At 72.7% G+C, this 57671-nt stretch carries 42 protein-coding genes and 4 pseudogenes (2 of these 46 only partly in view); 19 read left to right on the top strand and 27 right to left on the bottom strand.

Going from position 1 to position 57671, the window contains the following annotated elements:
• On the bottom strand, nucleotides 1–2468 hold the 5' portion of the coding sequence (locus tag ACN28A_RS19555) for a UPF0182 family protein (protein WP_421396956.1). It extends 562 nt beyond the left edge of the window; 2468 of the gene's 3030 nt are visible here — the first part of the coding sequence; the start codon lies at nucleotides 2466–2468; its stop codon lies beyond the left edge, outside the window.
• Nucleotides 2469–2568: 100 nt separating this feature from the next.
• Nucleotides 2569–3585, bottom strand: a complete 1017-nt coding sequence (locus ACN28A_RS19550) for a PDZ domain-containing protein (protein WP_421396955.1) — start codon at nucleotides 3583–3585, stop codon at nucleotides 2569–2571.
• 183 nt (nucleotides 3586–3768) lie between these two features.
• Between ACN28A_RS19550 and ACN28A_RS19545 the strand changes: the two genes are divergently transcribed.
• On the top strand, nucleotides 3769–5076 hold the full coding sequence (locus ACN28A_RS19545) for a zinc-dependent metalloprotease (RefSeq protein ID WP_421404509.1): 1308 nt from the start codon (nucleotides 3769–3771) through the stop codon (nucleotides 5074–5076).
• 203 nt (nucleotides 5077–5279) lie between these two features.
• Here the strand turns inward: ACN28A_RS19545 and ACN28A_RS19540 are convergent, their stop codons facing one another.
• Nucleotides 5280–5876 (bottom strand): hypothetical protein, encoded by a 597-nt coding sequence (locus ACN28A_RS19540; protein ID WP_421396954.1) that lies wholly within the window; start codon nucleotides 5874–5876, stop codon nucleotides 5280–5282.
• 131 nt (nucleotides 5877–6007) lie between these two features.
• Nucleotides 6008–6538 (bottom strand): M48 family metallopeptidase, encoded by a 531-nt coding sequence (locus ACN28A_RS19535; protein WP_278058552.1) that lies wholly within the window; start codon nucleotides 6536–6538, stop codon nucleotides 6008–6010.
• A gap of 536 nt (nucleotides 6539–7074) precedes the next feature.
• Here ACN28A_RS19535 and ACN28A_RS19530 point away from each other — a divergent pair.
• From ACN28A_RS19530 to ACN28A_RS19520, 3 genes are all read left to right on the top strand, one after another.
• A complete protein-coding gene (locus tag ACN28A_RS19530; protein ID WP_165436864.1) occupies nucleotides 7075–7242 on the top strand; it encodes a DUF5679 domain-containing protein in 168 nt (55 codons plus the stop codon).
• Between the two features lie 223 nt (nucleotides 7243–7465).
• Nucleotides 7466–8635: a PqqD family protein gene (locus ACN28A_RS19525; protein ID WP_421396953.1), complete on the top strand. Its 1170-nt coding sequence runs from the start codon at nucleotides 7466–7468 to the stop codon at nucleotides 8633–8635.
• Between the two features lie 169 nt (nucleotides 8636–8804).
• On the top strand, nucleotides 8805–10193 hold the full coding sequence (locus ACN28A_RS19520; protein WP_421396952.1) for an ABC1 kinase family protein: 1389 nt from the start codon (nucleotides 8805–8807) through the stop codon (nucleotides 10191–10193).
• Nucleotides 10194–10700: 507 nt separating this feature from the next.
• On the opposite strand, the gene ACN28A_RS19515 is transcribed toward ACN28A_RS19520, so the two are convergent.
• Nucleotides 10701–11066 (bottom strand): WhiB family transcriptional regulator, encoded by a 366-nt coding sequence (locus ACN28A_RS19515; protein ID WP_130464862.1) that lies wholly within the window; start codon nucleotides 11064–11066, stop codon nucleotides 10701–10703.
• A gap of 682 nt (nucleotides 11067–11748) precedes the next feature.
• Nucleotides 11749–13917 (bottom strand): ATP-dependent DNA helicase UvrD2, encoded by a 2169-nt coding sequence (locus tag ACN28A_RS19510; protein WP_421396951.1) that lies wholly within the window; start codon nucleotides 13915–13917, stop codon nucleotides 11749–11751.
• Between the two features lie 136 nt (nucleotides 13918–14053).
• On the opposite strand from ACN28A_RS19510, the gene ACN28A_RS19505 reads away from it, so the two are divergent.
• Nucleotides 14054–14299 carry a mycoredoxin gene (locus ACN28A_RS19505; RefSeq protein ID WP_278058540.1) on the top strand — a complete coding sequence of 82 codons (246 nt, stop codon included), beginning with the start codon at nucleotides 14054–14056 and terminating at the stop codon, nucleotides 14297–14299.
• Here ACN28A_RS19505 and ACN28A_RS19500 read toward each other — a convergent pair.
• The gene (locus tag ACN28A_RS19500) at nucleotides 14265–15614 is read right to left on the bottom strand and encodes an MFS transporter (protein ID WP_421396950.1); all 1350 of its coding nucleotides are present in this window, start codon (nucleotides 15612–15614) and stop codon (nucleotides 14265–14267) included. The two genes, ACN28A_RS19505 and ACN28A_RS19500, sit on opposite strands and share 35 nt — an antisense overlap.
• Before the next feature lie 279 nt (nucleotides 15615–15893).
• Here ACN28A_RS19500 and ACN28A_RS19495 point away from each other — a divergent pair, with 279 nt between their 5' ends.
• Nucleotides 15894–16862 carry a helix-turn-helix domain-containing protein gene (locus tag ACN28A_RS19495; RefSeq protein WP_421396949.1) on the top strand — a complete coding sequence of 323 codons (969 nt, stop codon included), beginning with the start codon at nucleotides 15894–15896 and terminating at the stop codon, nucleotides 16860–16862.
• Between the two features lie 379 nt (nucleotides 16863–17241).
• Nucleotides 17242–17475: pseudogene (locus tag ACN28A_RS19490) on the top strand (hypothetical protein); the annotation flags it as partial.
• Nucleotides 17476–17750: 275 nt separating this feature from the next.
• Here the strand turns inward: ACN28A_RS19490 and nudC are convergent.
• The 9 genes and pseudogenes from nudC to ACN28A_RS19445 all read right to left on the bottom strand — a co-directional run bounded on the left by nudC (nucleotide 17751) and on the right by ACN28A_RS19445 (nucleotide 32141).
• The gene (gene nudC / locus ACN28A_RS19485; RefSeq protein ID WP_421396948.1) at nucleotides 17751–18722 is read right to left on the bottom strand and encodes an NAD(+) diphosphatase; all 972 of its coding nucleotides are present in this window, start codon (nucleotides 18720–18722) and stop codon (nucleotides 17751–17753) included.
• On the bottom strand, nucleotides 18719–20044 hold the full coding sequence (locus ACN28A_RS19480; RefSeq protein WP_421396947.1) for a M16 family metallopeptidase: 1326 nt from the start codon (nucleotides 20042–20044) through the stop codon (nucleotides 18719–18721). Before ACN28A_RS19480 ends, nudC begins: the two co-directional genes overlap by 4 nt.
• Nucleotides 20041–21354: a M16 family metallopeptidase gene (locus ACN28A_RS19475; RefSeq protein WP_421396946.1), complete on the bottom strand. Its 1314-nt coding sequence runs from the start codon at nucleotides 21352–21354 to the stop codon at nucleotides 20041–20043. The genes ACN28A_RS19480 and ACN28A_RS19475 overlap by 4 nt, the downstream gene beginning before the upstream one ends.
• A 154-nt stretch (nucleotides 21355–21508) precedes the next feature.
• The gene (locus ACN28A_RS19470) at nucleotides 21509–22468 is read right to left on the bottom strand and encodes a hypothetical protein (RefSeq protein ID WP_421396945.1); all 960 of its coding nucleotides are present in this window, start codon (nucleotides 22466–22468) and stop codon (nucleotides 21509–21511) included.
• Between the two features lie 178 nt (nucleotides 22469–22646).
• Nucleotides 22647–22853 (bottom strand): hypothetical protein, encoded by a 207-nt coding sequence (locus ACN28A_RS19465; RefSeq protein WP_421396944.1) that lies wholly within the window; start codon nucleotides 22851–22853, stop codon nucleotides 22647–22649.
• A 332-nt stretch (nucleotides 22854–23185) separates the two neighbouring features.
• Nucleotides 23186–24554, bottom strand: a pseudogene (locus tag ACN28A_RS19460) (DEAD/DEAH box helicase); the annotation flags it as partial.
• A 220-nt stretch (nucleotides 24555–24774) separates the two neighbouring features.
• Nucleotides 24775–24978 (bottom strand): transcription antiterminator/RNA stability regulator CspE, encoded by a 204-nt coding sequence (cspE, locus tag ACN28A_RS19455; protein ID WP_007464836.1) that lies wholly within the window; start codon nucleotides 24976–24978, stop codon nucleotides 24775–24777.
• Nucleotides 24979–25227: 249 nt separating this feature from the next.
• Nucleotides 25228–28695: an ATP-dependent helicase gene (locus ACN28A_RS19450; protein ID WP_421396943.1), complete on the bottom strand. Its 3468-nt coding sequence runs from the start codon at nucleotides 28693–28695 to the stop codon at nucleotides 25228–25230.
• Nucleotides 28692–32141 (bottom strand): ATP-dependent helicase, encoded by a 3450-nt coding sequence (locus ACN28A_RS19445; RefSeq protein WP_421404507.1) that lies wholly within the window; start codon nucleotides 32139–32141, stop codon nucleotides 28692–28694. Before ACN28A_RS19445 ends, ACN28A_RS19450 begins: the two co-directional genes overlap by 4 nt.
• Nucleotides 32142–32530: 389 nt before the next feature.
• Between ACN28A_RS19445 and ACN28A_RS19440 the strand changes: the two are divergent.
• A pseudogene (locus ACN28A_RS19440) lies at nucleotides 32531–32743 on the top strand (IS5/IS1182 family transposase); the annotation flags it as partial.
• An 82-nt stretch (nucleotides 32744–32825) separates the two neighbouring features.
• Here the strand turns inward: ACN28A_RS19440 and ACN28A_RS19435 are convergent.
• Both ACN28A_RS19435 and ACN28A_RS19430 read right to left on the bottom strand, forming a co-directional pair.
• A complete protein-coding gene (locus ACN28A_RS19435; protein WP_421396942.1) occupies nucleotides 32826–33143 on the bottom strand; it encodes a hypothetical protein in 318 nt (105 codons plus the stop codon).
• 154 nt (nucleotides 33144–33297) lie between these two features.
• On the bottom strand, nucleotides 33298–34125 hold the full coding sequence (locus ACN28A_RS19430) for an AbfB domain-containing protein (RefSeq protein ID WP_421396941.1): 828 nt from the start codon (nucleotides 34123–34125) through the stop codon (nucleotides 33298–33300).
• Between the two features lie 651 nt (nucleotides 34126–34776).
• Between ACN28A_RS19430 and ACN28A_RS19425 the strand changes: the two genes are divergently transcribed.
• The 3 genes from ACN28A_RS19425 (at nucleotide 34777) to ACN28A_RS19415 (ending at nucleotide 40461) form a co-directional block, all read left to right on the top strand.
• The gene (locus tag ACN28A_RS19425) at nucleotides 34777–34977 is read left to right on the top strand and encodes a DUF397 domain-containing protein (protein ID WP_421396940.1); all 201 of its coding nucleotides are present in this window, start codon (nucleotides 34777–34779) and stop codon (nucleotides 34975–34977) included.
• 314 nt (nucleotides 34978–35291) lie between these two features.
• Nucleotides 35292–35693, top strand: coding sequence for a CU044_2847 family protein (locus ACN28A_RS19420; protein WP_421396939.1), 402 nt, complete (start codon nucleotides 35292–35294; stop codon nucleotides 35691–35693).
• A 7-nt stretch (nucleotides 35694–35700) separates the two neighbouring features.
• The gene (locus tag ACN28A_RS19415; protein WP_421396938.1) at nucleotides 35701–40461 is read left to right on the top strand and encodes a tetratricopeptide repeat protein; all 4761 of its coding nucleotides are present in this window, start codon (nucleotides 35701–35703) and stop codon (nucleotides 40459–40461) included.
• An 11-nt stretch (nucleotides 40462–40472) separates the two neighbouring features.
• Here ACN28A_RS19415 and ACN28A_RS19410 read toward each other — a convergent pair whose 3' ends face one another.
• Entirely contained in the window at nucleotides 40473–40913 is a 441-nt protein-coding gene (locus ACN28A_RS19410; RefSeq protein WP_421396937.1) for a MarR family winged helix-turn-helix transcriptional regulator, read from the bottom strand.
• Nucleotides 40914–40995: 82 nt separating this feature from the next.
• Here ACN28A_RS19410 and ACN28A_RS19405 point away from each other — a divergent pair, with 82 nt between their 5' ends.
• The gene (locus tag ACN28A_RS19405; protein ID WP_421396936.1) at nucleotides 40996–41373 is read left to right on the top strand and encodes a nuclear transport factor 2 family protein; all 378 of its coding nucleotides are present in this window, start codon (nucleotides 40996–40998) and stop codon (nucleotides 41371–41373) included.
• Between the two features lie 277 nt (nucleotides 41374–41650).
• The gene (locus tag ACN28A_RS19400; protein ID WP_421396935.1) at nucleotides 41651–42022 is read left to right on the top strand and encodes a hypothetical protein; all 372 of its coding nucleotides are present in this window, start codon (nucleotides 41651–41653) and stop codon (nucleotides 42020–42022) included.
• Nucleotides 42023–42052: 30 nt separating this feature from the next.
• On the opposite strand, the gene ACN28A_RS19395 is transcribed toward ACN28A_RS19400, so the two are convergent.
• The gene (locus tag ACN28A_RS19395) at nucleotides 42053–42904 is read right to left on the bottom strand and encodes a TIGR00730 family Rossman fold protein (protein ID WP_421396934.1); all 852 of its coding nucleotides are present in this window, start codon (nucleotides 42902–42904) and stop codon (nucleotides 42053–42055) included.
• A 172-nt stretch (nucleotides 42905–43076) separates the two neighbouring features.
• Here ACN28A_RS19395 and ACN28A_RS19390 point away from each other — a divergent pair, with 172 nt between their 5' ends.
• A complete protein-coding gene (locus ACN28A_RS19390) occupies nucleotides 43077–43241 on the top strand; it encodes a hypothetical protein (protein WP_421396933.1) in 165 nt (54 codons plus the stop codon).
• A 119-nt stretch (nucleotides 43242–43360) separates the two neighbouring features.
• On the opposite strand, the gene dapE is transcribed toward ACN28A_RS19390, so the two are convergent.
• On the bottom strand, nucleotides 43361–44434 hold the full coding sequence (dapE, locus tag ACN28A_RS19385; protein ID WP_421396932.1) for a succinyl-diaminopimelate desuccinylase: 1074 nt from the start codon (nucleotides 44432–44434) through the stop codon (nucleotides 43361–43363).
• 117 nt (nucleotides 44435–44551) lie between these two features.
• On the opposite strand from dapE, the gene dapD reads away from it, so the two are divergent.
• Both dapD and ACN28A_RS19375 read left to right on the top strand, forming a co-directional pair.
• Nucleotides 44552–45505 (top strand): 2,3,4,5-tetrahydropyridine-2,6-dicarboxylate N-succinyltransferase, encoded by a 954-nt coding sequence (gene dapD / locus ACN28A_RS19380; protein WP_421396931.1) that lies wholly within the window; start codon nucleotides 44552–44554, stop codon nucleotides 45503–45505.
• A 17-nt stretch (nucleotides 45506–45522) separates the two neighbouring features.
• Nucleotides 45523–46110: a sugar O-acetyltransferase gene (locus ACN28A_RS19375; RefSeq protein WP_421396930.1), complete on the top strand. Its 588-nt coding sequence runs from the start codon at nucleotides 45523–45525 to the stop codon at nucleotides 46108–46110.
• Between the two features lie 37 nt (nucleotides 46111–46147).
• Here the strand turns inward: ACN28A_RS19375 and ACN28A_RS19370 are convergent, their stop codons facing one another.
• The 3 genes from ACN28A_RS19370 to ACN28A_RS19360 form a co-directional block, all read right to left on the bottom strand.
• Nucleotides 46148–49291, bottom strand: a complete 3144-nt coding sequence (locus tag ACN28A_RS19370; RefSeq protein ID WP_421396929.1) for a putative bifunctional diguanylate cyclase/phosphodiesterase — start codon at nucleotides 49289–49291, stop codon at nucleotides 46148–46150.
• A 209-nt stretch (nucleotides 49292–49500) separates the two neighbouring features.
• On the bottom strand, nucleotides 49501–50148 hold the full coding sequence (locus ACN28A_RS19365) for a nucleoside/nucleotide kinase family protein (RefSeq protein WP_421396928.1): 648 nt from the start codon (nucleotides 50146–50148) through the stop codon (nucleotides 49501–49503).
• A gap of 8 nt (nucleotides 50149–50156) precedes the next feature.
• Nucleotides 50157–50852, bottom strand: a complete 696-nt coding sequence (locus tag ACN28A_RS19360; protein ID WP_421396927.1) for an SIMPL domain-containing protein — start codon at nucleotides 50850–50852, stop codon at nucleotides 50157–50159.
• 249 nt (nucleotides 50853–51101) lie between these two features.
• Here ACN28A_RS19360 and ACN28A_RS19355 point away from each other — a divergent pair, with 249 nt between their 5' ends.
• Nucleotides 51102–51533 (top strand): hypothetical protein, encoded by a 432-nt coding sequence (locus tag ACN28A_RS19355; protein WP_421396926.1) that lies wholly within the window; start codon nucleotides 51102–51104, stop codon nucleotides 51531–51533.
• Entirely contained in the window at nucleotides 51530–52399 is an 870-nt protein-coding gene (locus ACN28A_RS19350) for a tetratricopeptide repeat protein (protein WP_421396925.1), read from the top strand. Before ACN28A_RS19355 ends, ACN28A_RS19350 begins: the two co-directional genes overlap by 4 nt.
• Nucleotides 52400–52477: 78 nt before the next feature.
• Here the strand turns inward: ACN28A_RS19350 and ACN28A_RS19345 are convergent, their stop codons facing one another.
• Together ACN28A_RS19345 and ACN28A_RS19340 are read right to left on the bottom strand one after the other, a co-directional pair.
• A complete protein-coding gene (locus ACN28A_RS19345) occupies nucleotides 52478–53719 on the bottom strand; it encodes an epoxide hydrolase family protein (RefSeq protein WP_421396924.1) in 1242 nt (413 codons plus the stop codon).
• A gap of 2 nt (nucleotides 53720–53721) precedes the next feature.
• Nucleotides 53722–54195 (bottom strand): MarR family winged helix-turn-helix transcriptional regulator, encoded by a 474-nt coding sequence (locus ACN28A_RS19340; protein ID WP_421396923.1) that lies wholly within the window; start codon nucleotides 54193–54195, stop codon nucleotides 53722–53724.
• A gap of 150 nt (nucleotides 54196–54345) precedes the next feature.
• Between ACN28A_RS19340 and ACN28A_RS19335 the strand changes: the two genes are divergently transcribed.
• Nucleotides 54346–55188, top strand: coding sequence for a class I SAM-dependent methyltransferase (locus ACN28A_RS19335; RefSeq protein ID WP_421396922.1), 843 nt, complete (start codon nucleotides 54346–54348; stop codon nucleotides 55186–55188).
• A 130-nt stretch (nucleotides 55189–55318) separates the two neighbouring features.
• On the opposite strand, the pseudogene ACN28A_RS19330 reads toward ACN28A_RS19335, so the two are convergent.
• Nucleotides 55319–57671 (bottom strand): annotated as a pseudogene (locus ACN28A_RS19330) (ThuA domain-containing protein) (it continues 1573 nt past the right edge of the window).

Below are 57671 nucleotides of genomic sequence, written 5' to 3'. Positions count from 1 at the left end.
TTGGAGGAGAGCAGGTTCAGCTCCTGCCGGATGTTCGCGTTGTTCGTCATCTTCTGGTGCACCTGGACGGGTCCGGAGACCGCCGTCTGGTCGGGCAGTTCCAGCACCTCCAACCGGGGCTGGCCGTTCAGGTACGACCCGCTGATCAGCGCGGCGAGGTTCTGCCGGCCGGCCGGGGTGACCGCCGAGGTGAGCTGGAAGCGTGGTCCCTCCTGCCCGGGGAACTCGGTGTAGAGGTAGTACGGCGGCTGCTTCTCACCCGAGTCCGGCGCGTCCGGGACGTTCGGCACCTCCCAGAAGTCCTGCCCGGAGAAGAACTCGGACGGGTCGGTGACGTGGAACTTCGCCAGCAGGTTGCGCTGCACCTTGAACAGGTCGGCCGGGTAGCGGAAGTGTGCCGCCAGGTCGGCCGGGATCTCCGACTTCGGCTTCACCAGGTCGCCGCCGAACGCCTTGTTCCAGGCTTTCAGCACCGGGTCGGTCTCGTCGAACTGGTAGAGCGTGACCGTGCCGTCGTACGCGTCGACTGTCGCCTTCACCGAGTTGCGGATGTAGTTGATGTTCTCCCGGGCCAGCTCGAACGTGCCCAGCCCGGTCAGCTCGTCGGCGGTCTCCTCCTGGAGGTTCACCTGTTCGGCGTACGGGTAGGTGGCCGCCGTGGTGTAGCCGTCGACGATCCACTGGATCCGCCCGCCGACCACCGCCGGGTACGGGTCGCCGTCCAGGGTCAGGAAGGGCGCGACCTTCTCCACCCGGTCCCGGGGGTTACGCACGTAGAGCAGCTTGGAGGCGTCGTTGATCGCGCCGGAGAGGACGAAGTTCGGCTCCTGCTCCTTGATCGAGTAGAGCAGCCGGCGGCCAAAGGAGCCGATCTCGACGCCACCGGAGCCGGTGTAGGTGTAGTACTGCTCACCACCGTCCCGGCTGGTCGGCCGGTCGAACTCGACCGGGTTCTTCCCCTCGGTCTGCCCGACGATCGCGTAGTCGCTGCCGTCCATCTGCTCCCCGAAGTAGATCCGCGGCTGGGTGGCCGGGATCGTCTCGGTCGACGACGAGCACGCCTCCTCGGTGCGCTCGCCGAGGAAGCCGGAGACGAAGTACGGCTGGCCCCCGCAGACCACCTGGTTGGCGGGGGCGCCGACCAGGCCGTAGCCGTGGGTGAAGACGGTGTGCCGGTTGATCCAGTTGCTCTGCTGGTCGGTCAGCTCCAGGTAGTTGATCTCCCGCATGCCGACGACGTAGTCCTGGGTCTCGCCGTTGACCTGGTAGCGGTCGATGTCGAGCTTCGGGCCGAAGTCGTAGAAGCCACGCACCTGCTGGAGCTGGGTGTACGTCTCCGAGACGAGCTGCGGGTCCAGCAGCCGGATGTTCGGCACCACCGAGGTGTCGGTGGCCAGCGACTCCGGCGGGCGCAGGTTCTCGGCGCCGTACGGTGCCGAGACCGTGCCGGCGAGCCCGAAGGCGTCCCGGGTGGCGATGATGCTGCGCTCGATGTATGCGGCTTCCTTGTCCTTGACGCTCGGCTTGACCTCGAAGGTCTGCACCGCCCACGGGTAGATGCCGCCGATCGCCACCGCCGAGATGCCGAGCAGGGCGAGCGAGATGCCCGGCCAGACCAGGTTCCGGATCACGGCGTTGGAGAAGACGATGATCGCGATCGCCACCACCACCGAGATGTACGCCAGGATCTCCTTGGCCGGCAGCAGCGCGTTGATGTCGGCGTAGCCGGCGCCGTACAGGTCGACGCCCTCGTTGAACTCCAGCAGCATCGCCCGCCGGTCGAGCACGTACGCCAGCGCCTTGAGCAGCACGAAAACCGCGACGAGCGTGGTCAGGTGGGCCCGGGCGGCGTTCGTCATCCGGTCGCCGATGCCCTGTAGCCGCACCCCGCCGAAGACGTAGTGCATCGCCAGCGAGCCGATCACGGCCAGCACCACGGCGGTGAAGCCGACCCCGAGCAGATAGCGCAGGAACGGGAACTGGAAAACGTAGAACCCGATATCGATCTTGAATTCCGGGTCCTCGATGCCGAAGGTCTGCGCGTTGCGGAAGAGCATCCACTGGCCCCAGCGGGTCTGCGCGGAGAGACCGGCGAAGAGCCCGACGACCACCCCGATCGCGACCAGCCAGGTGCCGATCCTCGGCGCCAGCACCGAACGGTACCGCTCCAGGGTCACCTGCTCCGGTGAGTTCGGCCGGAGCAGCGGCCGCAGCCGGTAGGCCAGCCACATGTTGCCGGCGACAAGAAGCGCCATGCCGAGGCCGACCGCCACGAAGAGCAGGATCCGGGTGACCAGCACCCCGCTGAAGACCCGGGTGTAGTCGACCTCGTCGAACCAGAGCCAGTCGGTCCACGCCTGGACCCCCCAGCCCAGCAGGGTGAGGAGCAGGAACACCCCTAGGAGTACGCCGACCGTGACGCGACCGCGTCGACTCATTCTTGGCAGGGGGCTGCTACGCATGACCACTGTTGGCTCCGCACCTTCGGCAATGACCGGCTCTGATCAGAGCACCTAGAGTACGGGGTGTTCCTGAGTGGGACCGGTCCCCCTGCGAGCCTTCATCGGTTCAGCACTTTGCCGGCGTGCCTCCGGCCCGGATCGCGTCCAGCGCGGTCAGCGCCTCGTCGAGGGTTCCGACCCGGGCCATCGGCAACCCCGGCTGGGCGTTGCGGACGGCCTCCTCGCAATTGTCGGCCGGTACGAGAAAGTACTTCGCGCCCGCATTCTTCGCGCCGACCAGTTTCTGCGGAATGCCGCCGATCGGCCCGACCTGTCCCAGATCGTCGATGGTGCCGGTGCCGGCGATGATCTTCCCGCCGGTCAGGTCCTCGCTGCGGACCTTGTCGACGATGCCCAGTGCGAACATCAGCCCGGCGCTCGGCCCGCCGATGTCGCCGAGGTCGATCTTCAGCTCGAACGGGTGCGGCTGCCGCTGCTCGATCTCGACCCCGATGCGTGGCGGGTCGTTGCCGGCGGCGGCGCTGACGATCGTCGCGTCGGCCGGCGTGCCGTCCCGGGTGTAACCGATCTTCAACTCCGAGCCGGCCGGACGCGCCCGGATCGCCCCGGTGAGGCTGGCCGCCACCTCCACCGGCTTGTCGTCGACCGAGGTGATCACGTCACCGACCTTCAGGACGCCCTCCGAGGGGCCGCCCGCGGCGACGGTCTTGACCACCACCTGCACCGGATAGCCGAGTTCGCGCAGCGCCGCGGTCTCGGCACTGGTCTGCGAGGCGGCGAAGTCCTCCGCGTTGCGCTCCTCGACCTGCTGCTGCGTCTGCCCCGGTGGATAGATCAGCTCGTACGGCACCACCGCCTCGTCCGAGGAGATCCAGCCGGCGATCGCGGAGAGCAGCTTGACGTCGGGCTGCACGCCGACCGTGGTCAGCCGGAGCTGCCCGGCCGACGTCGAGGTCTCCCGGCCGGAAACCTGGATCACCTCTTTGTCGTCCTGCCGGCCCAGCGTGTCCACCGTCGGCCCGGGACCGAGCACGACGTACGGGATGGGTGCGGCGAGCACGCCGATGCTGAGCAGGGCGGTGAGCAGCGCGCCGAGCAGGACCGTGACACCGCGACGTCTCATGGCCGCCAAGCCTACCCAGCCGGCACCCCCGGGCCGGCCCGTGAACCCCGGGTTCGCCCTCGGCGTGACACCTGGGCGGGCGGTACGCCCCCCGGCGCGCGTACCGTGGACGCCGTGCCTGATATCCCGTTCGGCTTCGCACTGCCGGGTGGCCAGCCGCCCGACCCCAACGACCCGCAGCAGATGCAGCAGTTCATGGCGCAGCTGCAGCAGCTGCTCGCCGCGCCGGGCAGCGGCCCGGTCAACTGGGACCTGGCCCGCCAGGTCGCGGCCAGCCAGCTCTCCTCGGCCGGCGACCCGGCCGTGACGCCTTACGAGCGCAACGCCGTGGAGGAGGCGCTCCGGCTGGCCGACCTCTGGCTCGACCCGACCTCGGCACACCCCTCCGGGATCCGCACCTCGGTCGCCTGGAACCGGAACGAGTGGATCTACCGGACGCTCGACGTCTGGAAGAAGCTGTGTGACCCGGTCGCCGGCCGGATGGTGGCGGCGATGGGCGACCTGGTGCCGCCGGAGGCCCGCGCGCAGCTCGGCCCGATGCAGTCGATGCTCACCACGCTGGGCGGCGCGCTCTTCGGCGGCCAGCTCGGGCAGGCCCTCGGCTCGCTCGCCGCCGAGGTGCTCTCGGCCGGCGACATCGGCCTGCCGCTCGGCCCGGCCGGCACCGCCGCGCTGCTGCCGGCGAACATCCGGGCGTACGGCGAGGGCCTCGAACTCCCCGAGGACGAGGTACGCCTCTACGTCGCGCTGCGCGAGGCCGCCCACCAGCGCCTCTTCCAGCACGTACCGTGGCTGCGCGGGCACGTACTGACCACCGTCGAGATGTACGCCACCGGCATCACGGTGAACCGGGAGGCGATCGAGGAGGCGATGGGCCAGCTCGACCCGATGAACCCGGAGTCGATGCAGGCCCTCTCGGTGGAGGGCATCTTCACCCCGGAGGACACCCCGGCGCAGAAGGCGTCGCTGGCCCGGCTGGAGACCACGCTGGCCCTGGTCGAGGGCTGGGTCTGCCACGTCGTCGACACCGCCGCCGCCGAGCGGCTGCCGAACGTGAACCGGCTCGCCGAGGCGTTCCGGCGGCGCCGGGCCGCCGGTGGTCCGGCCGAGCAGACCTTCGCCGCGCTGGTCGGGTTGGAGTTGCGCCCCCGCCGGTTGCGCGAGGCCGCCGCGCTCTGGGCGGCGCTCACCGAGCACCGCGGCATCGCCGGCCGGGACGCCCTGTGGGGACATCCCGACCTGCTCCCCGGGGAGGACGACTTCGCCGACCCGGACGCGTTCGCCCGGTCCCAGCTCGACCTCGGCGACCTGGACGACTTCGACTTCGGCCCCGCCGCGGCCGAGGAGGGTTCCGGTGCGCCCGGCCCCGCCGAGCCCCGGGCCGAAACCGACACCGACCGGTCCCGGGACGGCAACGACGGCGACGAGGCGGCCGACCACCCACGCGACGGCGACGACGGCGACGAGACCGGCACGGGCACCGAGCGCTGACCCGCGAGGGTAACGACGGCGGCGAGGCGGCCGGCGACGCACGGGACGGCGGCGAGGCGGCCGGCGACGCACGGGACGGCGGCGGCAAGGCGACCGGCCATGCACGGGACGGCTACGGCGGCGGCGAGACCCCGGCGGGAGCCGGGGACGCGCCGGGCAGGGGCGGCCGGTGTCGACTCCCCGGGCCGGCGGTCAGCCGGCGGTCAGCCGCCGAGCAGCATCCGGGTGGCGTCCCAGCCCTCCACGGCCGGGTCGAGCGTCGACAGGTCGGCCGGGGTGCGCAGCCGGCGCCAGCCCGGGGCGACCGCGACCTCGGCGGGGTGTGGCGCGGCGGCGCGGACCAGGCCGGGGTCGGCGGTGTCCAGGTCGAGTTCCGGCAGCCAGTCCGGCGCGGGTAGCCGGGTGGCCAGGCCGAGCAGCCCGGGACCGGGATTCGCCGGGGCGACCGCGACGGTCCGACTGGTCAGCGGGCGGAGCAGCTTGCCGAGGATCAGACCGGGTACGTCGGGCGCGTCGGCGACGAGCACGGCCGCCTGGTCGTACCCGTCCCGGGTCGCGGCGTCCAGCGCGGCGCCGACGCGGCGGGCCGGCAGGTCGTACACCGGCATGCCGGGCCAGGCGACCGCGTCGGCCAGCGGGCGGTCGGGCGCGGTCACGGCGATCGCGGGCTCCACCTCGGCCAGCGTGGCGACCAGGTCGACCACGTCCTCGGTGAGGGCGGACCGCCACCGGGCCGGGTCGGTTTCCGACGGCGCCCAGGCCACGGGTCCGGGCAGCACCACGATCACACGGCGGGTCACCGGGCGACCCTACCGCCCGGAGCGCGCCGCACCCGGTGCACCGGACCGCACCCTGCTCCGCTCGGGCCGGTCCGATGACCGTGGCCCTGATGACGGTGGCCCTGATGACGGTGGCCCTGATGACCGTGGCCTCAGTCGGCCAGGACGACTCCGGCGGTCGCCGCGACGCCCTCCAGGTAGCCCCGGGCCCGCTCCGTCTTCGGATAGCGCCCGACGAGTTCCCAGAACCGCGCATTGTGGCTCGGCACGACGAGGTGGGCCAGTTCGTGCAGTAGCACGTAGTCGATCACCCAGTCGGGCATCTCCTGGATGCGGTGCGAGATCCGGATGGTCCGGTCGGCCGGGGTGCAGGAGCCCCAGCGGCCGTTCTGGTTCGTCACCCACCGGACGCTGGCCGGCACCGCCGCCCGGCCGTGCTCGCTGAGATAGCGGTCGATCAGCCGCCTGGACCGGAGCAGCAGCTCCTCGTCGGAACGGCCGAGCCGCTCCTCCCGGGCCGCCAGCCGGGCGAGCATCCGGTCGACCCACTCGGTCTCCTCGGCGCGGGAGAACTGGTCCGGGATCAGGACCACGACCCGCTCGCCGTCCCGGTACGCGGACACCGTCCGGCGCCGACGCTGACTGCGCCGTACCTCGACGACCGGCTTCCGCAACCCCGCCATTAGCGGCTCGCGCAGCCCCGGGTTTCGTTCACGATGGAAAAGTAATGCGTACTGGCCAGGTCACCCAAGAGTCAACCTATGGAAGGCCGCCGGAAAAATACCGGTTAGCGCCGTACCGTCCGGAAAAAATTCATTGCGGTGATCGTCTGCGTACCCATGATCGCCCGGTCCCGGGCGCCGACGGCGTACGGTCGGCCCGCCGGAGGCAACGGTAAACGATCATCTGCCGAGCCCGCCAGCCGCCCCGCGCCGAGCCGGCAACAGGCCCCTGATCAGCGATCTGACGGGGTTCATCCGGCGTGTCCCTGCGAAACTGACTTATCCGACCTATTGCGGCATGCACACTCTGGGCGTCGACTTCCTCACAGTGTCGACAGATCGCTGACATGGAACTGCCCAGATCTGGGTAGGGTCCGCGAACCGGCGGTCACATCGGTGATCGCGGAGAAATCCCAGCGCTGGCGCCTACGTGGCCGCCCGCCGCCGGGCGCACGTCGGGCTCGCGAGAGTCCGGCGGATGAGACGAGGAGGGCACCGTGGCCGAGAAGGCCCAGACCTACAACGGGTACTGCGTGAAGTGCAAGGAAAAGCGTGACTTCGAGGGCAACGTCGAGGTTTCCAAGACGGGCATGAACATGGCCAAGGGCAAGTGCCCGGTCTGCGGCACGACCGTCAACCGGATCCTCGGCAAGGCGAAGGTCTGATCGCCGGGAAGCACGCGCGACTGCGGGAAGGGGTGGCCGAGCGCCACCCCTTCCGCTGTTCTGTCGCGCTACCGACACCCGCTGTGATGTCCGCGCGACGACAGAAGTTACCCATCAGTTGTGGATAACACCCGAGAACCTGTGGATAAGGCAGTGCACAGCGTCCAGCCGTTGTGGACAACCGTCATCGGTCCGCACCCCGGCGGTGACAGCGTGTGGCGCCATGACCAGAACCGTGCTGCCCCGCCCCACCCTGCTGCCCGGCCTCGCCCGACTCTGGCGTGACCGGCACACCCTGCAACTCGGCCTCGACCCCCGCCGCGCGGTCCTGCTGGAGGTCGCCAACCCGGCCGCCGCCCGGCTGCTCGACCTGCTCGACGGCAGCCGCAGCGAGCGGGCCGTCCTCGACCACGCCGGCACGATGGCCGTCTCCCGGGACGACGCCCGTACCCTGATCGACACCCTGCACGCCGCCGGCCTGGTCGTCGCCGGGCACACCCTGCTCCCCACCGACCTGCCCGAACCGGCCCGGCAGCGGCTCGGCGCCGAGGCGGCGGCACTCGCCCTGCACGGGCGGGACTCGCCCGGCACCCCCGCCCAACTCCTCCGGCGGCGAGCCGCCGCCCGGGTGGTGGTGACCGGCCAGGGCCGGCTCGCCGCCCCGGTGTCGGTGACCCTGGCCCAGGCCGGCGTCGGCCAGGTGCACCCGGACCTGCGTGGCCGGGTCGGGCCGGCGGACACCACCGGCAGCGGGTTGCCGGCCACCGACGTACGCCGGCCGAGCGCCGCCGCCGTCGCCGACGCGATCGCCCGGTCCGCACCCGGCACCGTCACCCGGCCCGTCCGACGGGGCCGCGCCGACCTGGTGGTCCAGGTCGGGGTCGACCGACCCGTCGAACTGCTCGCCGCCGGCTACGCCCAGCACCGGCAGGCGCACCTGCTGCTGACCATGCGCGACGGCGTACCGGTGGTCGGCCCGCTGGTCCGGGTCGCCGGATCGCCGTGTCTCAACTGCGTCGACCTGCACCGCCGGGACCGCGACCCGGGGTGGCCCGGCCTGGCCGCCCAGCTGGCCGCCGGCGACGGGCAGGAACCGTGCCTCACCTCGACCCTGCTGGCGGCGGTCGGTTACGCGGTCGGCGAGGTGCTCACCTTCCTCGACGGCGGTACGCCGGAGACAGTCGGCGGAGCGGTCGAGGTCACCGGCCACGGCCGGCTACGCAGGCGCAGCTGGCCACCCCACCCGGCCTGTGACTGCACCGCCCGACGGCGCCGTACCGCGGCCCGCCGTACGCCACCTCCGTCGCGGACCCCACCCGGAACCGCGGCGGAGGGCCCGGCCCCGGATGACCGTCCCGCCCAAACCGACCCGGAGCCACCGGACGGAACGTAGCCGCACGAACCGGACCACCGCGACGTGCCGCCCAGTAGGGTACGGCGGGAACGGCCGGGCGGATCGCTCCTGGCGATTTCGGCCGGGCCGGGCCGACGGCGGCGAGGACGTGGCCGGAGCCACCCGCCGACGGCGGACCGGATCCCGTCGAGTCGGTAACAATGATCTGGTGACCGACATCCCGCGCCGGGCCGTCTCCCGGACCGCCAAGCTCGCCGCCCTGCCGCTCGGCTTCGCTGGCCGGACCGTCCTCGGGGTGGGCAAGCGGGTCACCGGCCTCGCCTCCGAGGTGATCTCCAACGAGATCCAGCAGCGCACCGCCGAGCAGCTGTTCAGCGTGCTGGGCCAGCTCAAGGGCGGGGCGATGAAGTTCGGCCAGGCCCTGTCGGTGTTCGAGGCGGCCCTGCCCGAGGAGGTGGCCGCACCCTACCGGCAGGCGTTGACCAAGCTCCAGGAGGCGGCGCCGCCCCTGCCGGCGGCCAGCGTGCACAAGGTGCTCGCCGAGCAGCTCGGTCCGGACTGGCGGTCGTTGTTCGTGGAGTTCGACGACAAGCCGGCCGCCGCCGCCAGCATCGGGCAGGTGCACCGGGCGATCTGGAAGGTCGAGGGCGCCCCGCCGGTACGCCGTCGCGGCACGAAGGCGGTGGCCAAGACGGGTACGCCCGCGATCCCGGCCGGCCGACCGGTGGCGGTCAAGGTGCAGTACCCGGGTGCCGGGCCGGCGCTGCTCTCCGACCTGAAGCAACTGTCCCGACTCGGTGGCATGTTCCGGGCGATCCAGCCCGGCCTGGACATCAAACCGCTGCTCAGCGAATTGCGGGAGCGGATCAGCGAGGAACTGGACTACGAGCTGGAGGCGGAGTCGCAGCGGGCCTTCGCCGCCGCCTACGCCGACGACCCGGAGATCTTCGTGCCCGGCGTGGTCGCGGCGGCGCCCCGGGTGCTGGTCACCGACTGGGTCGAGGGCACCCCGCTCTCGGCAATCATCGAGTCCGGCTCCGAGGCCGAACGGGACCAGGCCGGCCGGCTGATGGCCACCCTGCACTTCTCCGCGCCGATGCGCGCCGGACTGCTGCACGCCGACCCGCACCCCGGCAACTTCCGGCTGCTGCCGGACGGGCGGCTCGGCGTGATCGACTTCGGCGCGGTGGCCCGGCTGCCCGGCGGGCACCCGGAGCCGATCGGCCGGCTGGTCCGGCTGGCCCTGGCCGGGGACGCCGACGCGGTCGTCGCCGGGCTCCGCGAGGAGGGCTTCATCCGGCTCGACTCGCCGATCGACGCCCAGGCCGTACTCGACTTCCTGATGCCGATCCTGCAACCGCTCTCGGTCGAGGAGTTCCGGTTCACCCGGGCCTGGCTGCGGGTCGAGGCGGCCCGGCTCGGCAACCCGCGCTCCCCGGCGTACCAGTTGTCGCGGCAGCTCAACCTGCCGCCGTCGTACCTGCTGATCCACCGGGTGACCCTGGGTTCGATCGGGGTGCTGTGCCAGTTGGAGGCGAAGGCGCCCTATCGGGGCATCGTGGAGCGCTGGCTGCCCGGATTCGCCCCGGTGACCTGAGACCTGACCGGGGCGGACGGGCGCTACCGCGCCGGGTCACTCAGGACGACAACACGACTGCCGGCGACAGCACGGGTCCGGACGACAGCACGACTGCGGCGACAGCACGACTGCGGCGACAGCACGGCTGCGGGCGACAGCACGACGCAACGGCGCCGGGCCGGCCGGCGGCGGGTTCACCCCACCACCGACCGGCCCGGCTGGTCGTTTTCAGATTCGGTTGGCTACCGGCGGCCCAGGCCGACGGTTCACAGGCTGCCCAGCTCGCGGGCGGCCCGGCGGCGGGCCTCCAGCGCGATGGTGCGGGCGGATCGGGTTGCCTCAGTGCTCGTGGTGCTGCGACCGGCCTGAGGCAGTCGCATTCGCGCCCGTGACAACGCTTCGTGGAGAAGATGCATCTTGGTGGCTCCGTCTCGGATGGGCATGGCAGTACTCGTTCTCGACACCGCGGCCATCGCGGTGTTCGGCGCCGATACCAGACCGGCGTTGGTACGGATCGGGTTCATGTCAGGCCGCCAACCGGACCGCGCTGCGCGACTCGGCAAGGCCACTGGCCGCCAGCCGCGCCTGGGCCTCGACCCGCAGCGCCGCGTCCCGGGCGACATCCTCCTTGCGCGGGCGACCCCGGGGCCGCTTGCGCGGAACGACCGCGCCACGCTCGAAGATCTCGCCGCCCCAGACGCCCCACGGCTCCGCCCGCTCCACCGCACCGGCGAGGCACTCGACGCGCAGCGGGCAGTCCCCGCAGAGCGACTTGGCCAGCTCCAGCTCGGCAGGCGAGTCGGCGAACCACAGGTCGGGGTCGAACTTCCGGCAGGGCAGGTTCGCCTCCAGCTCGACGTTCGCGTCGAGGGGGGCCAACGCCAGACTCATCGCCCGGTCACCTCTCTCTCGTTTCGATCTCGTAGATCGTTGTTCCGACTTACTTCGGCAGTGCGGAAATGACTAAGGCCGCGGATCCCGGTGTACGGGGTCCGCGGCCTCGAGGTGAGCCGGCTGGTCTGTGTTAGACCGGTCTCCCTCGAGGTGGAACCCCGCTGACATCCATCCGCTTGACGCCGACACGGATGCCATTGCCCGTGAATCCATTGGTCCCCTGGTGCTGCGCGGACGCGGGGGCCTGAACCAGCTCGGCCTGGGTCAGGACCTGGTGCGCCTGCGAGCGCCGGAGGAGATCAGTGATCAGCATGCAGCCGACCTCTGACACCGGAGCGGGGGCAGCAGGCAGCGCCCACGGTCGCTGGGTGACATAGGTCGTCCCCATTGGGGCCACCTCCTGACTCTCACTCGTCGCCAACATCGGACTCATCCCCCTCTTGAGCAGCCGGAAGACCGCCGCTCGCGAGGTGTGCCATGAGGCTATGCCCCCGCCCCGCACGAGGGCAAACGAATTACGGCGAGATTGCGGAACTTTCTTCCGACACCTGCCGACGGCCGCTCCGACCAGCCCGAACCACGGGCCGGTCAGCTCAGCCCGGCCGGTGGACGGTCGCCCTCCTTCACAGCCCGGCGCCCTGCCTCAACCCGGCGCCCTGCCTCAACCCGGCGCCCTGCCTCAACCCGGCGACGGCTCGGTCGGCTCGTCGGTCAGCAGCACGTCGTCGACCCCGACGCCGCCGACAAGCGCCAGCACGGCATCGCCGTACAGGGCGACCTTGCGGGGGCCGATCCCGGCGATGGCCAGCAGTTCCGTCGCCCGGCCGGGGCGGCGCTCGGCGAGCGCGACAAGGGTGGCGTCGGTGAAGACCACGTAGGCGGGGACCTTCTGCGCCCCGGCCACCCGGGCCCGCCAGTCGCGCAGCCGGTCGTGCAGGTCCTCGTCCAGGTCGGAGGGGCAGGTGGCGCAGCGGCCGAGCTTCCGGTCGGCACCCGCCAGCAGGGTCGCCCCGCAGACCCGGCAGGAGACGACCTGGGTACGCCGACGGTCGGGTTTCCGACTGCCGCCGGAGACGTCGGCGGTACGCGCCCCACCGGAGCGGTCGAACTGGGGCAGGAACCGGCACGGCCGGCGGGCCCGGCCACCGGGCGAGCGGGCCGAGGCGTACGACAGCCAGAGCCACTGCCGGGCCCGGGTCACCCCGACGTAGAGCAGCCGGCGCTCCTCCTCCACCTGCTCGACGGTCCTGGCATAGCTGGTCGGCAGCGTGCCGTCGGAGAGCCCGACCAGGAACACCGCGTCCCACTCCAGCCCCTTCGCCGAGTGCAGCGAGGCCAGCGTCACGCCCTCTACCGTCGGCACGTGCTGCGCGGCGGCCCGCCGGCCCAGCTCGGCACAGAAGTCGGCAAGCGTCACCGGCCGCTCCACGCTGGCCGCCTCGCCGATCGGCAGCACGGCCGGGCTGGCCGCGTACTCCTCGGCGAGCTGGACCAGGGCGGCGACCGCCTCCCAGCTCTCCCGGGCCGCGCCGCCGGGCGGGGGTTTCTCCGGTGTCCAGCCGACCGCCGACAGTGCCTCCAGCACGGCCGGGACCAGCGGCATGTCCCCGGGCGTCGACCGGGTCGCGGCGCGGAGCGCGACGAGCGCCTGCCGGACCTCGGTCCGCTCGAAGAACCGCTCGGCACCCTGCACCTGGTACGGCACCTCGGCCTCGGCCAATGCCTTCTCGTACGCCTCGGACTGCGCGTTGGTCCGGAACAGCACGGCGATCTCCCGGGCCGGCGTACCGGCGGCGACAAGTTCCCGGCAGCGCACCGCCACCGCCGCCGCCTCGGCCGGCTCGTCCGCGAAGATCCGCAGGTCCGGCTCGGGGCCCGGCGGGCGCTGCCCGACCAGCTCCAGCCGCAGCCGCGCCTCGGCCCCGCGGGCCTGCCGGATCACCGCGTTGGCCAGCCCGACCACCTGCGGCGTCGAGCGGTAGTCCCGGACCAGCCGGACCACCACCCCGTCCCGGCGCTGCCGGGGGAAGTCGACCAGGTACGCCGAGGTGGCCCCGGTGAACGAGTAGATCGTCTGGCTTGCGTCGCCGACCACGGTCAGGTCGTCCCGCCCGCCCAGCCAGGCCTCCAGCAGCCGCTGCTGGAGCGGGTTCACGTCCTGGTACTCGTCGACCACGAAGTGCCGGTACTGCGCCCGGATCTGCTCGGCGACGTCCGGGTGCTCCTCGATCCCCCAGACCGCCGCCCGGAGCATGTCCTCGAAGTCGATCACGCCGTTGGCCCGTTTGACCTTCTCGTAGCCGGCGAACACCTCGGCCACCTTCGCCGGGTCGTGCGGGGTCTCGCGCAGTGCCTTGGCCGCCGCGACGACGTACTCCCCCGGCTCGACCAGGGACGACTTGGCCCACTCGATCTCGCCGGCCAGGTCCCGGGCGGCGGCCCGGTCGGTGCGCAGCCCGGCTCGGGCGGCGGCCAGGGTGACCAGCCGGACCTTGCTGTCCAGCAGTTCCGGCATCTCCCGGCCGGCGAGCAGCCGGGACGCGAAGTACCGCACCTGGCGCAGCGCGGCGCCGTGGAACGTCCGCGCCTGCACCCCCGGCACGCCGAGCGCGCCGAGCCGGGCCCGCAGCTCGGCGGCGGCCCGCGCGGTGAAGGTGACCGCGAGCACGTGCCGGGCGGCGACCTCGCCGCTCGTCACCCGGTAGGCGATCCGGTGCGTGATCGCCCGGGTCTTGCCGGTCCCGGCGCCGGCCAGGATGCAGACCGGCCCGGCCGGAGCCGTCACCGCGGTCCGCTGCTCGGGGTCGAGCCCGGCCAGGATCCGTTCCACGCGTAGGTCAGCCGCCACAGGTAGGAATCATGGCAGCCCCCGCCGACGTTGCACCTTTAGCCTGTGTGATCGGCAACCCGTCCGATCAGGCGTCCGGCCGGAGCCGACCGGCGGACCGGGCCGGGAACGACTGAGTACCGCGGAGGTCTCGACGATGTTGACGATGTATTCCACGTCCTGGTGCGGCTACTGCCACCGGCTGAAGTCACAGCTGGACCGTGAGGGCATCGGGTACACGGTGGTGGACATCGAGCAGGACCTCGCCGCCGCGGAGTACGTGATGAGCGTGAACGGCGGCAACCAGACCGTGCCGACGGTCCGGTTCGACGACGGGTCGGCGTTGACCAACCCGTCGATCGTCGACGTCAAGAAGCACCTGGCCGCGCTCGCCGGGAGCTGACCCGGTCCGGAGGTGGGCCCGCCCCGGGTCCACCTCCACCGTCCGACCCGGTGACCGGCGGCACCTCCGGCAGGACCATGTCGGGCGGCAGCACGGCGGTCGACGGATCGGTCCGCACCGGCCCGCCGGTGGCGGTTGGCGCGGAGAGTCCCCGGCCCGCCCAGAGATAGCCGGCGGCGACCGTCATCACCACCGCGATCACCACGAAGAGCAGCCGGTAGTCGACGAAGCCGACGAGTACCGCACCGGTGCCGATCGAGATGGCCTGCGGGCCGCTGATCAGCGCCTCGGCGGCGGCGGTGACCCGGCCGAGCAACGGTCCCGGGGTACGCCGCTGGATCAGCGTGTTCAGCCCGACGAACGCGATCGGCAGGCCGAAGCCGAGCAGCACCAGGGCGACGAAGGCGAGCCAGATCCTCGGGTACGCCAGCAGCAGCGCCCCGGGCGCGAAGATCGCGACGCCCACGCCGAGCGCGGCCAGCTCGCCGAACCGGCGTACCACGGCCGGGGAGAGGAGTCCGCCGAGCACTCCGCCGACGCCCTGCACGGTGACCAGTACTCCCACGAAGCCGGGTTCCCGGCCGAGCCCCTGGTCCACGTACGCGAAGATCAACGACTCGCTGAACCCCATCACCAGTACCGCCAGCGCGGCGCCGACGACCGCCCGGCGCAGCGCCGGTTCGCCGACCATGTGCCGCAGCCCCGCCCCGACCTCGGCGACCCAGCGCAGTTGGGCCGGACCGGGCCGCCGCTCGACGATCCGCAGCGCGGAGATCGCACAGGCGGCGCCGGTGAAGCCGATCATGCCGACCGTGGGCAGGGTCCAGCCGCCGGCCCCGGAGTAGAGCGCCGCCCCGGCCAGCGGGCCGACCAGCCGGAGGCCCTGTTTGACGGTCTGCAGTACGCCGTTGGCCTGGGCCATCAGCTCCTCGGGGACGATCTGTTTGATCAGCCCGTTCAGGGTGGCACCGAGGGCGACGTAGGAGAGCCCGTACAGGGCACCCACCACGTAGATGATCCAGACGTCGGCGCGGTCCCGGACCAGGAAGAGCGGGGTGAGCACCAGCGCCGTGCCGAGATTGGTGACCAGGAAGAACGGGCGGCGGCGGAACCGGTCGACCAGCCAGCCGACGATCGGGGCCAACCCCATCGGGGCGACCATGGCGAAGATGGTGGCGCCGGCCAGACCGTCCGAACCGGTCAGGTCCTTCACCCAGACGGCCAGCGCCAACAGCATGATCGACTCTGCCGTCATGCTGAACACGAGACCGGCGAAGAGCAGCCGGAAGTCCGGACGACGCAGGATGGCTCGCATGCGAGGGGTCCCTTTCGAGGTGGCGGCGAACCGCCCGGGGGTGCCGAGGATTTCTCGCAGTCGATGGTGCTGGGCCGGCTGGCAGGGGCTCGGAACTCGATCGGCTATCTGACGACAGGTGCCGGAAGTGTCACGGAAGGCCCCCGCCATTTAGACACGCCGTTACCATTCGACGGCAGGCCGTGAAGAACGAGCGGCATACTGGACCGCCGGGAGCACGACCCGGACGGTCCGCACCCGCCCGGGAACGGGCTCGACCCGATCGAGAGCGAGGATCCAGTGCCTCCTGCCCACCCCAGCCCGATCCTGCGGCGGCGCAGGCTCGGCACCGAACTGCGCAAGCTGCGGGAGTCGGCCAAGCTCACCGGTGACCAGGTCATCGAGGCGGTGGGCTGGGCGTCGGCCTCCAAACTGTCCCGCCTGGAGAACGGCCGCAGTCGCCCCGACCTGCGCGACGTCCTCGACCTGCTGGACCTCTACAAGGTCACCGGTGAGCTCCGGGAGGAGCTGACCGCGATCACCAACGAGGCCGGCGACATCCGGGGCTGGCTGCGTTCGTACGCGACGATGACGCCCCGCCAGCGCGGTTACGCCGAACTGGAGGCCGGCTGCGCCGAGATCCGCGAGTACAGTCCGGTGATCGTGCCGGGCCTGCTGCAGGCCAGGCAGTACGTCAACCTGCGGATCCTCTCCTCCCGGCAGCTCGGCCCCGGGAGCGACGACACCGAGGACGCCGAGACCGAGGTGAAGGCCCGGATGGCCCGGCAGTCGCTGCTGACCCGCGACGGCGAGGCGCCGCAGTACTCGGCGGTGATCGAGGAGGCCGCGCTCGGCGACCGGGCCGGCCCGCGCGACGTGCTGCGCGCCCAGCTGATCCAGTTGCGCAAGCTGGCCGGGCTGCCGAACGTCACCATCCAGGTGCTGCCCACCGACCGGACCATCGCGGACTGGTACCTGCCGCACACCGGGTTCTCGCTCTACCGCTTCGCCGAGCCGCAGGATCCGGAGACCCTGGCGATCGAGGGGCTGGCCACAAACCTGATGGTGACCGAGCCCAAGGAGATCGCCACCTACTCGATGGTCTTCGAGTGGCTCCGGGAGGCGGCCCTCAGTCCGGAGGAGACGGTGGCCTGGCTGATCGAGAAGGCGGGGCAGCGCTCGTCGGGCGCGTCCAGGTCGGCCGGCCGCGACCCGGGAATGCCACCGACCCAGCGCAGCCGCCGGTCGGGGCGACTGACCGAACAGTAGTTCCGGCCACCGGTTCCGCGCCGCACTTCCGGCCGAGTCCACAGCCGCCGGTTCCGCGTCGTACTCCGGCCGAGTCCACAGCCGCCGGCTCCCGCAGAGGGTGCCGGCGGCTTCGTCGTACCCGCTGCCGGGGCGGCGTGCCCGGCCGGTACCGCTCCCCTGGCCGGGCGGCGGTTTCACCGGCGGCGGCTCGCATTACACAGCTGCGGCATGGCCGGTGTCACCTGATCGGACGAGTGGTTACTCCAATCGGCGCGTTTCACTTGCCCATTGGCCGGGACTGGGTGAATATAGCCCAAGGGGGGACGTGGAACTTCCACGAGATGACTTCACTAGGTAATCAAAGAATCATCGTCCGTCACGGCCTTCGGAGCCACCCATGCGGTTTCTCATCGTTCGCACGGACATCCGTGCCGCCGCTGATGACGACCTGGCCGCCGCCTGGGCGCAGGGGGAGCGCCTCCGCGACGAGCAGACCTCACCGGAACAACGCCGCCAGATCCTCCGCGCCGAGGACCGGGACGCGGCCCTGGTGCTGGCCCGGGCACTGGCCAGCGTGGGCGCGGTCCGCTCCGGACGGCAGCGGGTCAAGGTGGTACCGGTGGGCGAGCCCGACCGGCGACCCGACCACCCGTTCCAGGACCACGCCGCCGACCGGGCCCGCTCCGCCGAGCCGCGGCCGTCGAGCTTCCACCCACCGGGGCCGAACCCCGGCCCGCAGTCGAGGTTCGGCTAGACGACCGTCGTCGGCCGGGTGGCGTCCCCCGCCACGCACCATGCCTGAACCCGGCAACGACGGCCTATGATCTTGGCCCGTGATCGTCGCGGCAACGACGGTCGCGGGCCAAGATTCGCTCGGAGCCGGTGGTCCAGTTCCGACGGTACGGTCTAACCGGCATCCTCCAGCCAGCTCCGGATCAGGAACAGCGCGATCGACGACGGCGGCGGCAACGCCAACCGCAGCCCGGCCGCCACCTCCACCGCCTCCCCGGCGAGCACCGCGGCGATCTCCCGCCGGCTGAACCAGCCCGCGTGCGCGATCTCCGCCGGGTCCAGCCGGACCGGCCGCTCCGGGTCGGCGAGGGCGAAGAAGCCCAGCATCAACGAGCCGGGGAACGGCCAGGACTGGCTGGCGACGTACCCGATGTGGTGCGGGACCAGGCCGACCTCCTCGGTGACCTCCCGGACCACCGCGTCCTCGGCCGACTCCCCCGGCTCCACGTAACCGGCCAGGCAGGAGTACCGGCGCAGACCCGTCTCGGCGCGCCAGGCCGCGTTGTTGCCGAGCAGGCACCGCCCGTCCGGGCCGGCGACCCCGTCGTGCACCAGCACGATCATCGCCGGATCGGTGCGCGGCCAGAGCTGGTTGCCCGCCTCGTCCCGGCGGGACCAGCCGGCGTCCCCGACCACGGTGGACAACCCGGTCAACGACGAGTACAGGTGCCGGGCGTGCCAGTTCGCCAGCGCCACGGCGGTGGTGAGAAGGCCGGCGTCCCGGTCGCTGAGCAGGTGACCGACCTCGCGCAGGTTCGCCGGCCGGGTGCCGGCCAGCTCCGGCAGCGGCGCGTCGACCGCGAAGACCGGTACCCCGTCCGGCTCGACGCCGAGGAAGAGTCGCTCGCCCGGCCCGCTGTCCCGGGCCACGTCCGGACCGAACAGGACCAGCTCCGGCTTGTCGGCGGCCGGGCCGACCAGGGTACGTCCGCCCTTTGCCACGTCCACCACCAGCACCCGGGCCCGCCGCCAGGCGTCGGCCAGCCACTGCGGGTCACGGCGCCGGTGCGCCGCCCGGTCGAGGGTGGACCGGGCCAGTGGCGGATGGCCGGCGGGCAGGTCCAGCGGCGGCGGGCCGGAGGTCACGATTCCGCGGCCTCGACCCGGACCGGTCCCAGCACGCCCAGCGGCGCCTCGACCTGACCGGCGTCGCCGAGCACCACGCTGACCGCCCGGGCCGGCGCCAGGTACTTCGCCGCTGCCGCCGCCACGTCCTCCCGGGTCGCCTTCGCCAGCCGGGCGGCGTGCTCGGCCAGGAACTCCAGCCGCAGCCCCGAGCCGGCGTACGCGCTGGCCACCGCCGCCAGCCCGGCCTGGGTCGAGATGCCGAGCTGGAGAGTGCCGAGGGCGTACTGCCGGGCCTGCTCCAGCTCGTCCTCCTTCGGCGGCAGCGAAGCCAGCCGGCCCAGCTCGTAGACCGTCTCCAACAGGGCCGGCCCGGTCACCTCGGTGGCGACCTCGGCGGCCACCACCAGCGCCGATCCGGCGACCGAGTGCTCGATCAGCGAGTGCGGCCCGTACGTGTACCCCTTGTCCTCGCGGATGTTCTCCACCCACCGGGACGAGAAGTACCCGCCGAAGACCAGGTTGGCCAGTTGCAGCGCCGCATGGTCCGGATGGGTGCGCGGCACCGCCGGCAGCGCCAGCCGCATCGACGACTGCACCGAGCCGGGCCGGTCCACCAGCAGCAGCGGCCCCGGCTCGAGCGGCGGGACCGGCGGCAGTTCACCCGGTGCGCCGTCCCCGGTCCAGTCGCCGAGCGCCCGCTGCACCGCGTCCACCGCCCTGGCCGGCTGCACGTCCCCGACCAGCAGCAGGATCGCCCCGGCCGGGCGGATCCGGGCGGCGTGCAGGCTGCGCAGCGCGGCCGGCCGGACCGCCTCGACCTGCTCCGGCTCCGGGGTCTGCACCGCGTACGGGTGCCTGCCGTACATCCGCTTCAACAGCGCCCGGCGGGCCAGGTGGGTCGGCTGGCTCCGGGCCATCCGGATCCCGTCGATCAGCCGGGCCCGCTCGGTGGCGACCTCGTCGTTCGGATAGCTCGCCCCGGTCACCACCTCGGCGAGCAGTTCCAGGATCCGGCCCAGCCCGGTCGACAGGCCGGTACCAGAGATCATCAACCGGTCGGCGTCGGCTCCGGCGGAGAGGCCGCCGCCCACCTTCTGCAACTCGGCGGCGAGCTGCACCGAGGTCATCGACCCGGTCCCGCTGAGCAGCGTCTGGGACAGCATCAGCCCGCGGGCCAGGTGCGCCCGGCCGAACGGCACCCAGAGCCGCAGCTCGACCAGCGGCACCGCCGGCCGGCGCAGCACGATCACGGTGAGCCCGTTCGGCAGGGTCTGCTCGACCTCGCGGGGCAGCTTGAGCCTGCGGTTCGGCCCGAGCGGGGGCAGCGTGCGTACCGTCACCTGGCACCTCCACCGGGAACGACCTCGACGGCGGCGCGGCGCTGCGGTCGCAGGGTGGCGGCCGCCGCACGTACCTGCTCCTCGGTCACCTCGCCGACCAGCCGGGGCAGCTCGCCGAGCAGCTCCGGATCACCCCGCTGCTGTTCCAGCACCGCCATCTGCAGGGTCCGGCCGAGCACCGCGTCGGTCTGCCGGAGCAGGTGGGTGGCCATCCGGGCCTGGGTCCGGGCCAGCTCGTCGGCGGCCAGCCCGTCGGTGGCGAGCCGGTCGAGCTCCTCGTCGACGGTGCGCAGCACCTTGTCCGCCTCGCCGCCCGGCGGCAGATGTGCCTCGAACACCAGCGCCGTCGGATCCCGCACGTCGAACGGGTCGCCCATCAGCCCCAGGTATCCGCCGACGCTCGTCACCGAGCGGTCCCGCAGCACCAGCCGCTCCACCAGCCGGGACGCGTCGCCGTCGGTGAGCACCTCGGCCAGCACCACGTACGGCAGGTAGCCGGCGAAGTCGCCGATCGGGTCCGGCACCCGCCAGGCCGCCGCGACCGCCGGCAGCGGCGCCAGCGGATCGGTGTACGCCTCGCGCCGCTCGCCGGTCAGGTCCGGCTCGGCGAAGTCGGGCCGCACCGGGGCGGGCCGGGCCGGCACGTCCCCGAAGTGCCGTTCGACCAGCGCCGTCGCCTCGGCCACGTCCAGGTCCCCACCGACGGCGAGTACCGCGTTGCCGCAGGCGTAGTACCGGTCGAAGAAGTCGACCGCGTCGGCGATGCGGGCGCTCTCCAGGTCGTCGAAGGAGCCGTACCCGTCGTGCGCGTTCGGGAAGGTGTCGAAGACGACCGGCGGCAGCCGCAGCCACGGGAAGCCGCCGTACGGCCGGTTCAGCACGTTTACCCGGATCTCCTCCTTCACCACGTCGACCTGGTTGCGGAGGTTCTCCTCGGTGAGCTTCGGCCCGCGCATCCGGTCGGCCTCCAGGAAGAGCGCCCGCTCCAGGGCGTTGCTCGGCAGCGTCGACCAGTAGTCGGTGTAGTCCAGGTGGGTGGAACCGTTGAACGTCCCGCCGGCACCCTGGACGTGCCGGAAGTGCGCCAGCTTCTCCAGGTTCTCCGAGCCCTGGAACATCAGGTGCTCGAAAAGGTGCGCGAATCCCGTCCGCCCCTCCGGCTCCGACCGGATGCCCACGTCGTAGACGACCGCCACCCCGACCACCGGCGCGCTGCGGTCGGGCGCCAGCACCACCCGTAAGCCGTTGTCGAGGGTGAACCGCTCGACCGTGTGCTTCGTCGCTGGAATTCTCGATCTTCCCGCCGCCACGAACCGACCCTAGCGCGTCCCGCCGGCACCGATGCCCGGCCTCGCCACCTGCCCACTCCTCGGGCCGGCACCTGCCCACGTCTCGACCGCACCGCCCACTCCTCAACCGGCGCCGCCAACTCCTCGGCCGGTCGGCCGGCACCCGCTGGAGAACTCAGGCGGGTCGGACCGAGGCGAGCGCGTGCTCGACGACCCAGTCGAACTCGCGATGGGTGCCGGGCACCGAGATGTAGAGCACCGCCGCCGTCGAGCGACCCACGTCGATGCAGGCCACGGCGGCCAGTTCGTCGGTGGCCCGCAACCCCGGCCGGCTGAAGTGCAGTCGGAACACCGACACCCAGGCCGGGAGCCCGCCGAGGGTGCTCCGCCCGTCCCGGATCCGCTCCAGCCGGTTCGGCTGCGGGTAGTACTCGGTCCGCACGTCGGTGGTCACCTGCCGGCCGACGCACTCCAGGTCGAAGGTCAGGGCGTCGTTCTCGGCCGCCGGCACCGCCGCCGACAGGATCGACGCGTGGTAGTCGCTGAAGCCGTCGTACTCCCGCTCGGTGACGAAGTGCTGCCCGACCTTGTACGGCACCTCCAGCGTCCCGGCGCTCCACACGGCACGCCACGGCTGCCACGGCGCCCCGTACGTCGGGTACGAGATGCCGGCCTCCGGGTCGACGGTCCGCTCTCCGCTCAACGGCCGCCCCGGCCCGGCCGTCGGCACCACCGGCTCGGGCCGCGGCGCCCCCGTCGGCCCGGGTACCCCCTGGGACGGTCCGCCCGGTGACGCCGGTCCCTCCGGGGCGGCCTGCCCCGACGAACCGGGCGGCGGACACTTCCGGGCCAGCGGCGGACGTACGTCCGTCGGTGCCTCCGGTCGGCTCCACAGCGGGTCGACCCCGCCGGAGAGGGTCAACCCCAGCACCACCACCAGGCCGATCACCAGCAGACTGCCGGCCGCCCCGGCGAACCACCACAGCCGACGGTCCCGCCCCGGCCTGCGTGGCGGCTCGGGTAGCTCGGGCAGCGGCGTCGGCAGGCCGATCCGGGTGACCGCCCCCGCCGCCCATGCACCACCGGGCCGCCGCTCGGTACCGTCGTCGGTCGCACGCGGGACGTTAACCGGCATACCTCTAGTGAACACCACCGGCGACCCGGCGAGCGGCCCGGCAACCGGTCGTGCTCGCGCCGGGCCGGTACGGCGTCGTCAGCCGCGCCCGCCACGCACAGATCAGCGGGCGTCAGCCGCTCCCGCCACGCACAGATCAGCGGCGTCAACCGTGCCCGGACCGGACAGGCCAGCGGCGTCAGCCGTTCCCGGCCACCGTGATCCCGATGCCCCCGCCCGTGCTGCCCGGCGAGTGCACCTCCACCACCTCGACCTTCGTCGCCCCGGCGGCTACGCCGTACCAGGGGCTGAACGCGACGAGGGTGGCGAGGAGCAGACCGCTGACCGCGACCGCGAGCACCACCAGGATCTCCCGCGTCGACCCCTGCTCGACACGCACGGTCATCGCAACCTCCCCCACCGCGACCCACCCCCGTGGTCGCTGGCTCCCCAGGACAGGATGGTCTGTCGATGGCCGATCCACAGTCGCCCATCGGACGCGATCAGGTGTATTCGCGGGCACAGTTGTGTTGACCGATCGGTGCGCGGGTCGCGTCACCCGCCGGCCGTCGACAGATCGGGAGTCAACACGACAACACGGTGCGTCACCTGACGCCCGTGTTCCAGAGCGCCGACAGACCCCAGCCCGCAACCCGGCACACTCCGAGCCCCCGGTTGCCCCGAGGGGCGAAAGCGGTCAGGCGGCCCGGCGGAGTCGGCGCGGACGGCGGTTGCCACCCCCGCCGGACCTGGGCTTCGGCGCCGCCGCCGGGGCTGCCGACGCGCGACTCGCCTGCGTACCCGCCGCCGACGCACGAGTCGCCTGCGTACGACCCGCCTGCGTCCCCGCCGCCGACGCGCGGGGTGCCGGTGTCCGGGGCGCCCGCGCCCGGGGCGGCTGCGCCGGAGTCGACGGCGGAACCGGCACCCCGGACGGAACCCGTGCCCCGGTCAGCCGGACCAGCGACTCGTCGCCGGGGCGTACCGCGAGGGTTTCCGGCCTGATCCCGGCCTCGCGCAGGAGCTGCGCCACCTCCCGGCGCTGTTCGGGCAGCGCCAGGGTGACCACCCGACCGGTCTCGCCGGCCCGAGCCGTGCGACCGCCCCGGTGCAGGTAGTCCTTCGCGTCGGTCGGCGGGTCGACGTTCACCACCAGGTCGAGCCCGTCGACGTGGATGCCCCGGGCCGCCACGTCGGTGGCCACCAGCGCGGTCACCTGGCCGGTCCGGAACTGCTCCAGGGTACGGGTCCGCTGCGGCTGCGACTTGCCGCCGTGCAGGGCGGCGGCCCGTACGCCCCTGGTCAGCAACTGGCGGGCCAGCCGGTCGGCGCGGTGTTTGGTCCCGACGAAGAGGATGACCCGGCCGTCCCGGGCCGCGATCTGCGCGGTGGCCGTCGTCTTCTCCTCCGCGTCGACCTGGAGGACGTGGTGCGTCATCCCGGTGACCGTGGCGGTGGTCGGGTCGACGGAGTGCGAGACCGGGTCGGTGAGGAACCGCCGGACCAGCCGGTCGACGCCCCGGTCCAGGGTGGCCGAGAAGAGCATCCGCTGCCCGCCCGGCGCCACCTGGCGCAACAGGTCGGTGACCTGCGGGAGGAAGCCCATGTCGGCCATCTGGTCGGCCTCGTCGAGCACCGTGACCGCGACTTCGTCGAGCCGGCAGTCACCCCGGTCGACCAGGTCGGCGAGCCGGCCGGGGGTGGCGATGACCACCTCCGCCCCGTCCCGCAGGGCCGCCGCCTGCCGGGTCAGGGAGAGTCCGCCGACCACCGTGGCGCAGCGCAACCGGAGCGCGCGGGCGTACGGGTCGAGGGCGGTGGTCACCTGCTGGGCGAGTTCGCGGGTGGGTACCAGCACCAGCCCGAGCGGACGGCCGGGCCGGGCACGCCGTCCGGCGGTACGGGACAGCAGCGGCAGGCCGAACGCGAGCGTCTTGCCGGAGCCGGTACGGCCCCGGCCGAGAACGTCCCGACCGGCCAGCGAGTCGGGCAGCGTGGCCGCCTGGATCGGGAACGGCGTGACGATGCCGTTCCGGGTCAGCGCGCCGTGCAGTCCGGCGGCCAGCGGGACGTCGGCGAACGACTGGACAGTAGTGCGGGTCATCATGGACCTTCCTCGATGCGGTACGTGTCGAGGAAGGTCCCCGGGGCCCGCCGCGGTGGCTCGGCCACCGGCGGCGGTGCACCCGGTGACCGCAGCCACGGACCGGGAAACACGCGGGAGCCAGCCCGTGCCGTCGGGCGCGGGCTGGCCGCGTCACCACGCCGGTCTGGACGCGGTGGTCGAACTACACTGCGCCGGCTCGCGCCGGGCAGGACGGGCTAGGTCAGAGCGGGCGGATGTTCTCCGCCTGCGGGCCCTTCTGGCCCTGGGTGACCTCGAACTCCACCCGCTGGTTCTCGTCCAGGCTGCGGTAGCCGGAGCTCTGGATCGCGGAGAAGTGGGCGAAGACGTCGGCGCCGCCGCCGTCCGGGGTGATGAAGCCGAAGCCCTTGTCGGCGTTGAACCACTTCACGGTGCCAATTGCCATGTGTTTCGTCTCCTGACGGAACGTTCGGTCCGCACCTCTTGCGGGCCGGGTTGTTGCCCACCGACCTGGTGGACGGCTGTCGCTCTGGTCGCCCCGCCCGGAGAACTCCGGACATAACAAAGAGCGCCTACGGTCACAATCCCGCAGGCGCACACAGAGTCTCTGGGAACCAAAACTGCAACGCGACCAGGCTAGCACACCAGCGGCCCGTGTACAGGGTTTTCGTCGATCGAGAATGATCCGGCCGGCTCAGCCGGGTGCGGGTGACTCGGGTACCCGGGCCACCAGGGCGGCCAGACCGTCGGCGTCGAGCAGGTCCGCCGGGCGTACGGTGACGTTGTCGCGCACGTAGTGGAAGGCGGCCCGGACCCGGTCGACGGGTACCTCCGCCAGTTCCGCCCAGGCCAGCCGGTACGCCGCCAACTGCACCGCCGCCGCCTCCGCCTCGACCCCGGTCGGCTGTCGACCGGTCTTCCAGTCGACGACGTCGTACCGGCCGCCGGGCAGGGTGAAGACGGCGTCCATCCGGCCCCGGACCAGCAGCCCGCCGATCGACGTGGCGAACGGCACCTCCACCTCCACCGGGGTGCGCTCGGCCCACTCGCTGGCCAGGAACCGCTCCTGCAACTCGGCCAGCGCCTCGTCCGGCGCGGCGTCCGAGTCGGCCGCCCCGGGCAGTTCGTCGACGTCGAGCAGCCGGCTGATCCCGTACCGCTGCTCCAGCCAGGCGTGGAACGCCGTGCCCCGCCGGCTGTACGGCTCGGGACGCCGGGGCATCGGCCGACGCAACGTGCGGGCCAGCGCCGCCGGATCGCGGCGCAGCGTGACGAGTTGGGAGACCGAGAGGTGGCCGGGGAGCGCCACCTCGACCGGGCCGGTGCGGTCGGCCAGCATGTCCCGCTCGGCGAGCAGCAGCTCGGCCTCCCGCCGCCAGGCCGCCGCCGCAGCCGCCACCTCCGGCTCCGCCGCCTCCACCTCCACTTCCACCTCCGGCCCCGGCTCCGGCACGGGACTGGTGATAGGAAGGGCCCCCGCTTCTACAGAATGCGATAGTGGGGAGCCCTTCCCTTCATCGTTCATGAGGCGGCGGACCAGGGCGGCGGCCTCGGCGAGGGCCGGACGGCGGGCGCCGAGCGGGTCGGCCGGCCACTCGGCCCGGAGCACCACCTCGGTCGTCGGGTTGCTGGCGTCCGCCGCCGGCTCGGGTGCCCAGGCGTCGACGACGAAGCCGCTCTGCCCGCCGCTCTCGGGCGTGGTCAGGCACCACTCGTACACCTCGGAAAGGAACGTCGACGGTCCGCGTGGCCGCTTCGTCCCCTCGCCCCACCAGTACCCGGAGCAGAGCAGCAGCCGGCGCGGCCGGGTGACCCCGACGTACGCCAGCCGGCGTTCCTCCCGCTCGTCGTGCGCGCGCCAGTCGTCGGTGAAGGTGGCCAGCGCCCGCGCCACCGCCTTCTGGTCCTCGGCGTCGTGCAGGGCCAGCCTCGGCAGGCCGTCCGCGTCGCCGCGCAGCGGGAACGGCAGCACCCCCAACCCCAGCAGGTAGTGGTCGGAGCCGCGGGCGGTGCCCGGCCAGACGCCCCGGCTCAGCCCGGCCACCGAGACGACGTCCCATTCGAGGCCCTTGGCGGCGTGCGCGGTGAGGATCTGCACCGCCCCCTCCACCACCTCGACCTCGCCCGGGGAGAGTCCCCGTTCCTCGTCCTCGGCGGCGGCGAGGAAGGCCAGGAAGGCGTGCAGCGGCGCACCGGCCGAGTCGCCGGCGAACCGGGCCGCGACGTCGCCGAGCGCGTCCAGGTGGCCGCGGGCCAGGCCGGCGTCGCCGCCCCGGCCGTCGCTGCCGGCGCGCACCGCCACCTCGACGTCGAGGCCGATCGTGCGTTCGACGTCGGCGAGCAGGTCGGGCAGCGGCTGGTCCAGGCGGTGCCGGAGCAGGCCGAGTTCTCTCGAGTACGCCCGCAGCCGGGCATAGCCCTCCGCCGAGTACGCCTGCGCCGGGCCGAGGTCGGCGAGCGCCTCGACCAGGGTCGCCTCGTCGAGCCGGTCGAGAACGATCTCCGGCTCGTCGTCGTCGGAGCGGGGCAGGTCCCGGCGGGCGCGGGCGATCGCGGTGGCCCGACGGTGCAGGGCGACCAGATCGCGCGGGCCGATCCGCCAGCGGGCGCCGGTGAGCAGCCGGAGCAGCGCGGCACCGTCGGTCGGGTCGGAGAGCACCCGCAGCGTGCAGACCACGTCCCGCACCTCGGGGGTGTCCAGCAGCCCGCCGAGCCCGACCACCTCGACCGGGAGTCCCCGGTCCCGCAGCGCCGCCTCGATCGCCGGGATCTGGCTGCGCAGCCGGACCAGGACCGCCGTCGTCGGCCGGGCCGGCACCGGGATCTGCTCCGGCAGCGCGTCCGGCATCCTGGCCGCGCCCCGCCAGGCGGCCAGGATGCTGTCGGCGATCCAGTCGGCCTCGTCGGCGTACGTGTCGAGCAGCGCGCAGTGCACGGTGCCGCCCGGGAATCCCCGGCCGGTACGACCGGGGATCTCCTCGTCGACCCGGTAGGCGGCGGCCAGCTCGGCGACCTGGGCTCCGGCGGCCCGCAGCGGCGCGGCGAGCCCGTTGGCGACGTCCAGGATCTGCGGCCGGTTCCGCCAGCTCGTGGTCAACGTGCACACCTGCGCCGGGGTGCCGTCCGGCTCGGCGAACTCGGTGCGGAACCGGTCCAGGGTGCCGGCGCTGGCCCCCCGCCAGCCGTAGATCGACTGGCACGGGTCGCCGACGGCGGTGACCGGATGCCCGCCGCCGTAGAGCGAGCGGAGCAGCACCACCTGGGCGTGCGAGGTGTCCTGGTACTCGTCGAGCAGCACCACCCGGTAGCGCCCGCGCTCGATCGCGCCGACCTCCGGATGGTCCCGGGCCACCAGCGCCGCCCGGGCCAACTGGTCGCCGAAGTCCATCGCCTCGAAGTCGTCCTTGCGCTGGGCGTACGCGCGGACCAGCGGCAGCAGCCGCAGCCGGAGCTGTTGCAGGTGCAACGCCTTTCGGACGTCGGCGTAGACCCGGCCGGGGCGGGACTGCACGTCGGCGAAGAACCGGCCGGTCCAGGCGGCCAGGTCGTCCGGGGTGACCAGGTGCTCGGCCAGGTCGGCGGCGAGCGCGAGGACGGCGTCGGTGACGGTGCTCGGCTGCCGCTCCACCTCGGACATGTCCCCGTCGTGGTTGCGGACGATCGAGTCGACGATCTGCCAGCGGGACGCCTCGGTGAGCAGCCGGGTGGACGGCTCGTACCCGGCGCGCAGCCCGTGCTCGGTGACGATCCGGGCCGCGTACGAGTGGTACGTCGCCACCGTCGGCTCGCCGCCGAACGGGTCGTCGTCGCGGTGCCGGGTGTTGCGGCCGAGCCGGCGCACCAGTTGGCCGAGCCGGGTCCGGATCCGGGTGCCGAGTTCACCTGCCGCCTTGCGGGTGAAGGTGAGCCCGAGGACGTGCCCGGGTTCGACGTACCCGTTGGCGACCAGCCAGACCACCCGGGCGGCCATCGTCTCGGTCTTGCCGGAACCGGCTCCGGCGACGACGAGCAGTGGCGCGACCGGCGCCGAGATGATCGCGGCCTGTTCCAGGGTGGGTGCCGGCAGCCGGAGCAGCTTGGCCAGCTCGACCGGGGTGAACCGGGGCCCGGCGTCGGCGACCCGCTGGCTCGGCGGCGGGGTGAACAGGGAGGGCTGGGTCACCGGCCGCCCCCGCCGCGCTGGCCGGGTGTCCCGGGCGGGTTGTCCGGGCGTGTCCTCGGCGGGGTGTCCGGGCGACGCCGGGCGGGTGGCTCGACGACCTGGCGACCCTGTCCGGAGATCGGGCAACTGCTGCGCACCGGGCAGACCCGGCACTTCGAGTTGGCGACGGCGGAGAAGGTGGCCGCCGCCATCGTGTCGGCGGTACGCCGGACCATCGCCCGCGCCCAGCTACCGGTCTCCTCGGCGGCGGCGGCCGGCGGCTGGACCTGCTCCCGGGCGTCCTGGGTCGAGGTGCCGAGCTGCACCAGCGCCGCACCGCCGGGCTCCGACCCGGCGCCGAGGTCGGCGAAGGCGCCCGCCTCCACCGCCGCCTGGTACGCGCCGAGCTGCGGATGTTCGGCAAGCTCGGAGGCGGTCACCGCGGTCGACTTGCCGGTCTTGAGGTCGATCACCACGAGCCGGCCGTCGGCGTCCACCTCCAGCCGGTCCACCCGGCCGGTGAGTTCGATCGGCCGTTTCGGGTCGTCGAGGCGTACCGCGAACTCGTGCTCGATGGCGAGCAGCCGGCGCGGGTTGCCGGCCAGCCAGCGCAGCAGCTTGTCCACCATCACCTCGGCACGGGCCCGTTCGGCGCCGGCCATCCAGCGGGCGGCGAGTTCGATCACGTCGAACCGGGCGGCGACGTACTCCAGCAGCTTGCCCCGGTCGGTGCTGGCGTCCTCGGCGAGCATCGCGGCGGCGTGCACCAGATTGCCCACCCCCTGCGCGGAGCTGGCCGGCGCCCGGCCCCCGTGCCGTTCCAGCAGCCAGCGCAGGCTGCACCGCAGCGCGCTCTCCATGCCGGACGGGGTGACCCGGACCGGTTCGCCCTCGTCGACAAGCGGCCGGTCGTCGGAGAGCGGGCGCAGTCCCCACCAGTCGTCGGGATGCGCCCCCGGCACCCCCGCCACCGCCAGCCGGGCCAGTTCCTCCGCCGCCGCACGCCGCCGCCCCGGCGACGCCTCCGGATCGACGACGGCGGTACGCAGCTCGGCCACCAACGCGGCGAGCGTCAACGCCCGCGGCGCCCGCCCCACCGGCAACTCAGCCGCAAGGAAGGGCTCCCCGTCATCGTTTTCGGTGGTGGAAGGGTCCCCGCCTAACACCTCAACCGCAGCGTCGGCTGCGGCGTCGGCGTCGACCGTCGGGCCTAGTTCGTAGAGGAAGCGGCTCGGCTGTTCCTCGTGGTCGGCGACCCCGACCGCCGCCGAGGCTACCGCGCTGACCAGCAACCGGCGCCGAGCCCGGGTCGCGGCGACGTAGAAGAGCCGGCGTTCCTCGTCGAGTACCGCCGAGGTCTGCCCGACCAGGGTGGCCGCCGCCCCGGCCCCCTCGCCCCGCCCGGCGAGCAGGTCGACAAGCCGTTCGGAGCCGAGCAGGCTGCCGCGCAGCCGCAGGTCCGGCCAGATCCCCTCCTGCACCCCGGCCACCGCCACCAGGTCCCACTCCAGTCCCTTGGCGGCGTGCGCGGTGAGCAGGCGTACCGCCTCGCCCTTCTCGGCACTCGGCGCGAGGGTGTCGGCCGGCAACTGCTGCCCGAGCACGTGGTCGAGGAAGACCTCGGTACGCGCCCCGGGCAGCCGGTCGACGAACCGGGCCGCCGCGTCGAAGAGTACGACTATCGCGTCCAGGTCCCGGTCGGCCGCCGCCGCCCGCCAGCGCAGCCCGCTGTCCCCGGCCGCGGCGCTGGTCCGGGACCGGGCCAGCGCGCCGGACCAGCGCTCGGCCAGCCCGCTTGCCCGCCACACGGCCCAGAGCACGTCCTCGGCGGTCGCCCCGGGCTCGGCGGCGGCGGACCGGGCGGCGGCCAGCAGGTTGGCGACCGCCTGGGCCGGTGCCGCCCAGCGCCGCTCGATGCCGAGCAGGTCACCCGGCTCCCGCAACGCCTCGACCAGCAGGTCTCCGGAGGGGCGCCGGTCGCCGCCGGCCAGCGCGAGCGCCCGCAGCCCCTGCCGGAGCCGCCGCTCGGCCAGCGGGTCGGCGCCGCCCAGCGGGGAGTGCAGCAGGGTCACCGCCGCCTCCTCGTCCAGCCGATCCGGTTCGAGCGCGCAGCGCAGCAGCAACAGGATCGGGGCCACCGCCGGTTGCAGGTGCAGCGGCAGGTCCTCGGCGTGCACCACGGTCGGCACCCCGACGGTGTGCAGGGCGCGCTGCAACGGCGGCAGTTGCAGACTGGTGGAGCGGAGCAGCACCGCCATCCGCGACCAGGGCACCCCGTCGAGCAGGTGCGCGGAACGCAGCACGTGCGCCAGGTGGGCCGCCTCGCTGGTGCCGGACCGGAAGGTGTGGATCTGCACCGTCCCCGGCTCGGCGTCCGGCAGCGGGCGCAGGTCACGATGGGCCACCGGCCCGCGCAGCCGCCGCGCCAGCCGCCGGGTCGCGGCCAGCAGCTCCGGCCCCGAGCGGTACGACGTGTGCAGCAGCCGGGTGCCGGCGACCGCCCCGGAGACGGTACGGAACCGGTGCGGAAAGCTGTGCACGATCTCCGGGTCGGCACCCCGGAAGGCGTAGGTGGACGAGTCCGGGTCGGCGAACGCGACGAGCGGCTTGCCACCACCGGCCACCAGGTGCAGCAGGTCCACCTGGGCCGGGTCGGTGTCGGCCAGCTCGTCGACGTAGACGTACGCCAGCCGGGCCCGTTCGGCGTCGAGCAGCTCGGGATCGTCGGTGAGCAGTCCGGAGGCGGCCCGGACGAGTTCGGCGGGGTCGTAGGCGACCGAGCCCCGGGTGGTGACGTCGCGCAGGGCGAGCACGGCGACGTACTGCCGCAGGAAGCGGGCGGCGGCCGGCCAGTCGGCCCGGCCCAGTTTCTCGCCGAGCCGGGCCAGCTCGACCGGCCCGACACCCCGCTCGGCGGCCCGCATCAGCAGGTCACGGAGCTGCTCGGCGAAGGCCCGGGTACGCAGCGCCGGCCGCAGCTCCGCCGGCCAGCCGACCGGGTCCTCGATCTCGCTCGCGTTCTCGGCTGACTCGTCGTCGACCCCGACCACGCCGAGCAGTTCCCGGATGATCAGATCCTGCTCGGGACCGGTGAGCAGTCGGGGGGACGGCTCGCCGCGTTCCGCCGCCGACCTGCGCAACAGTCCGAAGGCGTACGCCGGGAAGGTGCGGACCAGCGGTTCGTGGAGTACCCGGTTGGTGACCTCGGCGATCCGGGCCTCGATCCGGTGCCGCAGTGCGGTGGCCGCGCGGCGGCTGAACGCGAGCACCAGGACGCGTTCCGGGTCGACGCCCTCGACGACCCGGGCGACCACCGCCTCGACCAGGGTGCTGGTCTTGCCGGTGCCCGGTCCACCGAGGACCAGCAGCGGACCGTCGGTGTGTCCGACCACCTCCCGCTGCACGGGGTCGTCGTGTCGCGCCGGCCCGGCCTCGGCCGGCCGACGGACCAGCCGGTACGCCTGCACGCCGCCCATCACACCACGCCGCCCCGACGAGCCCCGCCCAGGTACGCCCGCGCCGCGCGGCCCGGGCCGGCAAGGCCCGCCGACACACCACGGGAAGACTTTAGGACATGCTTAACATCTCCTACCGAAAGGGCCTCGTGGTGGAATGGGAGATCCTGATGACCGCGCAGGTCGAGTCCTTCCTTGAAGACCTCTACGAAACAGATCGGGAAAGCCACCGCCTCGTCAACCCGGCGATCCTCGTCCTGAAGCGGAACGGTCCGACGGAAGGCCGCCCGCTGGCGGACACGGTCGCCAGCTCTCGGCCGGCGAACATGAAGGAGTTACGTCCGCCGTCTCGTGGGCGCAGCGAGACGGTCCATGACGACGGCACACCGGTGCAGTGGACGATCAGCGTCGACTCGTCGATCGTGCGGGCGCACCAGCATGCCGCTGGCGCCCGCCAGAGATAGGGGCTGTCCAGCCAATACGGCGACGCCTGGTGCGCAAGATGGCGAGGCCATCGGCCGATCAGCGGAGGGCTGAGCACGAAGATCCACCTCGCGGTCGACGGACACGGCCGGCCGTTGTCGATCCTGCTCACCCCGGGCCAGGCCGGCGACAACTCCCCAACTGTTGGCGCTGCTCGACCAGATCCGGGTCAACGAGCCTGGACCAGGGCGGCTCGCCACCATCATCTGGCTCTCATGACCGCTCGGATGCGTCATCCAGGATCACCAGCCTGTTCAGATCACCGATGGCCCGAAGGTCGAGATCCCAACGTCGCGCGAGATCGGTGATCACCGCGTACTCCTCATCTGTCAGCCGGACCCGGTAGTCGAGGGCGTTGACGCAGAGCGTCTCCAGCCCGAGTTGCTCCTCGCCCGCCATCACATCCACCAGCGAGGCCTCAAGCCGTGGATCGAGAGGCGCACCCATCTCGACCTCAGCCTGCGCATCCGCCCGTCCCGACAGCGCCTCGACCAGACGCTTGAAACGCCGGCGATCCTCGGTCCAGTACACGCCCGAAGTGTGTCATGACCAGGACCGCCGATTCATGATCGACAGGACACGCCTTAGCGCCCGCCTGGTTGCCCTCCCAGCACCGTGCTGTCTACCGCGCCGAAGAGCGCGGAATTCACCCAGGAAACCGCGGCCGGCCCTCGTCGCCCGGGTGTCAGAGGGGTGGCTTTACCCTGAAGGTCGCGGCAGCGCGTTCGCCGGCACCTTCCGGGGTACGGATGCGCAACTCCGATCCGCTGTGCGCGAGATAGCGGCTCGGGTAGTTCCGCGACCGGAGCGAGATTCCCCGACCGGCCAGTCCGGTAACCGCACAGAACGTGGCGTCGGCGGCGAAGAGCGCCGAGCCGTCCCGGCGGTGCAGATGGATCCGGAAGTTCTGATGCCGGAGGAAGTAACCCGGAAAATTGACGGATTCCAGAGAGAAGCATCCCCGGTCGGCCAGGCCGGACCGGACCACGAATGTGGCGTCGAGCCGGTCCCGCGACCAACTGCCGGTGCCGATCCGGTCGATCCGCCCGACGAACCGCGCGTGCCGGACCCGGAACCCCGACAGGGCGACCGGTTCCAGCCCGACCCGGGAGCCCAGGGACAGTGCCGGCGGCTTCTGCGCAGCTGGCGGGGCAGCCCGGCCCGGGAGGGTACGGGACGGATGTGTCGAGCGGCCGGAGGGCCTGGTACGGGCCGGGGGCGGAGTCGGGGTGTGCACCTCGCTCACCATCCCGACGCCTGCGCCGGGGCTCTCGTCCCGCTCCGGCAGTTCCGGGATCGGCGAACCGGGATTCGACAGGCCGTCCACCGGCACGGAGGGCAGGCTGTCGGGTAGTACCGGCGCGGATTCCCAGTCGGTCCGGGTCTGGCCGGCGCCCTGGGCCAGGAAGACGGTGGCGAGCGTCGCGACCATCAGCATGGCGGTGGTGCCGGCGAGCAGCACGTTTGAGGACGACCGCTCCCCCTGACCGTGCCGGCGGACCGCCCGGGCCATGCTCGCGACGCGCCGCCGCGACCATCCCCGTCCCGTTCCTCCCGGAGCCGATCCGGCGGGATCGGTGCGGGCGTCGTCGGCGCGGGTGGACGTAGGTGAATGCGAAACGGTGGCTGGACCGGCTCCGCCGGCCTGGTCGTAAGAAGGCAGCCACCTGCCGATTCGCAGTCCTCCGGCAAGGTCTTCCTCGGACACCTGGGCTCCAATTCAGTCGGCCGCCGCTACACCCCGACTCGCCCCGACCCGGAAACTTCCTCGCATCGTGGGACGTGTCACTTTCCCACCTGATCCAGGTCGATGACAAGTCTCGATCCGCCGCTTCGATCGGAGTGGCGGACGCCTTCCGGAACTGATTCCCGACGTACGCCGGATATCCAGCGCCGGCGCCGGCGCGGTGCCGGCGCGGCTCGTCGCTTGCCAGATCTCCTTTCTTCGTCGATGGATGCGGGGACCGGCCGGGCGTCTCGGGGGAAGGCGTCCGGACGGTCCCCGCTCGGTTCCGCTGAGAGAAGAGTGCTCCACGCGGTCAGACAAACACACTCCGTATCGCTATGGTGAGCAGATATGCAGGACGTCCGATGGGGAGGGACCGTGAACGAGGCCGTACGGGTCGCCGCGCGACCTGTCGATGGACTTCCTGAGGGCACGAGAATGGCTGACCTGACCGGCGCCCGCTGGCGCACCAGCACCCGCAGCAGCTCCAACGGCGGCAACTGTGTCGAGGTCGCTGACAACCTGCCCGGCCGCGTCCTGGTCCGGGACAGCAAGGACCGCGACAACGGCACCCTCAGCTTCAGCCGCACCGCCTGGCACAGCTTCGTCACCGAACTGGCAGCCCGGGCCTCGTCGTAGCCGGAGCCGCTGCCCTCCCCTGTGCGGCGGCAGGTATGCCAACCGGATCGGGCGTCGGACGACACGAGCACCTGCCATGGCCGGCAGGCGCAGCCGGGGACTCCTACTGGGCCTCACCCCGCCGCGTCTAGCTGATCAACGACACGGCGCGCCCCACCAGCCCACTGTCTGGCGCACCCGGCGATCGGGACCGGAAGATCCGGCCGTTTGTCGGGCTGGGCACGAATTGCCGTACACATTAGAGTTACGCATCGCACCTGGTCGGTCGCGCAAGATTACGGCCGGGCCCGTCGAATTTTCGGAGGTCGTGGCTCGTGGCGGTCGCAGCGGTACCGATGCGGGTGGGTGGCGTCGAGTTGCTCGTCGAGGTGGTGCAGGTAGCCGGTTCCGAACCGACCTCCCGGGCCGACGCCGCCCGGGACCGGGTGGTCGATGCCTTCGACCGGGCGCAGGACGCGATCGTGGCGGTGGCGACCTCCACCGTCGAGACCGCCGGCGAGTTGGCCCGCCGGGCGGCGGCGCCCGAGCAGATCGAGGTGGAGTTCGGGATCAAGTTCTCGGTCCAGGGCAACGTGATCGTGGCGGGCGGCTCGGGCGAGGCCACCCTGACGGTCCGGCTGACGTACGCCAGGGGAGCCGGCGCGGGACCACGGATCGTGCCTGCGGCCGACGACCCGGCACCGGCGGCTGACGACACGGCACCGGCGGCCGGCTGAGCGCGCCGTGGACGGCGACCCGCGGGTACCCGGCTTCCTCGGGCGGATCCTGCGCGGCGAGCGGGGCGAGGCGGTCGGCACCTGCTTCCAGGTCGCATCCGGGGTACTGGTGACCGCCTGGCACGTACTGGACGCGGTCGAGGCCGGTGAGGTCGACCGGACGGTGTGGGTGGACCCGCTGGCCGGCGGCGAGGCGGTGCCGGGGCGGACCGTCCGGATCGACCCGGTGCACGACCTCGCGGTGGTACGCCTCGACGGGCAGCTGCCGGACACGGTCGCGGCGCTGGCCCCGACCGACGCCGAAGCACCGTCGTCGCCGGTGACGGTGACCGGCGTGGTCGAGTTGACCGACCCGCAGCACAGCTACCGCTACCTGGATGCCACCGGTACCCAGGAGGGCGGCACCACCCGGGAGGACCAGGTTCCGCTCGGCCGGATGCAGTCCTCGGCGGTGGTTCGCGGCATGAGCGGCGCACCGGTGCGGCGGCGCGGTGACGGCGCGGTCGTCGGCGTCGTCTCGGCCCGCTACAACAGCGCCGACGGCTGGCTCCGGGACTCGGTCTGGCTGGCCCGGGTCGAGAACCTGCTGCCGCTGCTCAACGGCCTGGCCGAGCCGACGGTCCGGGAGCGGACATGGACCGGCGAGCTGCTGGACCTGACACTGGACGTCGACGACCGTCGGGTCCGGCTCACCGGGGCCGGGACGGCGGTGTCGGAGCCGCACGACGGCGTACCCCACGCCCTGCGCGACGCCGTGGACCGGATGCGTCGGGCCCGCAGCCTGCTCGTCGGGTTGCGCCGCACCGCCGAACCGATGGCCGCCGAGGCGGGTACCGCCCAGGCAGCGGTGGTCGGTCGGCTGCTGGCCGCGACGTTCCTACCCGGCCAGGTCGGCGCGCGGTTGACGGCGGCGCTCACCGCAGCCCGGTCCCGGAATTCTCCCCTGCGGATCGGCATCCGGGTCGACGGAAACCTGGCCCGGCTGCCCTGGGAGACGCTGTGGCTGCCGGACGAGCCCCAGCCGATCGCCCTGGACGGACTCGTCCGGCTCTACCGCCGGGCCGAGGCACCGGTGGTGACGGCCACGGCAGGCCCGCTGCGGATCCTGGTGGCGATCGCCTCGCCGCTGCGCGGCGGAAGCGGCCTGCTCGACTACGAACGCGAACTGCGCAACGTCCTCAGGGCGGTCCGGGGCGCCCGGGCCAGTCGCGCCGAGGTACGCGTCGTGCTCTTCGCCACCACCGAGGCCATCCGTACGGCGCTGCGGCAGTGGCCGGCGCACGTCCTGCACCTGTCCGGCCACGGCGGTCCGGGAGTCTTCGAGCTGGAGGACGACGACGGCAACGCCCGGACGCTGACCGCCAGGGAGTTCGTGGACGAGGCGATACCTCCCGGCCGGATGCCCCCGCTGCTGGCCCTCGCCGCCTGCCACACCGACGCGACCACCGCCACCGGCGACCCGTCGTTCGCGGCGGGCCTGCTGGGCAGCGGGGCCGGCGCGGTGATCGCCGCCCAGACCGCGATCACCGACGTGTACGCGACAAGGGTCTTCGCCCGGGTCTACGACCTGCTGGCCGCCACTCCCGACGCCGACGTGGTCGCCGCGCTGGCCGAGGCACGGGTGGCGGTGCAGCGGGAGCTGGAGCGGTCCTCCGACGACCGCGACCGCCGGCTTGCCGAACTGCACGAGTGGGCCGTGCTCAGCGTGCTGTCCGCCGGCGGCTCCACCCCGCTGCTCGACCCGACGCTGCCGGAAGCAGCCTCGCCGCCTTCCGTCACCGCCAGTGGCGTGCTCCGGCGCGAGACCGGTGAGGTGGTCGGGCGGCGTTGGGAGCAGCGCCGCTATCCGGCCACTCTGCTGTCGGCCCGGGGTGGTGCCGGGCTGGTGCTGCACGGCCTCGGCGGTGTCGGCAAGACCACCCTCGCCGACGAACTCATCGCCCGGCTCCTGGAAGCCGAGCCGTCGCTTGTCGTCGCGATCGTCGAGCGGCAGACCAGCCCCGAGCAGTTCCTGGACATCCTGGTCGACGCCTACACCCGGCAGCTCGACGGCTCCCGCCGGCCGGTCTGGGCCAACGACGGCGTCCTGCGCGCGCTGACCCGGGCGAACGACGGGGGACTGTCCTGGCAGCGACGTCTCGGCGCGTTGCGGGACCAGGTCCTTCCCCTCGTCCACACGTTGATCGTGCTGGACAACTTCGAGGACAATCTCGTCGCCGACGTGGCGGACGGTCCTCGCGACCTCGTCGACGGCGAACTCGCCGCCCTGCTCGCGGCGCTCGCGACCACTCCCGGGCGTGCCCGGCTCCTGGTCACCAGCCGGTACAGGTTCGACCTGCCCCACCACGCCGATCGGGCGTTGGAGTTCCAACCCGTCGGGCCGCTCTCCTACGCCGAGACCCTCAAGCTCGTCTGGGCGCTGCCGCACCTGGACCGGCTCGACGACGCGCAGCTCGAAAAGCTCTGGCGAGCCGTCGGCGGCCATCCCCGCTGCTTGGAGTACGTCGACGCACTGCTCTCCCGGGGCCAGGCCCGGTTCAGTGACGTCCAGGTGCGACTGGTCAACAGCGTGGCCAACCGCCTGCACCGGTTACGGCGACCCGCCGGTGACATCGACCGGTACCTCGGCGAGCACGACCAACTGGACGCCGCGCTCGCCGAGGCGGCCGCGCTCGCCGCCGACGACGTACTGCTGGACGACCTGCTCGCCGGTCTGGCCCACCTCCCGGACGCGCACCGACTGCTGCTCGGCGCCAGCGTCTACCGGCTCCCGGTCGACCAGAACGCACTGCTCTACCAGGTCGGCGAGCCCGACCCGGCGGTCGCCAACCCGGACCGGTGGTTCGACGCCCAGCAGCAGGTTCTCCGGATTCTCGGTGAGGCGGGCATCCCACCCGACGAGCGGGACTGGCAGAAGATTCCCGAGCCGGTCCGGGTACGTCTGCTGCCCCATCTCGCCGTCCGGCCGACGCCCCCGGTCCGGGCCGACGTCGATCTGCCGGGGCTGATCGGCGCCTGCGCCGCGTCGGGTCTGCTCACCCTGACCGACGGGGGCGCCGGGCCGACCGTGTTCATGCACAGGTGGACCGCCACCGAACTCCAGCGTCGCCTAGGCGAGGGACATGCACCGGAGATCGTGGCCGCTCACCGCCGGGCGGCCGACTACTGGCACTGGCGGGTCGACGTGTGGCCACAACCAGCGGGTGATGACATAAACGACCTGCGAGAGGCTCACCACCATGAGCGGGAGATCGTGCGTCGCCATGACCCGAGCATGCTTTCCCAACTCGCCCGGACTGCGTGGGACCTGGAAGTCCGGCTCGCGAAACAGGGCCGACGGGCCGAAGCACTGAGCTTCTGCCAGGAGGCGGTCGAACTCAAGCGCCTTCTCGTCGGCCGCGACGAGCCGCCGCATCTACCCGACCTGGCGGGATCCCTGAACAATCTGGGAAATCGGCTGTCGAGCCTCGGCCTGCGGGAAGAAGCCCTCAGCGCCACCGCCGAAGCCGTCGACCTCTACCGCCGACTCGCCGCCACCAACCCCGCCACCTCCGAAGTCGGTCTCGCCAGCTCCCTGAACAACCTAGGCATCCGGCTGTCCGACCTCGGCCAGTGGACAGAAGCCCTCGCCGCCACCACCGAAGCCACCGGCCTCTACCGCCGACTCGCCAACGCCAACCCCGCCACCTTCGAGCCCGACCTCGCCAGCTCCCTCACCAACCTCGGCATCCGGCTGTCCGACCTCGGCCAGCGGACAGAAGCCCTCACCGCCACCACCGAAGCCACCGCCCTCTACCGCCGACTCGCCACCGCCAACCCCGCCACCTTCGAACCGAACCTCGCCAGCTCCCTCACCAACCTCGGCATGACGCTGTCCAACCTCGGCCGGCTCAAGGAGGCCCTCACCGTCACCACGGAAGTCGTCGGTATCCGTCGCCGACTCGCCGCCGCCGTCCCGGCCGCCTTCGAACCCGACCTCGCCAGTGCCCTGAACAACCTCGGCATGGCGCTGTCAGACCTCGATCGGCGCGAGGAGGCCCTCACCGTCACCACCGAAGCCGTCGACCTCTACCGCCGACTCGCCGCCACCATCCCGGCCGCCTTCGAACCCGACCTCGCCAGTGCCCTGAACAACCTCGGCATCCGACTGTCGAAACTCGGTCGACGGGAGGAAGCCCTCACCGCCACCACCGAAGCCACCGACCTCTACCGCCGACTCGCCAACGCCAACCCCGCCGCCTTCCAACCCGACCTCGCCATGGCGCTGAACAACCTCGGCATCCGACTGTCGAAACTCGGTCGACGGGAGGAAGCCCTCACCGCCACCACCGAGGCCGTCGACATCCGTCGTCGACTCGCCAACGCCAACCCCGCCGCCTTCGAACCCAACCTCGCCATGGCGCTGAACAACCTCGGCATCCGGCTGTTCGACCTCGGCCGGTGGGAAGAGGCCCTCACCGCCACCACCGAAGCCACCGACCTCTACCGCCGACTCGCCAACGCCAACCCCGCCGTGTTCGAAGCCGACCTCGCCGGTTGCTTGAACAACCTCGCCAACCGACTGTTGACTATCGGCCGTCATGCGGAGGTGTCAGACGTTGCCGCCGAATGGGTATCGCTTTTCGAGCGGATGTCGGCCCGCTCTCCGGAACCCTTCGTCGGCCTGGCCCGAGACGCTTTCGCGGGCCTGGCCGACCTGCTCGAGTTGTTGGGTCAACACGAGCGGGCGGCAGACGTACGGGCCAGGCTGGGCGGGGTGGAACAGTGAGGGCCCACAGGCTACCGGGCGTCGATGCGGTTCTGCGCCTCGACCAGCCGGCCCATCAACTCGACGAGCCTACGGACGTCCTCTCGGGACCAGTCGGCGGTGAGGGTGTCCAGCACCTCCTCCTGCCAGGCGTACGCGGCGCGCAGCAGTTCCCGGCCCGCGTCGGTGACGGAGATCGCCGTCGTACCGCCGACGGCCGAGGGGCGTACCCGGACGAGCAGCCCTGACCGTTCGGCCCGGGTCACCATGCGGCTGGCGCCGGACTGGTCGACGCCGAGTTCCCGGGCCACGTCGTTCACCGACGTCGCCGCGCCCCGGCCGGTCAACGCCGCGACCGCCTCCACGACCATCACGTCCCGGCCCCGCTCGGCGTCGACGCCGAGCCCGGCGCCGGTCCAGCGCCGCGACCAGTAGCGCACGAACGAGAAGAGCACCCGCCCACCGGAAGCCATCCGCCGTACCGACCCCCTCGCTTGCCAAGCGTATGCGTTTCGCATACGGTTCCCGCATGCGAAACGCATACGGAGGAGGATCATGTTAGAGGAAGCCGCCTCCCGGTGGCATGCCGCCGTCAACCAACGGGACCTGGCGGCGGCCCGCGCGGCGGTGACCGATCCGGTCGACGTCTCCGGGCCGCGCGGGACCGGCCCGATCCCGGCCGACGCGTTCGTCGAGTGGATCATCGACTCGGGGATCGCGCTGCATCCGGTCTCCTGGCATCCCGTCGGCGACGACACGATCGTCGTCGAGCAGGACGCCAGCTGGCCGGACCCGACGGCGACGGAGACCGGCCGCACCGCGCCGACCAGGGTCGCGACGCTGTTCCGGGTACGCGACGGCGCGGTGGCCCTGGCGCACAGACATGTCGACCTGCACACGGCCCTGCGGGCAGCGACCGATCTGACCAGCTGACCGGTCCCGGCCGACGGCCTACCTGAGAACCGCCGACGGCCTGTCTGAGAACCGGCCGACCTCCCACCTGGGAACCGCCGACAGCCCACCTGGGACCGGCTGCCGTGCCGCCGCCCGACAGCACCGAGTCAGCGGGGTGAAGGCGGAATGAAGTTCCCCCGCCGTAGCGTGCCGGTCAACCAGCCGTCGGCAACTGCCGATGTCCCGCACATCCACCATCGCGCGGTCGACGACGGCTGGCCGGTGTTCCACACGTCGATCCCCGGGGAGAATCCTGATGAAGACCACGAAACCAGCAAAGGCCCGTACGACGGCGACCCGGTCGAGCACCCGACGCCGGGCGGCCCGGATGGCGGTGGTCGGCGTACTCGCCGGCGCGGCGGTCGGGCTCGCCGCCTCGCCCGGCCTGGCCGCCGAGGGCCGGGTGCTGATCGGCAGTCCCACCGGCCCGAACGCCATACTGGTCGACCCGGCTCCCGGCTGCCACCGGTTGTACGGCGCCTTCCCGACCGGCACCACGGTGAGCAACCAGACCGACGCGACGATCGTCGTCTACACCGGAGGGTTCTGCACCGGCTTCCCGTCGATCGCACTTCCGCCCGGTGACTCCACGGCCTTCTCCCCCGGCAGCATCCAGGTGCTGTCGTAGCCGGCGCACCCGTCGGTCGGGCGGGGCGGCTCAGCGGGAGTTGCGTCCTCCGGCGGCGGACTGCTGGGCCGCCTCGGCCTGGGCTATCGCGGTCTCCTGCAACGCCTCCTGCTCGGCGGCCAGCGCCGCGTCCGCGTCCACGATGTGCCGGACGGCGGCGCTGACGTCGTCGGTGACGATGATCAGTTCCAGGTCGGCCGGGCTGATCTTCCCGTCGGCGGCCAGCGTGTCCCGGAGCCAGTCGAGCAGCGGGCGCCAGTAGGTCGTACCCATCAGCACCACCGGGAACCGGGTCACCTTGCCGGTCTGCACCAGGGTCAGCGCCTCGAACAGCTCGTCCAGGGTGCCGAAGCCGCCCGGCAGCACCACGAACGCCTGGGCGTACTTGACGAACATCGTCTTGCGGGCGAAGAAGTACCGGAAGTCGATCGCCATGTCGACCCAGTCGTTGATGCCCTGCTCGAACGGCAGCTCGATGCCGAGCCCGACCGAGAGCCCGCCCGCCTCGGTCGCGCCCCGGTTGGCCGCTTCCATCACGCCCGGCCCGCCGCCGGTGATCACCGCGTAGCCGGCGGCGGCGAGCGCCGCACCCAACTGTTCGGCCAGCTCGCACTCCGGACTGTCCGGCTTGCTGCGGGCCGAGCCGAAGACGCTCACCGCCGGTGGCAGGTCGGCCAGGGTGTCGAAGCCCTCCACGAACTCCGACAGGATCCGCAGGGCCCGCCAGGCGTCCTTGGTCTTCCAGTCGCCCCGGCTGCGGGAGTCGAGCAACCGCTGGTCCGCCGTACTCAACGGGATGGCCTCGCGGCGCAGCGTGACCGCACCCCGATGCCGTTCCGGTCCCGGGCCCCGGCTGCCGTTTCGTCCCTGGCTGTGGTTCATGGGCTCCACGGTAATCCGGTGGACCGGGGCCGGGGTGGCGTGATCGCGTACGTCACGGGACGAACATCGGCGCCGAGGCAACCAAACGGGGTTGACCGGCGTCTTACCAATCACACAAGGGGGAACGCGCGGCGCCCACGTCACGGCCGCGCACCTTCGGGGGGCAACGGTGATGACCAGCGGGGAGATCATCCGACTGCGACGACAGATGCAGCGCCGGATCCGGGCGGTGGTCGCGGAGCGCCGGATGGCACGCAACGCCGCACCGGCCGGCGCCATCGAGGAGGTCTCGGTGTCGGAGCAGGAATCGCGTACGCAGCAGCACGTCGACGGCTAGTCCGCCGACCTGACCCACGGGGAAACCGGCGCCGGTCGGCGGCAGAGGGGCCACCGCCGACCGGCGCCGGGCCGGGTCCCGACCCGGCGACAGCCCGGATACGTCCGGTACGGCTCGGCTCAGTGCGAGGCGAGCCAGCGGTGCAGGGTGGCGGCACCGTCCCGGATCTTGCCGATCTCGACGTGCTCGTCGGGAGCGTGTGCCACGTTCGGGTCGCCGGGCCCGAAGTTCAGCGCCGGGATGCCGAGGGCGGCGAACCGCGCCACGTCCGTCCAGCCGAGCTTGCCGATCGGATCCGCACCGACCGCCGCCAGGAACTCCCGGGCCGGCGCCTCGGTCAACCCGGGCAGCGCACCGGGCGCCGAGTCGGTCACCCGGACCTGGTACCCGTCGAAGACCTCGCGGAGGTGCGCCTCCGCCTGCTCCGCGGTCCGGTCCGGGGCGAACCGGTAGTTCACCTCCATCTCGCAGAGGTCGGGTACCACGTTGCCGGCCACCCCGCCGCCGATCCGGACCGCGTTCATCCCCTCGCGGTAGACGCAGCCGTCGATGGTGACCATCCGGGCCTGGTACGCCGCCAGCCGGTTGATCGCCTCGGCGATGCCGTGGATCGCGTTCACCCCGTTCCAGGAGCGGGCCGAGTGCGCCCGCCGGCCGGTGGCGCTGACCACCGCCCGCATGGTCCCCTGGCAGCCCGCCTCCACCACCCCGTGCGTCGGTTCCAGCAGCACCGCGAAGTCGGCGGTCAGCCACTCCGGATGCGCCTGCGCGACAAGGGTCAGCCCGTTGTAGCGGGACTCGATCTCCTCGGCCTCGTAGAAGAAGTACGTCACGTCGTAGCGGGGCTCGGGCACGCTCACCGCCAGGTGCAGCGCGTACGCCACCCCGGACTTCATGTCCGAGGTGCCGCAGCCGTAGATCAGGTCGCCCTGCACGCTGGACGGGAAGTTGTTGTTCAGCGGCACGGTGTCCAGGTGCCCGGCCAGCACCACCCGCTGGGCCCGGCCCAGGTCGGTACGCGCCATGATCGTGTTGTTGTGCCGCGCCACGGTCAGGTGCGGGACCTTCCTGAGCACCTCCTCGACGTGGTCCGCTATCTCCTTCTCGTTCCGCGAGACGGACTCGATGTCGACCAGGGCACGGGTCAACGCCACCGGATCGGCCAACACCTCGGGGGTGAGCGGGTTCTCCATGCTGGGAGACGGTACCGTCAAGGTCGTATCGGCGGGATGCGTCCAGGGCTCGCGAATGACGTTCCACACGCCCGGCCGAGCCGGTTCTGGCGGACGGATGACGAAGGGGTAGACCCGGTGACGACCACACAGCCCGCCTGGGGGATCGGGGTAGCCACGCTCGCCGGAGACCAGGTGCTCGACACGTGGTATCCGACCGGCAAGCTCGGTCTCGGCCCGTCGCCACTCGTCGCGGGCGACGACGGCGACGTGCTCGACCTGCCGCCGGGCGCGCTCGGCGACCGGGCGCTGCCGGGGCTGCGTACCGCCGTGGTGGTCACCGAGATCGGCTCGCTGGCCGACCCGATCAAGGACGCCGCCGACGCGTACCTCCGGCTGCACCTGCTCTCGCACCGCCTGGTCCGGCCCAACGAGCTGAACCTCGACGGCATCTTCGGGGTGCTGGCGAACGTCGCCTGGACCTCGGCCGGGCCGTGCCCGCCGGAGCGGGTCGACGAGCTGCGGGTCATCGAGCGGGGTGCCGGCCGGCACCTGGCCGTCTACGGCGTCGACAAGTTCCCCCGGATGACCGACTACGTCGTCCCGTCCGGCGTCCGGATCGCCGACGCCGACCGGGTACGCCTCGGCGCGCACCTGGCCAGCGGCACCACGGTCATGCACGAGGGCTTCTGCAACTTCAACGCCGGCACGCTCGGCGCCTCGATGGTGGAGGGCCGGATCGTCGCCGGGGTGGTGGTCGGGGACGGCTCCGACGTCGGTGCCGGCGCCTCGATCATGGGTACCCTCTCCGGCGGCGGCAAGGAGAAGGTCCGGATCGGCGAGCGGAGCCTGCTCGGCGCCAACGCCGGGATCGGGATCTCGCTCGGCGACGACTGCGTGGTCGAGGCCGGCTGCTACATCACCGCCGGTTCCAAGGTGACCCTGCCGGACGGCCGGGTGGTGAAGGCCCGCGAGCTGTCCGGGGTGAACGGGCTGCTCTTCTGGCGCAACTCGGTGACCGGCGCGCTGGAGGCGAAGCCGCGCACCGGCCGGGGCATCGAACTCAACGCGGCGTTGCACGCCAACGACTGAGCCGGCCGGGCGCGACGATGGAGACCGGCGCGGACCCGCGCTCCCAGCGGGAGCGGATGCTCGCCGGTGACCTCTACCGGGCCGACGACCCCGAGCTGGTCGCGCTGGCCGGCCGGGCCGCCGTGCTGACGCAGCGCTACAACTCGACGCCGGCCGACCAGCCGGAGCGGCACCGGGCGCTGCTGCGCGAGCTGCTCGGCGCTGTCGGCGAGCAGGTGGTGGTCAGGCCGCCGTTCCACTGCGACTACGGCGGCCAGATCCGGATCGGCGACCGCTCCTACCTGAACGTCAACGCCGTACTGCTCGACGTCGCCGCGATCGAGATCGGCGCCGACGTGCAGGTCGGGCCGAACGTGCAACTGCTGACCCCGCACCACCCGGTCGATCCGGAACAGCGCCGGGCCGGCTGGGAGGCGGCCCGGCCGATCACGATCGGCGACAACGTCTGGCTCGGCGGCGGGGTGATCGTGCTCGGCGGGGTCACCATCGGCCGGGACACCGTGGTCGGCGCCGGCAGCGTCGTCACCCGGGACCTGCCGGCCGGGGTACTCGCCGTCGGCAACCCGGCCCGGGTCCGCCGCCCGCTCACCCCGGCCGCCGGCTGAACCCACCCGCCCCGCCCGGAAAGCCGAGCGGACCGGCTCACTCGGCGGCCGGGCGGGGTTTGGGCAGTACGGCCGGTACCGTTCGCTCGTCGAGCCAGCGCAGCACGTCCCCGTCCTTGAGCGGGCGGGCGAAGAGGTAGCCCTGCCCGGACGCGCAGCCCATGTCCAGCAGGATGGTCCGGACCGCCTCCGTCTCCACCCCCTCGGCGATGACGTCCAGCCCGAGGGTGCCAGCGAGCCGGATGATCCCCTCCACCAGCAGCCGCTGCCGCCGCGACGACGCCACGGTCTCGGTGAACGACCGATCGATCTTGAGTACGTCGGCCGGCATCTGCTGGAGGTAGCTCAGCGACGAGAACCCGGTGCCGAAGTCGTCGATGGCGACCCGCAGCCCGAGGGCGCGCAGCTCCGCCAGCTCTGCCCAGACCGGCTCCTGGTCCCGCAGCAGCAGGCTCTCGGTGATCTCCAGCATCACCCGGTCCGGCGGTACGTCGGCGGCGGCCAGCGCCGCCCGCACCGACGCCACGAAGCAGGGTGTACGCAACTGCCGGGCCGAGACGTTGATGCTGACGTACGGCGCACCCGTAGCGCCCCGCTGCGCGCGCCACCCGGCGACCGCACCGGTCGCCTGGCGCAGCACGTAGTCACCGATCGGCTCGATCAGCCCGGTCTCCTCGGCCAGCCCGATGAACTGCTCCGGCGGCACCGGCCCGCGCGCCGGGTGGTGCCAGCGGGCCAGCGCCTCGAAGCCGACCGCCGCCCCGGTCCGCATGTCGACGATCGGCTGGTAGTCGACGGAGAAGCTGAGCGTCTTCGCCGCCTCGGTCAGCGCCGCCCGCAACTCCAGCCGCTCCACGATCGCGGTGTGCAGCTCGGACTGGTAGCGGCACCAGCGCCCCTTGCCGGCCCCCTTGGCGACATAGAGCGCCAGGTCGGCCCGTTGCAGCAGCTCACCGGCGTCGCTGGCGTCGTCGGTGGTGGCCACCCCGACGCTGACCGTCCCGCTGACCACGGTGTCGCCCACCGTCAGCGGCTCGGCCAGCGCCCGGACCAGGTGGTCGGCGACCGCCTCGACCTGCTCCGGGGACTCCGCCTGCGGCACGAGTACGGCGAACTCGTCGCCGCCGAGCCGCGCCACCAGGTCGTTCGGCCCGACACTCTCCCGCAGCCGGTGCCCGGCGGCGACCAGCAGCGCGTCCCCGATCGCGTGCCCATGCGTGTCGTTGACCGTGGTGAACTCGTCCAGGTCGATGGAGAGGGTGCCCACGGTTGCCGCACCGTCCCGGGCCTTCTCCACCGCCTCGTAGACCTGGTCCTGATAGGACGCCCGGTTGGCCAGCCCGGTCAGCGCGTCGTGCACCGCCCGGTGGGTCAGCTCCTGCTCCAGGCGCACCCGTTCGGTGATGTCCCGCAGGGTCAGCACGAAGCCGCGTACCGCCCGGTCCCGGCGCAGGTCCCGGCAGGTCACCTCCAACTGCACCCGCTGCCCGTCGGGGCGGCGCACGCTCCAGTCGACCCCGCGACGGTCGGCTTCGGCGAGCGCCGAGTCGAGCAGGGCGGCGACCGAGCGCTGGTCCTCCGGCGAGAGCACCGTCCCCAGGTCGGTGCAGTCGGCCGGCTCGATGCCGAGGACGCCCCGGACCGACGGGCTGGCGTACCGGACCCGGTGGTCGGCGTCGACGATCAGGATCACGTCCGCCGCGTGCTGCACCAGGCTGCGGAAGTACGCCTCGCTGTCCCGGCGGTTGATCTCCTGGGCCAGGCTGATCCGTTCCAGCGCCATCGCCGCCTGCGCGGCCAGCACCTCCAGCGAGTCCCGCAGCGTCGGCAGCAGCCGGCTGTCGGTGGCCACCAGCAGCGCGCCGACCCGGGGGGCGCCGCTGGCCCCGCCGTCGACCCGGCCGTCGCCGATCAGCGGGCAGACCGCCACGGTCTCGAAGCCGCCCAACTGCTCGGCCAGCGCCGGTTGCAGGGTCCGGACCCGGAGCAGCCGGCTGCGCCGGGCGGCGGCGGTGGGCGGGGCGGGATAGAACGGCGACGGCGCGGCCATCCCCGGGCCCCAGATGCTGACGGTGGCCGCCGGCACCCCGTCGCTGTGGTTGATGGTGAAGACCATCCGGTGCGCGGACTGCCGGGGCACCAGCCGGGCCACGGCGGTACGCACCGCCCGGCGTACCTCGGCGGTGTCGGTCGCGGCCACCAGCTCGGCACCGGACTGCCGCAGGCTCCGCTCCCTGGTAACCGCCTGCCGGTGCCCGTCCACCGCGTCCGCGAGCCGGCTCAGCACCAGGGCGAAGACCACCCCGCCGACCACGGCGATCACCGCGCCGTCCCGGACGTCCCCGTTCACCACCTCGTAGAGCAGCACCGCCGGGGCGAGCGTGGCGGCGATGCCGAGCAGTACCAGCCGGGTCTTGTCGATCTCGCTGTCCGGCGGCGCGGCCGGCTCGGTGAGCGTTCCCATCGACGGGTGCAGCGCGGCGGCACCCCAGCCGATGTAGAAGGCGAACCAGCCCAGCTCGGTCGGGCCGCCCGGCTGCCAGTCGCCGCGCAGCAGCGCGGCACCGTAGACGACGTCGGCGACGAGCATCCCGGCCGCGCCGGTGGCCAGCAGCAGCCCGGCGACGCTGCCCCGCGAGGTGACCGCCACCCGTACGGCGGTGGCCAGCAACAGCACGTCCAGCAGCGCGTACGCGGCCAACACCGAGTGCTCGAACGTGTCCGGCCCCGGGTCGACCAGGTACGGCCGGATCACCAGCACCCAGAGCAGGAAGGCGGCGGCGGTGGTGAAGATGAGGAAGTCGAGCAGCCCGGACCGGTCCCGGGCGCCGGCGGAGGAACGGGTCAGCCCGAGCAGGCCGGCGCCGATCAGCGGCACCATCGCCAGATAGCAGAGGTCGGAGACGAGCCCGGAGTTGGCCGCGGAGTCGCCGAGCGGCAGGTTCGCGGCGAGCAGGTAGACGGTGTCGCCGGCCGCGAAGACCCCGAGCGCGGCGGCGAGGAGCCACCAGGCGTACGCCCGCTCCGGCCGGTGCCGGCGGACCCCGACCGCGACGGCCGCCATACTGGTCAACCCGAACGCGACGGTCACCGCCGGCCGCGGCAGCGGAAGCACGAAGAAGCCGACCAGCAGCACGGCGTTCACCCCGGCGTACCCGGCCAACAGTCTCCGAACTGACACGGCTCTCCTGCCGATAGTCGCGCTCCTGCCGATCGTCGCCGACGCCGACCAACGGTCCAAACAGCTTCGCCGATCGGTCTACCAGTCCTCGATGCGCTTCGCCATCACCCCGCCGGGTACTGGTACCAACCGTTGGGCAGTGAGCAATCCGGAACCTATGGCCCCAACTCGGAACGGAGCCGACGCCACACGGGAATCCAGCTGCGGAATCAGGCCGGAGTGGACGGTGCCATCCGGACGACGAGGTCGGCCCGGTCGGCCGTGCCGGCGATCAGTTCGGCGTTGCGCTGGTCGGTGCCCCGGGCCCGGGCCGCCGCCTCCGCCGGGGCGCGACCGAAGGCGATGTGCCGCTCGGTGAGCCGGTGCAGCCGCTCGGCCTCGTCGAGGTCGAGATACCACACCTCGTCGAGAAGTCCGCGCACCTGTGCCCAGGGCTGGTCGGGCAGCAGCAGGTAGTTCCCCTCGACCACCACCAGCGGCACCGACGGGGGGACCGGGATCGCCCCGGCGACCGGCTCCTCCAGCTCCCGTCGGAACTCTGGCGCGTACACCGTCTCTTCGCCGGCCCGCAGCCGGCGCAGCAGCGCGACGAAACCGGCCGCGTCGAAGGTGTCCGGGGCACCCTTGCGGGCGTGCCGGCCGAGCCGGTGCAGCTCGACCCCGGCCAGGTGGAAGCCGTCCATCGGCACCAGTTCGGCGACCCCGGGCAGGGCCGTCACCAGCAGCCCGGCCAGGGTCGACTTGCCGGCCGCCGGGGCGCCGGTGACGCCGAGCAACCGGCGCCGGCCGGTCGACGCCAGCCCCCGGGCCCGGTCGACCAGCTGGCCGAGCGTCTGCGGTGACGGTCTGCTGGGCACCGGCGGAGCTATCCCGCCGCCGCCCGGTGGCCGCCGCCCGCCGACGGGCCGTCCGCGAGCGGCGGCGGGGTGATCGCGAACCGGGCCTCGACGGCGGCCTGCACGCTCTGCACCTGCGGGTCGAGTTCGAGTTCCGGCGGCGCTCCCCCGGCCGCCGCGAAACTCATCGTGTGTGCGGCCCGGGTCATCATCAACGGCTGCGCGGTCGGGCCCGCGTCGGAGAGCTGGAGCAGGGCGGTCACCTCGGCGCCGAGCGCGTCGGCGTACTCCCGGGCCCGGGCGATCGCCTCGGCGACCGCGGCCCGCCGGGCTGCCCGGTGCACCGGGCTGCCCGGCCGCAGTTCCCACCACGGTCCGGCCACGGTGCTCTGGTCCTGGTCGGCGAGCCGGAGCATCAGCTCGCCGAGCACCCCGAAGTCGGTCACCGTGACGGTGGTGGTGGCACTGCCGGCGTACCCGGTGACCTTTTCGCCGGAGCGTTTCAGCTCGGGGCGTACCCACAGGTTGCCGGTCTCCCGGCGCTCGATCGCGTCGCCGTACCCGTCGACGAGCGTGCGGACCGCCTCGGAGCGCTCGGCGAGCCGGGCCAGTGCGGCGGGGCGGTTCCGGTCCCGGGCGGCGACCGTCACCGAGAAGCGGGCGATCTCCGGGGGTACCTCCCGGACCACCTCGCCGCGGACCAGCACGAAGGGTTGCTCCGTCATCCGCCCACCCTAGCCTTCGGACGGCGCGTCGGCAGTTCTTCAGCTCCCGGCCCGGCGCCGCCGCCCTGGCCCTGGTCGGCCGCCCTGGCCCTGGTCGACCGCCCTGGCCCTGGTCGACCACGCTGGCCCTGGTCGGCCGCCGGGGTCATCGGTCGACCGGTTGCTCCGGTCCGGCCGTTATCCTGTCGGGTCGTTCCTGGACGGTCACTATGCTGTGCCGGCGCCCTCGACCGCGGAGATGGGAACCTGATGCAGGACGAGCTGTTCAGCCCGACGATCCAGGAGCGGCCGGCGGCCGGCAAGCCGCCCTGGCGCCCTGAGTCGATCCTGGTTCCCGCCGTCTTCGGCGGCCCGCTGGCCGCCGCCGCGCTGGGGGTGCTCAACGGCGGGCGGCTGGGGCTGCCCGGCCGCCGCCTGGCCGCGATCGGCGCGGCCGGGCTGGTGGGTTTCGGCGCCCGGCTCGCGGTCAGCGCGGCCGTCGACGGCAACTCGGCGGTACGGCTGGCCGGCATGGTCACCGGTGTGCTCGTCTGGCTGGCGGCGCTGTCCTTCCAGCGGGCGCCGTTCCGGGCCTACACCTACGGCGGTGGGGAACCCGCCAGCCTGATCGGCCCCGGGTTCGCCGCGGCGATCGGCTTCGGCGTGCTGGAGGGTATTCTCATCCTGGTGCTGGTCCGTTGACCACCCGCTCACCGGTGCTGGCCCGCGCCGAGGCCCTGTTGCTGGCGGACCGGCCGCAGCAGGCCCTGGCGGAGCTGGCCAGGCTACCGGCCGCCGACGCGGTCGACCTGCCCGCGACCCTGCTGCGCTGCTCCGCGCTGGGCCAGCTGGACCGCTGGTCCGAGGTGGTCGAGGCGGCCGGCGCCGGGTTGGCCGCCGTCGGGCCGAATCCCGACCTGCTATGGCACCTCGGCCGGGCCGAGCACCGGCTCGGCCGTCCGCAGGTCGCCGAGCGGGCCCTGCTCGACGGGCTGGCCCAGGCACCGCACGACGTCGACCTGCTCTGCACCTACGCCGACGTCTGCGCGGCGAACGGCCAGCCGGAGAAGGCGGCGAAGCTCGTCGAGCGGGCCATGGCCCTGGAGCCGGACGCGCCGATCGTCTACGCCACCCGTATCCAGGTGGCCTTCGCCGGCGGCGACGACCGCACCGCCGAGCGGATCAGCCGCGAGTTCGTCGCCGCCCATCCGGAGCACCCGGGCGCGCACGCCCTGCTCGGCGGCACCAGCGCGGCCCGTGGCCGGATCGACACGGCGTACGAGGGCTACCGGCAGGCCGCCGCCGCGATGCCCAGCGAGCAGTCGCTCGCCGAGTCCGCGCTGGAGCTGAAGATCGCCCGGCATCCCCTGATGCTGCCGATACGCCCGGTGCTGCGCTTCGGTCCGCTGAAGGTCTGGCTCGGCGCGCTCGTCCTGATCTTCGGGCTGCGCGCGGCCGGGCTGCCCATGGTGGCGGGGGTGGCCGGGCTGCTCTGGCTGCTGTTCTGCGTCTACTCCTGGGTCGTGCCGCCGCTGGTGCGGCGCTGGTTCCGCCGCAACTGGAGCTGAGGCCCCGCTCGTCCGGGCGAGAGTCCCGCTCGTCGGCGGGCGAATGCCCGCTCTCGTCGGCGGGCGAGCCGGGTCGCCTCAGCGGCTGCCGTCCACCGCACGCATCCGGCGCGCTGTCGCGAAGGTGCGGCGCAGGTCGGCCACCCACGCGTCGGGGATCTCCCACGGGATGAAGTGCCCGCCGCGCTCGTGCACGGTCAGGTTGACGTGGTTGTACCAGCCGGCGCGGTCGCTGCCGAGGAAGTGCTCGACCCGCCGCTCGGTGGTCACGCCGGGCGGGTTCTCGTAGCCGACGAAGGTGATCCCGGTGGGTGCCTCGACCACCGGCCAGCGGTCGTGGGACGGCGTCCAGGGGTAGCGGTTGTTGTTGGCGTAGGTGCGGATCGAGGTGGAGATCGTGCCGGTCACCCAGTAGATCATGGCGTGGGTGAGCAGGTCGTCCTTGCTGAAGACCGACTCGATGTCACCGCCGTTGTCGCTCCACTTCACCCAGCGTTCCAGGATCCAGCCGAGCATCCCGACCGGTGAGTCGGTCAGCCCGTAGCCGAGCGTGCTGGGGCCGAGCACATGGGCGGCCAGGTGCACGGCGAAACGCCTGTCCAGCGCGACGATCCGGGCGTGCGCCTCGGCCGGCAGCCCGGCCGGGATCGGCTGCCCGCCGCTGAGGTCCCAGGCCCGGTCGCCGTTGAACATCGTGAGTTTCTGGCCCGACCCGATGTGCATGCCGTACAGCTCGGCCGGGTATCTGTGCCCGAGCTGGCCGGTGACCAGGGCTCCGACGTCGCACCCGGCCGCCGCGTAGCGCCGGTGGCCGAGCGTGGAGGTCATCAGGATGTGCCAGAGGTCGGCGATCTTCCAGAAGTTCATGTCCGGCCGGGTGCCGGAGAATCCGAATCCGGGCAGCGACGGGACGATCACGTCGAACGCCTCGGCCGGGTCTCCGCCGTAGGCCCCGGGGTCGGCCAGCGGGTCGACCACCTTCGACCAGTGCCAGAACGTCCACGGCCAGCCGTGCGAGAGGATCAACGGGGTCGGGTTCGGGCCGACGCCGGGCCGGCGCATGAAGTGCACGGGGACACCGTCGACCTCGACCCGGTAGTGCTGGTACGCGTTGATCGCGGCCTCGGCCGTGCGCCAGTCGTACCCGTCCCGCCAGTAGTCGACGAGTTCCCGCAGGTAGTCAGCGTTGACGCCGTAGTGCCAGTCCTCGTTTCCGGTGTCGTCCGGCCACCGGGTCAGGTCGAGCCGGCGCCGCAGGTCGGCGAGCACCTCGTCGGGCACGTGGATCGGCTCGGGTCGTAGTGGGAAGGGGTCGTTCACTGTCACCTCCGGGTGCTGCTGTCGCGCTGTGGGGCCGCGCCCCCGCCGTCGCGCTGCCGGTCGAGTTCACGCAGTCGGGCCAGGGCCGGCAGGGCGGCCGCGATCGCCGCACGCTCCTCCGCCGTGAGTCGGCCGGCCAGTTCGGTCAGGTGCGCCACCCGGCTGGCCCGCCTGCTGTCCACGATCGCGGCCCCGTCGTCGGTGATGTGCACCAGCACCGCCCGGCCGTCCGTGGGGTCGGGTTCGCGCCGCACCAGGCCGTCGTTCTCCAGCTTCGTCACGGTCTGGGTGATCGCCGGTTGGCTGACCTGTTCGCTCGCGGTCAGCTCGGTGAGCCGCTTCGGCCCGCCGTACCGCAGGGTGTGCAGCACGGAGAGGGTGGTGAAGTTCAGCCGGTGCACGGTCGGCAGCCGGATGAAGATCCGGTTGAAGTCCTCCAGCGTGGAGGCCAGCTCGGTGACGCTCAGCTCGGACACGGCGTGAGTGTATCACAAACTTATTTAAGTTATTGATATGAATCGCCCGGCCCGGCGACGCCGGCTCCCTACACCGCCGCCCCGCTGCACCGCCGCCCCGCTACACCGCCGGTCTTTACACGGCCCGGCCGGTCGTGGCTGGATGGACGGGTGACCTTCGACGAAGCCGTCAGCGGCATGATGCGCGAGATCGAGGCCAACTGGGACGCCCGGACACCGGTCCACCTGGCCAGCGAGTTCTACGGCGTCGGCAGCCGGGATGCCGAGTTCTGGTTCGCCGAGTTCGAGTGGGCCGACCTGGGCGACCTGTCCGGCCGCGACGTGCTGCACCTACAGTGCCATCTCGGCACCGAGACGGCGGCGTTCGCCCGACGCGGCGCCCGGACGGTCGGCCTCGACATCTCCGGCGCGGCCGTCACGGCGGCCCGGCGGATCGCCGCCGAGGCCGGGCTCGACATCGAGTACGTGCGGGCGAACGTCTTCGACGCCGCGCAGGCCCTCTCCGGTCGCCGGTTCGACGTCGTCTACACCGGCAAGGGCGCGTTGGTCTACCTGCCCGACCTGGACCGCTGGGCCGGTGTGGTCGCCGACCTGCTCAGGCCCGGCGGAAGCGTGTACGTGGTGGAGTTCCACCCGTTGCTGGCCGCGCTCGGCCTCGTTCCGGCCCCGGACGAGGGCACCGACCTGGTGCTCCGGCACGACTACCTGGCCGGCGACGGTCCCCGCCGGCTCGACTCCGCGCACAGCTACACCGACGGGCCGCCGCTGGACGGGCCGACGGTGAGCTACGAGTGGTCGCACGGCCTCGGTGAACTGGTCACCGCACTTGTCGGTGCCGGCCTGCGGGTGACCGCGCTGCGGGAGACCGACGAGGTGCCCTGGCCGCGCTGGCCCCGGATGACCAGGACGGCACGCGGCTGGTGGCGGCTGCCGTCCGACGAGCCACGGATCCCGCTGCTCTACGGCCTCCGGGCCACCGCGCCCACCGACTGACCGGCGAGGCTCATCCCCGACGACACCGACATCGATCGGCGAGGCTCGCCCGACGACACCGACGCCGGCCGAGGCCCGCCGAGAGGGTCGGCCGACCCGTGCGAGCGTCGGCCGACCCCGGTGCCGGGCGTCAGCCCGGGTACGCCTCCAGTTCCCAGAGCGAGTAGCCGTAGCCGGTGCCCCGGGCGGTGCCGTTGATCCGCAGGTAGCGGCCGGTGGCGCCGAGATCGGTGTGCTCGTCGGTGCCGCCGTCGCCGCCGGTCACCGACCGCACGGTGGTCCAGGTGGTGCCGTCGGCCGAGGTCTGGATCTGGTACCCGCTGCCGTACGCCGCCTCCCAGACCAGCTTGACCCGGCCGATCGGCTGCGCCGAGCCGAGGTCGACCCGGATCCACTGTGCGTCGGTGAACAGCGAGGACCAGCGGGTCGCCGGGTTGCCGTCCACCGCCGCGGAGGCGGGCACGTCGGCACCCTCCACACTGGACGCCGTCGCCGGCTTGTCCAGCAGCAGGTTTCCCCCGCCACTCGGTCCGGACGGGGTCCCGTAGACCTCGAACTCCCAGAGCGAGTAGCCGAAGCCGGTGCCCCGGGCGGTGCCGTTGATCCGGACGTACCGGCCGGTGCCGGTCAGCCCGGGATGGTCGTCGACGCCGCCGTCCGCCCCGGTCACCGCCTTCACCGTGGTCCATGTGTTGCCGTCGGCCGAGGTCTGGATCTGGTACGCGCTGCCGTACGCCGCCTCCCAGTTCAGGCGTACCCGGCTGACCTGGTACGACGCTCCGAGGTCGACGGTTATCCACTGTGGGTCGGCGAACGTCGACGACCAGCGGGTCGCCGGGTTGCCGTCCACCGCCGCCGAGGCGGGCACGTCGGCAGCCTGCACGCTGGACGCGGTCGCCGGCCGGTTGCGCGCCAGGTTGCCGGTCGGCTCGGGGCCCGGCCCGCCGCCGGAACCGAGCAGGGTGAACTCGTCGATGTCGTAGAGCCCGCCGCCGGTGCCCCGGAACACCAGGTACAGCTCGTGGCTGCCGGCCGGTGCGGTGATGCCGCCGGTCACCTCCCGGAACTCGCCGTAGCCGCCGGTCGCCGGCACCGTCGCCGAGCCGACCAACTGCCCGGTCGGCGAGCCGATCCGGAACTCCAGGGTGTGCCCGCCGACGTTCGCGCCGACCCGGGCCGAGAAGGACCGTACCCCGGTCAGGTCGTACGGCGTGAACGCGATCCAGTCCCCGTTGTCGATGTATCCGACCGCCCGGCCGCCGTGCGCCTGCCCCGGCGCGCTGGTCTGCACCCCGCTGCTCGACGAGTAGTGCTCGGCCTGGCGTACCCGGGGTTGCAGGATGCTCTGCGCGTGCGTGGTCAGCGGCGCCTGCCCGCCCCCGCCGTTGTCGGTGTACTCCGCGTCGAAGACGCCGAAGATGTTGGCCGAGACGTCGTGCTCGCCGTCGGCCAGGGTGCGCAGCGTGCCGGTGCAGCCCTGCGCGCTGGCCAGCTGGTGCGCGTGCGAGTCGTGCCCGAGCAGGTAGTTGACCCTGACCCGGGAGCAGTCGATCGTGCCGTCCTGCGGGTCGGTGACCACCACCCGGAACGGCACCGTGTCCCCGAAACCGAAGGTCTGGCCGTTGGCCGGCAACTCCAGCCGGACCGTCGGTGCGGTGTTGCCGACGGTGATCACCACGCTGCCGGTGGCGCTCTTGCCGGTCGAGTCCCGCACGGTGAGCGTCGCGCTCCGGGTGCCGTTGCCGGTGTAGGTGAAGGTCGGGTTCGGTGCGGTGGAGTCGGTGCTGCCGTTGCCGTCGAAGTCCCAGGCGTAGCTGATCGGGTCGCCGTCCGGGTCGAGGGTGCCGGCCGAGGAGAAGCTGACGGTCAGCGGCGCCACTCCGGAGGTCGGGCTCGCCGCGACCACCGGCTTCGGGGCCCGGCCGGCGCGGGCGTACTCGATCCGGTAGACCGCCGAGTTCTCTCGTCGCCGTTGAAGAAGCCGGTGCCGTAGTCGAGCACGTAGAGCGCGCCGTCCGGGCCGAACTCCAGGTCCATCACCTGGGTACCGGACCAGGGGAACGGATTGATCTTGAACGGCTTTCCCGCCTCGTCCAGCACGATGTTCCGGATCCAGCGCCGGCCGAACTCACCGGCGAAGAACGTCCCGTCGTAGTACTCCGGGAAGGCCGCCTCGGAGGTCGAGTTCGGGTCGTACCGGTAGACCGGGCCGGCCATCGGGGAGAGCCCGCCGCCGGGGAACTCCGGCGGCTGCGACCCGGTGTACGGCAGCCAGGCCGGCACCGCCGGCGGCAGGTTGCGGATACCGGTGTTGTTCGGCGAGTCGTTGACCGGCCCGCCCGCGCAGTTGTACTTCGGCCCGGACGGCCCGCTCGGGAAGGTGAACTCGTTGTAGGCGTCGTTGTTGCCGGTGCAGTACGGCCAGCCGTAGAACCCGGGCGCGGTGATCCGGGCGAACTCCACCTGCCCGGCCGGTCCCCGGT

This window comes from Plantactinospora sp. WMMB782, assembly GCF_049179135.1.
GTDB lineage: Bacteria > Actinomycetota > Actinomycetes > Mycobacteriales > Micromonosporaceae > Plantactinospora.
This window is presented reverse-complemented; position numbering and strand designations above follow the sequence as displayed.

Bases quoted from the DNA above. Each gene is read 5' to 3' on its own strand.
- ACN28A_RS19550 (WP_421396955.1), bottom strand. From the start codon at position 3,585: ATGAGACGTCGCGGTGTCACGGTCCTGCTCGGCGCGCTGCTCACCGCC.
- ACN28A_RS19545 (WP_421404509.1), top strand. From the start codon at position 3,769: ATGCAGCAGTTCATGGCGCAGCTGCAGCAGCTGCTCGCCGCGCCGGGC.
- ACN28A_RS19535 (WP_278058552.1), bottom strand. From the start codon at position 6,538: ATGGCGGGGTTGCGGAAGCCGGTCGTCGAGGTACGGCGCAGTCAGCGT.
- ACN28A_RS19525 (WP_421396953.1), top strand. From the start codon at position 7,466: ATGACCAGAACCGTGCTGCCCCGCCCCACCCTGCTGCCCGGCCTCGCC.
- ACN28A_RS19515 (WP_130464862.1), bottom strand. From the start codon at position 11,066: ATGAGTCTGGCGTTGGCCCCCCTCGACGCGAACGTCGAGCTGGAGGCG.
- ACN28A_RS19505 (WP_278058540.1), top strand. From the start codon at position 14,054: ATGTTGACGATGTATTCCACGTCCTGGTGCGGCTACTGCCACCGGCTG.
- ACN28A_RS19500 (WP_421396950.1), bottom strand. From the start codon at position 15,614: ATGCGAGCCATCCTGCGTCGTCCGGACTTCCGGCTGCTCTTCGCCGGT.
- ACN28A_RS19470 (WP_421396945.1), bottom strand. From the start codon at position 22,468: ATGCCGGTTAACGTCCCGCGTGCGACCGACGACGGTACCGAGCGGCGG.
- ACN28A_RS19465 (WP_421396944.1), bottom strand. From the start codon at position 22,853: ATGACCGTGCGTGTCGAGCAGGGGTCGACGCGGGAGATCCTGGTGGTG.
- cspE (WP_007464836.1), bottom strand. From the start codon at position 24,978: ATGGCAATTGGCACCGTGAAGTGGTTCAACGCCGACAAGGGCTTCGGC.
- ACN28A_RS19430 (WP_421396941.1), bottom strand. From the start codon at position 34,125: ATGGCCCGGGCGGTCCGCCGGCACGGTCAGGGGGAGCGGTCGTCCTCA.
- ACN28A_RS19425 (WP_421396940.1), top strand. From the start codon at position 34,777: ATGGCTGACCTGACCGGCGCCCGCTGGCGCACCAGCACCCGCAGCAGC.
- ACN28A_RS19410 (WP_421396937.1), bottom strand. From the start codon at position 40,913: ATGGCTTCCGGTGGGCGGGTGCTCTTCTCGTTCGTGCGCTACTGGTCG.
- ACN28A_RS19405 (WP_421396936.1), top strand. From the start codon at position 40,996: ATGTTAGAGGAAGCCGCCTCCCGGTGGCATGCCGCCGTCAACCAACGG.
- ACN28A_RS19400 (WP_421396935.1), top strand. From the start codon at position 41,651: ATGAAGACCACGAAACCAGCAAAGGCCCGTACGACGGCGACCCGGTCG.
- ACN28A_RS19395 (WP_421396934.1), bottom strand. From the start codon at position 42,904: ATGAACCACAGCCAGGGACGAAACGGCAGCCGGGGCCCGGGACCGGAA.
- ACN28A_RS19390 (WP_421396933.1), top strand. From the start codon at position 43,077: ATGACCAGCGGGGAGATCATCCGACTGCGACGACAGATGCAGCGCCGG.
- dapE (WP_421396932.1), bottom strand. From the start codon at position 44,434: ATGGAGAACCCGCTCACCCCCGAGGTGTTGGCCGATCCGGTGGCGTTG.
- ACN28A_RS19375 (WP_421396930.1), top strand. From the start codon at position 45,523: ATGGAGACCGGCGCGGACCCGCGCTCCCAGCGGGAGCGGATGCTCGCC.
- ACN28A_RS19360 (WP_421396927.1), bottom strand. From the start codon at position 50,852: ATGACGGAGCAACCCTTCGTGCTGGTCCGCGGCGAGGTGGTCCGGGAG.
- ACN28A_RS19355 (WP_421396926.1), top strand. From the start codon at position 51,102: ATGCAGGACGAGCTGTTCAGCCCGACGATCCAGGAGCGGCCGGCGGCC.